Annotated in this window: 67 protein-coding genes and 1 riboswitch (1 of these 68 running past the window's edge); of the genes, 10 read left to right on the top strand and 57 right to left on the bottom strand. The window is 41.3% G+C overall.

The window, feature by feature from the left end; genetic code table 11:
* The 39 genes from O3651_RS00335 to O3651_RS00145 form a co-directional block, all read right to left on the bottom strand.
* Window positions 1-38: the start of a PlySs2 family phage lysin gene (locus O3651_RS00335; protein ID WP_371595628.1), read on the bottom strand. It extends 709 nt beyond the left edge of the window; only the first 38 of its 747 coding nucleotides appear in the window; the start codon lies at window positions 36-38; the stop codon falls past the left edge of the window.
* A gap of 132 nt (window positions 39-170) precedes the next feature.
* On the bottom strand, window positions 171-374 hold the full coding sequence (locus tag O3651_RS00330) for a phage holin (RefSeq protein ID WP_371595627.1): 204 nt from the start codon (window positions 372-374) through the stop codon (window positions 171-173).
* Window positions 375-377: 3 nt separating this feature from the next.
* Entirely contained in the window at window positions 378-773 is a 396-nt protein-coding gene (locus O3651_RS00325) for a phage holin family protein (RefSeq protein ID WP_371595626.1), read from the bottom strand.
* Window positions 774-782: 9 nt separating this feature from the next.
* Window positions 783-1049: a hypothetical protein gene (locus tag O3651_RS00320; protein ID WP_371595625.1), complete on the bottom strand. Its 267-nt coding sequence runs from the start codon at window positions 1047-1049 to the stop codon at window positions 783-785.
* A gap of 60 nt (window positions 1050-1109) precedes the next feature.
* The gene (locus tag O3651_RS00315; protein ID WP_371609312.1) at window positions 1110-3119 is read right to left on the bottom strand and encodes a DUF859 family phage minor structural protein; all 2010 of its coding nucleotides are present in this window, start codon (window positions 3117-3119) and stop codon (window positions 1110-1112) included.
* A 40-nt stretch (window positions 3120-3159) separates the two neighbouring features.
* Window positions 3160-7179: a phage tail spike protein gene (locus O3651_RS00310; protein ID WP_371609177.1), complete on the bottom strand. Its 4020-nt coding sequence runs from the start codon at window positions 7177-7179 to the stop codon at window positions 3160-3162.
* Entirely contained in the window at window positions 7179-8633 is a 1455-nt protein-coding gene (locus O3651_RS00305; RefSeq protein ID WP_371595581.1) for a distal tail protein Dit, read from the bottom strand. Before O3651_RS00305 ends, O3651_RS00310 begins: the two co-directional genes overlap by 1 nt.
* A complete protein-coding gene (locus O3651_RS00300) occupies window positions 8630-12184 on the bottom strand; it encodes a tape measure protein (RefSeq protein WP_048766641.1) in 3555 nt (1184 codons plus the stop codon). The genes O3651_RS00305 and O3651_RS00300 overlap by 4 nt, the downstream gene beginning before the upstream one ends.
* A gap of 15 nt (window positions 12185-12199) precedes the next feature.
* Complete coding sequence (locus O3651_RS00295; protein ID WP_048766640.1) at window positions 12200-12787, bottom strand: Gp15 family bacteriophage protein; 588 nt, start codon at window positions 12785-12787, stop codon at window positions 12200-12202.
* Window positions 12787-13158, bottom strand: coding sequence for a hypothetical protein (locus tag O3651_RS00290; protein ID WP_048766639.1), 372 nt, complete (start codon window positions 13156-13158; stop codon window positions 12787-12789). Before O3651_RS00290 ends, O3651_RS00295 begins: the two co-directional genes overlap by 1 nt.
* Before the next feature lie 29 nt (window positions 13159-13187).
* On the bottom strand, window positions 13188-13646 hold the full coding sequence (locus tag O3651_RS00285) for a phage tail tube protein (protein WP_048766638.1): 459 nt from the start codon (window positions 13644-13646) through the stop codon (window positions 13188-13190).
* Window positions 13647-13650: 4 nt separating this feature from the next.
* Window positions 13651-14058, bottom strand: a complete 408-nt coding sequence (locus O3651_RS00280; RefSeq protein ID WP_048766652.1) for a minor capsid protein — start codon at window positions 14056-14058, stop codon at window positions 13651-13653.
* A 2-nt stretch (window positions 14059-14060) separates the two neighbouring features.
* Window positions 14061-14405 (bottom strand): minor capsid protein, encoded by a 345-nt coding sequence (locus O3651_RS00275; RefSeq protein WP_048766637.1) that lies wholly within the window; start codon window positions 14403-14405, stop codon window positions 14061-14063.
* Window positions 14405-14731 (bottom strand): putative minor capsid protein, encoded by a 327-nt coding sequence (locus tag O3651_RS00270; RefSeq protein WP_048766636.1) that lies wholly within the window; start codon window positions 14729-14731, stop codon window positions 14405-14407. Before O3651_RS00270 ends, O3651_RS00275 begins: the two co-directional genes overlap by 1 nt.
* On the bottom strand, window positions 14721-15113 hold the full coding sequence (locus O3651_RS00265) for a hypothetical protein (RefSeq protein ID WP_048766635.1): 393 nt from the start codon (window positions 15111-15113) through the stop codon (window positions 14721-14723). Before O3651_RS00265 ends, O3651_RS00270 begins: the two co-directional genes overlap by 11 nt.
* 38 nt (window positions 15114-15151) lie before the next feature.
* The gene (locus tag O3651_RS00260; protein WP_048766634.1) at window positions 15152-15472 is read right to left on the bottom strand and encodes a hypothetical protein; all 321 of its coding nucleotides are present in this window, start codon (window positions 15470-15472) and stop codon (window positions 15152-15154) included.
* 10 nt (window positions 15473-15482) lie between these two features.
* Window positions 15483-16361, bottom strand: a complete 879-nt coding sequence (locus O3651_RS00255) for a phage capsid protein (RefSeq protein ID WP_371595579.1) — start codon at window positions 16359-16361, stop codon at window positions 15483-15485.
* An 18-nt stretch (window positions 16362-16379) separates the two neighbouring features.
* A complete protein-coding gene (locus tag O3651_RS00250; RefSeq protein WP_371595578.1) occupies window positions 16380-16946 on the bottom strand; it encodes a phage scaffolding protein in 567 nt (188 codons plus the stop codon).
* 141 nt (window positions 16947-17087) lie between these two features.
* On the bottom strand, window positions 17088-18236 hold the full coding sequence (locus O3651_RS00245) for a phage minor capsid protein (protein ID WP_371609176.1): 1149 nt from the start codon (window positions 18234-18236) through the stop codon (window positions 17088-17090).
* Window positions 18205-19776, bottom strand: coding sequence for a phage portal protein (locus O3651_RS00240; protein ID WP_371609175.1), 1572 nt, complete (start codon window positions 19774-19776; stop codon window positions 18205-18207). Before O3651_RS00240 ends, O3651_RS00245 begins: the two co-directional genes overlap by 32 nt.
* A gap of 11 nt (window positions 19777-19787) precedes the next feature.
* On the bottom strand, window positions 19788-21101 hold the full coding sequence (locus tag O3651_RS00235; RefSeq protein ID WP_371609174.1) for a PBSX family phage terminase large subunit: 1314 nt from the start codon (window positions 21099-21101) through the stop codon (window positions 19788-19790).
* Entirely contained in the window at window positions 21088-21567 is a 480-nt protein-coding gene (locus O3651_RS00230) for a terminase small subunit (protein ID WP_371609173.1), read from the bottom strand. The genes O3651_RS00235 and O3651_RS00230 overlap by 14 nt, the downstream gene beginning before the upstream one ends.
* 193 nt (window positions 21568-21760) lie before the next feature.
* Entirely contained in the window at window positions 21761-22171 is a 411-nt protein-coding gene (locus O3651_RS00225; protein ID WP_371609172.1) for a hypothetical protein, read from the bottom strand.
* Window positions 22141-22818 carry a DUF4417 domain-containing protein gene (locus O3651_RS00220; protein ID WP_371609171.1) on the bottom strand — a complete coding sequence of 226 codons (678 nt, stop codon included), beginning with the start codon at window positions 22816-22818 and terminating at the stop codon, window positions 22141-22143. Before O3651_RS00220 ends, O3651_RS00225 begins: the two co-directional genes overlap by 31 nt.
* 66 nt (window positions 22819-22884) lie before the next feature.
* Window positions 22885-23265, bottom strand: a complete 381-nt coding sequence (locus O3651_RS00215) for a hypothetical protein (RefSeq protein ID WP_371609170.1) — start codon at window positions 23263-23265, stop codon at window positions 22885-22887.
* Window positions 23258-23590, bottom strand: coding sequence for a hypothetical protein (locus tag O3651_RS00210; RefSeq protein ID WP_371609169.1), 333 nt, complete (start codon window positions 23588-23590; stop codon window positions 23258-23260). The genes O3651_RS00215 and O3651_RS00210 overlap by 8 nt, the downstream gene beginning before the upstream one ends.
* 7 nt (window positions 23591-23597) lie before the next feature.
* Window positions 23598-23996, bottom strand: coding sequence for a hypothetical protein (locus O3651_RS00205; RefSeq protein WP_371609168.1), 399 nt, complete (start codon window positions 23994-23996; stop codon window positions 23598-23600).
* Between the two features lies 1 nt (window position 23997).
* Window positions 23998-24339: a DUF1372 family protein gene (locus tag O3651_RS00200; protein WP_371609167.1), complete on the bottom strand. Its 342-nt coding sequence runs from the start codon at window positions 24337-24339 to the stop codon at window positions 23998-24000.
* A gap of 225 nt (window positions 24340-24564) precedes the next feature.
* Window positions 24565-25302, bottom strand: a complete 738-nt coding sequence (locus tag O3651_RS00195; RefSeq protein WP_048766619.1) for a hypothetical protein — start codon at window positions 25300-25302, stop codon at window positions 24565-24567.
* 1 nt (window position 25303) lies between these two features.
* Complete coding sequence (locus tag O3651_RS00190) at window positions 25304-25741, bottom strand: hypothetical protein (RefSeq protein ID WP_371609166.1); 438 nt, start codon at window positions 25739-25741, stop codon at window positions 25304-25306.
* 9 nt (window positions 25742-25750) lie between these two features.
* Entirely contained in the window at window positions 25751-26170 is a 420-nt protein-coding gene (locus O3651_RS00185; protein WP_223368384.1) for a helix-turn-helix domain-containing protein, read from the bottom strand.
* The gene (locus O3651_RS00180) at window positions 26167-26370 is read right to left on the bottom strand and encodes a hypothetical protein (RefSeq protein ID WP_371609165.1); all 204 of its coding nucleotides are present in this window, start codon (window positions 26368-26370) and stop codon (window positions 26167-26169) included. Before O3651_RS00180 ends, O3651_RS00185 begins: the two co-directional genes overlap by 4 nt.
* 44 nt (window positions 26371-26414) lie before the next feature.
* Window positions 26415-26933, bottom strand: coding sequence for an NUMOD4 domain-containing protein (locus O3651_RS00175; RefSeq protein WP_371609164.1), 519 nt, complete (start codon window positions 26931-26933; stop codon window positions 26415-26417).
* Window positions 26934-26948: 15 nt separating this feature from the next.
* Entirely contained in the window at window positions 26949-27527 is a 579-nt protein-coding gene (gene ssb / locus O3651_RS00170; protein WP_371609163.1) for a single-stranded DNA-binding protein, read from the bottom strand.
* A gap of 2 nt (window positions 27528-27529) precedes the next feature.
* Window positions 27530-28177 (bottom strand): hypothetical protein, encoded by a 648-nt coding sequence (locus O3651_RS00165; protein WP_371595555.1) that lies wholly within the window; start codon window positions 28175-28177, stop codon window positions 27530-27532.
* Window positions 28177-29169 carry a DUF1351 domain-containing protein gene (locus O3651_RS00160; RefSeq protein WP_371595554.1) on the bottom strand — a complete coding sequence of 331 codons (993 nt, stop codon included), beginning with the start codon at window positions 29167-29169 and terminating at the stop codon, window positions 28177-28179. The genes O3651_RS00165 and O3651_RS00160 overlap by 1 nt, the downstream gene beginning before the upstream one ends.
* Window positions 29170-29174: 5 nt before the next feature.
* Entirely contained in the window at window positions 29175-29492 is a 318-nt protein-coding gene (locus tag O3651_RS00155) for a hypothetical protein (protein ID WP_371595553.1), read from the bottom strand.
* A 19-nt stretch (window positions 29493-29511) separates the two neighbouring features.
* Window positions 29512-30216 (bottom strand): ERF family protein, encoded by a 705-nt coding sequence (locus O3651_RS00150; protein ID WP_371595552.1) that lies wholly within the window; start codon window positions 30214-30216, stop codon window positions 29512-29514.
* Window positions 30217-30221: 5 nt separating this feature from the next.
* Window positions 30222-30500 (bottom strand): hypothetical protein, encoded by a 279-nt coding sequence (locus tag O3651_RS00145; RefSeq protein WP_371595551.1) that lies wholly within the window; start codon window positions 30498-30500, stop codon window positions 30222-30224.
* 117 nt (window positions 30501-30617) lie between these two features.
* On the opposite strand from O3651_RS00145, the gene O3651_RS00140 reads away from it, so the two are divergent.
* On the top strand, window positions 30618-30827 hold the full coding sequence (locus O3651_RS00140) for a hypothetical protein (protein WP_371595549.1): 210 nt from the start codon (window positions 30618-30620) through the stop codon (window positions 30825-30827).
* Here the strand turns inward: O3651_RS00140 and O3651_RS00135 are convergent.
* From O3651_RS00135 to O3651_RS00125, 3 genes are all read right to left on the bottom strand, one after another.
* Window positions 30798-31049, bottom strand: coding sequence for a hypothetical protein (locus O3651_RS00135; protein WP_371595548.1), 252 nt, complete (start codon window positions 31047-31049; stop codon window positions 30798-30800). The two genes, O3651_RS00140 and O3651_RS00135, sit on opposite strands and share 30 nt — an antisense overlap.
* Window positions 31050-31238: 189 nt before the next feature.
* Window positions 31239-31502 (bottom strand): helix-turn-helix domain-containing protein, encoded by a 264-nt coding sequence (locus O3651_RS00130; protein ID WP_371595583.1) that lies wholly within the window; start codon window positions 31500-31502, stop codon window positions 31239-31241.
* Between the two features lie 154 nt (window positions 31503-31656).
* Window positions 31657-31869 carry a helix-turn-helix transcriptional regulator gene (locus O3651_RS00125; RefSeq protein ID WP_371595547.1) on the bottom strand — a complete coding sequence of 71 codons (213 nt, stop codon included), beginning with the start codon at window positions 31867-31869 and terminating at the stop codon, window positions 31657-31659.
* Between the two features lie 156 nt (window positions 31870-32025).
* On the opposite strand from O3651_RS00125, the gene O3651_RS00120 reads away from it, so the two are divergent.
* The 3 genes from O3651_RS00120 to O3651_RS00110 all read left to right on the top strand — a co-directional run bounded on the left by O3651_RS00120 (window position 32026) and on the right by O3651_RS00110 (window position 34641).
* Window positions 32026-32781: a S24 family peptidase gene (locus O3651_RS00120; protein ID WP_371595546.1), complete on the top strand. Its 756-nt coding sequence runs from the start codon at window positions 32026-32028 to the stop codon at window positions 32779-32781.
* A 53-nt stretch (window positions 32782-32834) separates the two neighbouring features.
* Entirely contained in the window at window positions 32835-33380 is a 546-nt protein-coding gene (locus tag O3651_RS00115; RefSeq protein WP_371595545.1) for a hypothetical protein, read from the top strand.
* Window positions 33381-33513: 133 nt separating this feature from the next.
* On the top strand, window positions 33514-34641 hold the full coding sequence (locus tag O3651_RS00110; protein ID WP_371595544.1) for a tyrosine-type recombinase/integrase: 1128 nt from the start codon (window positions 33514-33516) through the stop codon (window positions 34639-34641).
* Window positions 34642-34727: 86 nt separating this feature from the next.
* Here O3651_RS00110 and whiA read toward each other — a convergent pair whose 3' ends face one another.
* The 4 genes from whiA to O3651_RS00090 all read right to left on the bottom strand — a co-directional run bounded on the left by whiA (window position 34728) and on the right by O3651_RS00090 (window position 37951).
* A complete protein-coding gene (gene whiA, locus O3651_RS00105; protein WP_371609162.1) occupies window positions 34728-35639 on the bottom strand; it encodes a DNA-binding protein WhiA in 912 nt (303 codons plus the stop codon).
* Window positions 35636-36613, bottom strand: coding sequence for a YvcK family protein (locus O3651_RS00100; protein ID WP_371609161.1), 978 nt, complete (start codon window positions 36611-36613; stop codon window positions 35636-35638). The genes whiA and O3651_RS00100 overlap by 4 nt, the downstream gene beginning before the upstream one ends.
* Window positions 36610-37500: an RNase adapter RapZ gene (gene rapZ / locus O3651_RS00095; protein ID WP_045497166.1), complete on the bottom strand. Its 891-nt coding sequence runs from the start codon at window positions 37498-37500 to the stop codon at window positions 36610-36612. The genes O3651_RS00100 and rapZ overlap by 4 nt, the downstream gene beginning before the upstream one ends.
* A gap of 67 nt (window positions 37501-37567) precedes the next feature.
* The gene (locus tag O3651_RS00090; RefSeq protein ID WP_005590207.1) at window positions 37568-37951 is read right to left on the bottom strand and encodes a RidA family protein; all 384 of its coding nucleotides are present in this window, start codon (window positions 37949-37951) and stop codon (window positions 37568-37570) included.
* A 133-nt stretch (window positions 37952-38084) separates the two neighbouring features.
* Window positions 38085-38129, top strand: a riboswitch (PreQ1 riboswitch).
* Between the two features lie 121 nt (window positions 38130-38250).
* Between O3651_RS00090 and O3651_RS00085 the strand changes: the two genes are divergently transcribed.
* Both O3651_RS00085 and O3651_RS00080 read left to right on the top strand, forming a co-directional pair.
* The gene (locus tag O3651_RS00085; RefSeq protein ID WP_371609160.1) at window positions 38251-39222 is read left to right on the top strand and encodes a nucleoside hydrolase; all 972 of its coding nucleotides are present in this window, start codon (window positions 38251-38253) and stop codon (window positions 39220-39222) included.
* A gap of 9 nt (window positions 39223-39231) precedes the next feature.
* Window positions 39232-39798: a LytS/YhcK type 5TM receptor domain-containing protein gene (locus O3651_RS00080; RefSeq protein WP_371609159.1), complete on the top strand. Its 567-nt coding sequence runs from the start codon at window positions 39232-39234 to the stop codon at window positions 39796-39798.
* Window positions 39799-39943: 145 nt separating this feature from the next.
* Here O3651_RS00080 and O3651_RS00075 read toward each other — a convergent pair whose 3' ends face one another.
* From O3651_RS00075 to O3651_RS00055, 5 genes are all read right to left on the bottom strand, one after another.
* Window positions 39944-40861 (bottom strand): aspartate carbamoyltransferase catalytic subunit, encoded by a 918-nt coding sequence (locus O3651_RS00075; RefSeq protein ID WP_061422925.1) that lies wholly within the window; start codon window positions 40859-40861, stop codon window positions 39944-39946.
* 56 nt (window positions 40862-40917) lie between these two features.
* Complete coding sequence (locus tag O3651_RS00070) at window positions 40918-42198, bottom strand: uracil-xanthine permease family protein (protein WP_371609158.1); 1281 nt, start codon at window positions 42196-42198, stop codon at window positions 40918-40920.
* A complete protein-coding gene (gene pyrR, locus O3651_RS00065) occupies window positions 42195-42722 on the bottom strand; it encodes a bifunctional pyr operon transcriptional regulator/uracil phosphoribosyltransferase PyrR (RefSeq protein ID WP_005590199.1) in 528 nt (175 codons plus the stop codon). Before pyrR ends, O3651_RS00070 begins: the two co-directional genes overlap by 4 nt.
* A gap of 285 nt (window positions 42723-43007) precedes the next feature.
* Window positions 43008-43634: a Pr6Pr family membrane protein gene (locus tag O3651_RS00060; protein WP_371609157.1), complete on the bottom strand. Its 627-nt coding sequence runs from the start codon at window positions 43632-43634 to the stop codon at window positions 43008-43010.
* An 8-nt stretch (window positions 43635-43642) separates the two neighbouring features.
* Window positions 43643-43981, bottom strand: coding sequence for a zinc ribbon domain-containing protein YjdM (locus O3651_RS00055; protein WP_005590197.1), 339 nt, complete (start codon window positions 43979-43981; stop codon window positions 43643-43645).
* 207 nt (window positions 43982-44188) lie between these two features.
* Here O3651_RS00055 and O3651_RS00050 point away from each other — a divergent pair, with 207 nt between their 5' ends.
* The 3 genes from O3651_RS00050 (at window position 44189) to O3651_RS00040 (ending at window position 46701) form a co-directional block, all read left to right on the top strand.
* Window positions 44189-44713, top strand: coding sequence for an ECF transporter S component (locus O3651_RS00050; protein WP_371609156.1), 525 nt, complete (start codon window positions 44189-44191; stop codon window positions 44711-44713).
* Window positions 44714-44751: 38 nt separating this feature from the next.
* Window positions 44752-45264 carry a transcription repressor NadR gene (locus O3651_RS00045; protein ID WP_371609155.1) on the top strand — a complete coding sequence of 171 codons (513 nt, stop codon included), beginning with the start codon at window positions 44752-44754 and terminating at the stop codon, window positions 45262-45264.
* Between the two features lie 138 nt (window positions 45265-45402).
* A complete protein-coding gene (locus O3651_RS00040; RefSeq protein WP_371609154.1) occupies window positions 45403-46701 on the top strand; it encodes a PLP-dependent aminotransferase family protein in 1299 nt (432 codons plus the stop codon).
* A gap of 177 nt (window positions 46702-46878) precedes the next feature.
* Here the strand turns inward: O3651_RS00040 and O3651_RS00035 are convergent, their stop codons facing one another.
* From O3651_RS00035 to O3651_RS00020, 4 genes are all read right to left on the bottom strand, one after another.
* Window positions 46879-48618 carry an ABC transporter ATP-binding protein gene (locus tag O3651_RS00035; RefSeq protein WP_371609153.1) on the bottom strand — a complete coding sequence of 580 codons (1740 nt, stop codon included), beginning with the start codon at window positions 48616-48618 and terminating at the stop codon, window positions 46879-46881.
* Window positions 48615-50363 (bottom strand): ABC transporter ATP-binding protein, encoded by a 1749-nt coding sequence (locus O3651_RS00030; RefSeq protein WP_371609152.1) that lies wholly within the window; start codon window positions 50361-50363, stop codon window positions 48615-48617. The genes O3651_RS00035 and O3651_RS00030 overlap by 4 nt, the downstream gene beginning before the upstream one ends.
* Before the next feature lie 112 nt (window positions 50364-50475).
* Window positions 50476-51147 carry an MmcQ/YjbR family DNA-binding protein gene (locus O3651_RS00025; RefSeq protein WP_005590187.1) on the bottom strand — a complete coding sequence of 224 codons (672 nt, stop codon included), beginning with the start codon at window positions 51145-51147 and terminating at the stop codon, window positions 50476-50478.
* 11 nt (window positions 51148-51158) lie between these two features.
* Complete coding sequence (locus O3651_RS00020; RefSeq protein WP_005590186.1) at window positions 51159-51791, bottom strand: copper homeostasis protein CutC; 633 nt, start codon at window positions 51789-51791, stop codon at window positions 51159-51161.
* A gap of 282 nt (window positions 51792-52073) precedes the next feature.
* Between O3651_RS00020 and pepT the strand changes: the two genes are divergently transcribed.
* The gene (pepT, locus tag O3651_RS00015; protein ID WP_371609151.1) at window positions 52074-53297 is read left to right on the top strand and encodes a peptidase T; all 1224 of its coding nucleotides are present in this window, start codon (window positions 52074-52076) and stop codon (window positions 53295-53297) included.
* A gap of 173 nt (window positions 53298-53470) precedes the next feature.
* On the opposite strand, the gene O3651_RS00010 is transcribed toward pepT, so the two are convergent.
* Complete coding sequence (locus tag O3651_RS00010) at window positions 53471-54619, bottom strand: glycosyltransferase (RefSeq protein WP_371609150.1); 1149 nt, start codon at window positions 54617-54619, stop codon at window positions 53471-53473.
* Window positions 54620-54734: 115 nt separating this feature from the next.
* Window positions 54735-56276: LPXTG cell wall anchor domain-containing protein (locus O3651_RS00005; RefSeq protein WP_371609149.1), on the bottom strand; the 1542-nt coding region annotated here is incomplete at its 5' end.

Below are 56276 nucleotides of genomic sequence, written 5' to 3'. Positions count from 1 at the left end.
GCGGCCAAATCTTGTAATGCTTCATTTACTGTTGTCATTTCTACTCTCCTTATAAAGTAATTTTAAAAACGGGTCAAGCATGATTGCAATAAAGCCAAGTGGAAATACTAACGGTATCAGTAATAGTAGTAAAAGCACTCTGCCTATCGCTTTCATGCTAGACCTCCTTGTCATTCATTTTCTTCTTGGTACTTTTTGCTTGAGATACCAAGTACAGTACCTGCGAACGTGGCAAGTAGTGCAATAGTTCCTGTGATTGCCGTTGTATCAAACTTGTACAAGGCACCCAAACCAGTAATCAATGTAATGCCAGCTGGTACTACTACGGTAACAGCTTTTTTTGCTACATCATACTGTGAGTTTGATAATTTCATATATCACTCCTTTTTCTTGTGGTTATCAACCCGATCATTTATAAATGTGGTCACATAGGGTATTTTAAGCCCTAAAATATCCAGATTTGTCACTAAGCTAGCACCGTAGCTTGCACAAAGAGCTGTTATAATCATATCAGCTAGTGAGCCGGCATTGGCAAAGAGGAAAAATGGATAACCAATTGCTGCAATAACGAAAATTGCTGAATGTGTCACGATCCCAGTTCGAGCTTTTCGACTGGAAAAGTTTTTAAGTGCCCAGGCTTTACAAAATCCTGTGACGACATCAGCCACAACTAGTACCAATAGAATGAATACGAAAAAGTGGTCGTCGATACCCGTTTCGTAAAAATCCTTTACGACATCGAGGATCGCCCAAAGTCCATCTGATTCTTGCATCTACCACCTCTACGCTGTTTCTGCTTTGCCAGCTGTGTCAAGCTCCGCCAAAATTTCATCTTCGATTTGATAACACAGTTTTCGCAGATTTTCCTCATCTTTACGCATATCACTTCGATGTTTAGCGTATAGCTCAGATTCATGCAGTGTTTCAGAAACAGTTGAAACGGCTGTATGATCGATATTTACTACCGTGGTTTTCACAAGCTTTTCTTGCTCGTCCTCGGTTGCGAAAAACTCTGCCACAATCTGGCGTGATTTTGAGACTTTTAACATAGTCTGTACCTCCTTTAATTTATGCTCTAATTATCCCTCTAGTCGCTAGGGATTTTTTACTCAATTAGGCCAAGGATTGTCTGTGACGTAAGTAACCGTACCAAGCCAGACCGCATCCGTTGTATATGATGACGTTAAAGATACATCCCCTGCAGTATTGATATGCAGTACACCAGTCCCAACAACATTAGCTGATACATTGGCATGTAATATCAATGATATATTTTGCACTGGTCTATATCCGATTGGTATGTTTTCAGCCATTTTGGCATTTTCATATTTCTGATTGATGCGAACAATTCTACGTTCTAAGGATATAGTGACTGTATCACCAATCCTAGAAGCATAAGCCGCCATACCATAAGGTAAACCAACAAGTGTCTTATATAGGATTTTTTGTTTAGGATCTGGTTTTAAAGCTTCTAGGTCAGACTTTGAAGCTACACTAACCCACTCTTGCCAAACGCCATCTGACATTACTCGGTAAGCCAATGCCGTACCAGCAAAATCAACAGCTTCTTGTAAAACATAATCATTATTATGCCTTGTAACTCTTACATAGATACTTTTATTTTCAGTATCAGGAGCATTATTTAGATTGTACCCTGTATAGTAGCCCGTGGCCTGATAATTATTCCAATCATCAGTGGCCATTAAGGTCATACCCGAATGACTGGTGAGCTGATGCTGCTGAATCGGCTTGTTGTTAGCATAAATATCACCTCCGACATCCAGAGCGCCACGCTCACGGACTTTATTGATACCAACACCATCTTTATCCATAGACATCACAACTGATCGAGTTGGCACTTCGAACCGATAGCTAGAACTAGTAAAGCGATCCTCGACAGTCCCAACAACAATATAAGATTTGTCTGCAGGGTATTTACTGCCCAGATTAGCAGCGGAATTGATCAGAGAGGAAAGAGTAGTGAAATCACCTCTGGCTGGCCCAACATCCTCTACAAATCTATCCGTACCAAATGGCGCTATCTTAAAGCGCAATCTCATGATATTTTTCTGTGCTCCGTCAATTGTCAGAGGTGCGATTTTGGCATTACGGATAATTTGCAACTGGTCAGCATTTGCCCCGATCCGCTGTACATCAAAGCTGATTTGTGGCAGATGGTAATCTAATACATTGATAGTCACATCTTTTGGCGCACTAGTCCTACCTCTACTATCTGTGACGGTTGCTCTGATAGTTGCCTGCCCAGTAAAGTCTATATCGCCAAATATATCATTTTTATCCAAGGCATACGGTTGACCAACAATCTCTGCATGATAGCTAACAATAGTCGAACCATAAGCCCCTGCAGATTGCCCAAGACTCACTCTAATACTAGATAAAACACGGATAAAGTGATTAGGCTTGAGCATCTGTGCAACAGTCGTATTAGTATCTGTCACACTCAGACTTGATAGTGTCGGTTTAACATTGTCAGGGATAGTCAATTCTAACCTTTGACTATCCCTCCCAACCTCTGCACCGTTGTTGTAAGTGATGTAAGTAATCGTACCAAAGCCGCTTGCAGCGTCAGGCGTTTGCTCACACAAAGCCATTTCTGGTGTCCATGTATAACTGGTTTCAATATTATCTCCAGCTATTTTTTTATCATAATTACCATATTTCACCCAGATAGAGTGCTTGAAATTATTATTTTGACGACTTATATTTAGAGTTACAGGCTTTCCAATTGTCGCTTTAACACTTGTACCAGTACTAGCTCGTTGAATTTTGGACAATCTCAAACTTTCTGATACAGATGACGACGTATAGTATCCTATGTTTAGAGGTAAACTAGCTGAGATAGTGACAATTTTATTCCCATCACTATCATGTGGCACATTTACATCTATTGCCTTGAGCAACACAGTTTGCCCTTGCGATATTTTACAATCAACTTGGAAATTCTGAGCTTTGCCATCAACAGTTATAGTCAGTGTACGCATAATGTGTTCGTAAATCGCTGCTTGACTATTTGCAATCAATTTTACTTGTACATTCACTGTCGAGAAATTCCCGGTTTGGTTTGGGGTGTTCCAGCCAGATACAATTTCAAGTTGCATTGCTGGCCCCCATAAACCGCCGAAGATATTACGAGCCATATTAAGCACCTCCTACATACATTGTTAAATTACGATCTGGATTTGTTGGATCTTGCATAGTCACAAAACGACCAATCCGCAAGCTCTTAACAAATACACCATTATCAATCTTGAGCACCCCTTGAGAAATAGATGCTACTTCTTTTCCTCCGGACACAAAGGATATCCTGTCGTGAGAAACCAAGACTTTAGATGATCCATCTTTACGACCGACAATCAATCCCTCATCAGACTGGCTCATGTAAGTATTCACAAACTCAGTCACAGTCTGTAACTCACCGACTTTTCGTTGGAGATCTATCATCCGCTCACTGGCTTTGATGATTGCTGCCTCTGCGCTTTTTCTCCCTGCTTCCTCAACTGCTGTGAGATTCTGGATTTCTTTTATCCATTTTTCGACTACAGAAAGAGCAGCTTTTGCCTCCAGCTCCGCTTTAAGGACATTATCACGCTCTGCCAGCTTGTTTAATTGTTCTTGGGTTAAACCTTGGTCAGCTTTGGAGTTTATAGCGTCGTCTACATCTGAAGGTTTTAAGCTAAATGCAGTACCAATATTTCCGGTTTCTAATTTAGGTTTCTTTAGGTATAGTATTGAATTTGTGGAAAAGTTAAAACTATAAATATAGAGCCTGACTTCTCTACTAAAATCGACATCATCACTTAACTTAATAGAGCCTCCTAAGCGCTGCCAACTACCTGCACTAGGCACATTTACCATGGTATGTCCTGAGTGAAAATTTCGGCTACCATCACTTTTGTAATAATAGAATCCAAACCAAATCTTAGTCCCTGTTCCAGTTGCGTATAAATCAGTAGAAAAATAATACGTACCTATTCTTAAATCTTTATTTGGAATAATAAGGCTTAATGCTTTCCAGTTTCTAACACCATTACTCTCATTGAATTCAATTACTGGACTGTCAGAGGAAAATGTCTTATTCACGAAAGCGTGATAATTACTTGTTGGATTCGGAATACCCCCATTATACAGATCTTGCCATTTGTTGATAATGGTGTTTCTATGGATTTTCCCTCCTACTGTAAAAGTTGTTAAGGTTTCCGTAGTTTTAGAGAAATCTGCATTAGGTAAAATATTAACTCCCCCGACCTCAACCGTTCCAACCATATCCACCCACTTATACCTAGCTGGGTCTGTACTGTCAGCTACGGTATAGTCTGTGTATGTGCCGAGGTAGCGCTTGTTACCTGTCTGTGTCGTGCTAAAATCAGTCCGACCATCTGCACTATTGGCGTAAGCGAAATGCACATAAGGGGTCTTACCGTCTAGACCTGCTTTACCAGGTACGCCCTGTGCACCGTCAGAACCTTTCCACTTCGTCCACTTGTAAGCGGTAGGATTGTTGCTGTCAGTTGCCACAAAATCCTGATACATACCGATATAAGCCTTGGTTTGGTCAGTCTGGCTGAAACCTCCACCAGTTGCATTATCTGCGTAGGCTATATGAGTGTACTGTGTCCGACCATCTGCACCCTTAGCACCAGGTATGCCTTGGTCACCCTTGGGGCCTTGCAAGCCTTGGATACCACGTTCACCTTGAGGGCCCCTATCTCCAGTAGCTCCTTTATCACCTTTTGCACCAGTATCACCCTTATCGCCTTTGATAAGTGCCCACTTATACCTAGCTGGGTCTGTACTGTCAGCTACGGTATAGTCTGTGTATGTGCCGATATATAACTTTCCAGCACTGTCTGAGACGCTAAATCCTTGAGTACCATTAGCGTTAGCAGCATAAGCGATATGTAAGTATGGAGTACGACCATCTTCCCCTTTGGCTCCAGGAGTTCCTTGAGCTCCATCTTTTCCATGAACTCCAATTAGAATTGGAGGAATAGTGGCAGTGGTGTTATCCGTATAGGTATCAAGCCTATAGCTCCATAAAAACGGTTTTTCTAAAGTTAGTATAGGGGTATGAATATCCCAAGGATCATCCCGATCGCCAGTTACACAACGTACACCACAAATTTCTATATTCCCTGCCCCACTTTGGCCGAACTGGATGGCAGCATTTCTATTTGAATCTGCCGTAAAGGTTAAACTAAACCATTTCCAATAAGTATGGCTGATTACTGTACTTAGTATCTTATTAACTTCACCTGTCTCGTCCGTCCAGCATCTCATGAGCAATCTAACGTTAGCTTGGGTACTGGTTTTAGAAACTCGAGCCCAACATGATATAGTATATTTCTGACCAACTTCTAAATTGATGAATTGTGCTAAATCCTTGTTGCCATTATTGGTATTGTTTTTGACTCGGAGTATTTTGGTAATATTAGGGCTGGGAGAAGCTTCGGCTGGCAGGATATCGACAGTACCATTACCCCAACTTCGGATAACCCAAGTTCCATTTCGACCGTTTCCCATAGGTAAAGTCTCGGAATTACTTAATAAATTTGGGCGAGGAGGAACCATATTTTCAAGAGAATCTGTAACCGTGTAAAATTGAGTAGAAGAGATTACACCTCTACCTGAATCACCTTTTACGCCATCACGTCCATTCTGACCATCATTGACATTAACTAGTGTAATTTCGTCTGTTGCTACCTCATCATTACCAATGTAAGCAGCCACTGCCAGAGTCGCTGTGCCAGTTATACTTTCACCTCTAACAAGATAGGTCATACCTACTGTCACATTGCCATCAAGCGACCAGCGCCAAGTGACATTAGCAGAAATAGGTTTTCCGCCCTTAAATAGAGATGGGGTGATAACTGTTTGGCCAGTATTATTTTTAAAGATAGTTCCATTGTCTGTTGCTAGCTTGATTGAGTATGGTTTTGTGGTCTCAAGGAAACGTTCCAGTGCTGCTTGAATGCTATCTGATAAGCTGTTTTCTAGTGCCTTAAAGTTTGATGCAGTTGTCTTGTTTCTAGTTGAATTTGTAAAACTGATTTTCTGTTCAGAAATTCTCGCTTTAACAAAAAGCACTGGAGCAAACCCGCTATCATAGATCCTGATAGTATCACCAATGTCAGCGTCAATAAAGCCATCGATTTCATAAGTCAATGCTGGGTAAGCGTTTTTCTTTAGGTTTCTTATACCAGCAGTCCGAATGACTGATGGATTATCACTATCAACTTCTAGATCCTTTCTGATCCACTGGTCAGCCTGCGTTCCAGATGTAAACGTTGATGGGTACATTTGAGCAGCTATAGGAGCATAAAGCCCATTACCACTTTGATAAAACTCACGAACCCCGTCTTTATTATTTTCCGAATAAGCAGGGGTTAAGCTACCAATTGTAACAACCTCCTCAACTTCTTCGCCTTTGTCGTTCTTGACGGTGCGCTTACCAGTTGGCACAAGCATGGTATAGATGCCAGTCTTATCAATCTTTCTTTTAATTGATCTTAGGTTTTTCCCATAAGTTAGTTGGATGTCATTGCGAACTTGGCCAACCCCTTGATGCTTATCATCGTTCTCGTGATAGACATTAACCTTAAATGACTTGATAGAGCTATCTGCATTTAATTGAGTATCAAATTCAATCTCTGCATCAAATTTTTTGGCCAGACTTAAAAGCCGGGCTAATTTTGTATCTTGCCCCTCCCATTCAAGCGTGCGTTTGCTATCCGAAATTTCATTTATACCAACAGATAGATGAGTGAAATTCAATAGATCCATTGCGTTACAGTATTCCACAAAAGACATTGCCTTATCTGATTTGTACGGATTGGCATACTCATTGATAAGCTCAAGGTTCAAATTTTCACAGTAACACTTGATTGTTTGCTCATCTTCTTCAACGGTCATAACGCTAAACACATAGCTTTTACCCTTGTATTTAAAAGAGACAAAGGCCTTTTCATTCAATAGGTTGTATGCTCTCTGTGAGATCGTATCTGATTTGATTGATTTTTTGAAGACTGTAAATTCAAACGTTGATGATCCTGTTTCCAAATTTCTTGTCCAGGTATCGTCATAATAATTCAGCGTTGTTTGTTTGTCATTATCAACAAATGCCACTTTTCTCAAATTTGCATCATGAATAGTTAAGAGCATTATAGCCACCTTTCTTCAAACTCGATTTTTACATCCGGCTTTCTTTTACACCAGCTAGAAAAATAGACCTCTAAAGTAGATTCCCCCGGCGGAATAGCCACCCACTTAGAGGCATCTACGACATCCCCCATATCTGGCTTTCCGTCTACAAAAACAGTATCATCCTCACTATTGATAACAACAGATGAACCTATGCGATAGCGGTTAGGAATGTCCCTGATTCCTGTTACGAAATCTTTTCTATAGATGATACTATCCAAGTATAAATGACTAATCATAGGATTATTTCCTATAGATGCAATAATGACTTGGATTTTGGCAGTTTTGATACCTTTTATCTCTGGCACATGAAACTGAGGGTAAGTTCCCCACCAAAAGACCTGAACGACATCATCACGCCGCTGGATGTCAGACCAGCCCCGCTCCGCGTTAAAGGGGTTGTGGTTATCATAATGTGTTCCTGTAAAATTCCATTTTTTCACTAATCGAGGAGCACCATCTCCACGAACTAAGAAATTATACTCACAATCAAGACCAAACCATCTTTTGTAAGTCTCTACTCCATAGATGAACCTTCCAGTATCATCCATAAAGTTTATTTTCATGAGCCCCATTTGATTTCCTGCTCCAAGCCAGCAAATCTGCCGCCACCAGAGATAATCATTTAACGCTCCTTTTTGGCCAGAACTATCGACAGGGATTTCCCAAGAAATCGTTCCAGATCTGTTGCCTGGTACTAGAGCTAAGTGTGGTCGCCCCCAATTGTTTTCAATTCCGAGTGCCCCAGATTCTTTCATTGCTGCTGCAAAGCCTTTTGTGATGCCGTTATTCGTAACGTAGTCAAATAAGATTTCTGATTGCTTATAGCTCTGTAAGTCTGTCTCCTCTCTGTTACCAATTTCCATAGCACCGCTAGAATTAACTAGCCCAACATAGCCATTTTCTGCATTGTGCTTGACTGTCACGATCGGATAAGCATCTACTGTACCATTGTTTCTCAGATTAAAAACCATCTTATCTGATGAAATAGTCGCATTAGAAAAGCTATCAAACTTCTTATAAGCCGTACTATGGGCTACACCGTCAGGGATGAGGATTTTAAACTCTGAGCGCTGAAACCATCGAGTGATATTGCTTGGTGTAATATCATCTACTGGCATGCCCATATAGTATTTGTCTGGCTCATCTCCGTAAGTGATCTTGACTGGCTCTAACACATTCAAGACTCCAGCTAATTCATGCTTAAGTTGTTCCATAGCAGCACCATCAATTGTTTTCATATCAAACTTGATAGTGTGCTCTTTCTCACCACGTTTCACTTGCTGGATATTCACGCCCAATAAAGGAGCGCTATCAATTGATACGCTCCTTTTGTTACCAATGGGGCGGATAATATCTGTAATTCTCAAGAAACGTGACAAGTCAACGCCGTTGAATGTCATTTCTTTTGTCATTTATCTATCCCTCTCATCCTGTTATAAATTTTCGTTTGCTTTTCTTGATAAGCTCTTTGTCTATCACCAGTTCTTGCAACCAATGTATCTCCATCTAAATACGTTTCTACTGGTCGTTCTACCGCTCTCTCAGCAATATCAAGAGCCTTTTCAACTAGTTCATTAGCTTTATCCTTAGTGGATTCCACTTTAGCTTTAATTGCATTTTCAAGATCAGATTTAATCTGTACCACTTTAGATAGCTTAGATTTACCAACCCCTATCACATCTTCGGCTTTAAAGCTAAATGATTGGATTTGATCGTACATGCTACCCATAGCATCATCAACTTTGTAAGCATCTTTTAAGATACCAACAGCCATACCTTGGGGGATATATCGCCCAACATTATCCCGAAATAGTCGAGACGGTGAGTGAATACGGGCTTTTGCTTGCGCCGCACGTTCAGCTTGTGCTACTAAGGCATTAGCAGCGGCCGTGACAGCACCAAGGGCTGAATACATCCCTTGAGCTAAACCTTGGCCAATCATAGCTCCGACATAACGCATCATGCCAACGCCTGACATACCAATAGACCTTGCAGTATTTACTAACACTGTCATAGAGGCCGAAACTTGACCTTGACCGCTTATCAATCCCTGAGCCATATTTTGAGATGTTCTAGCGCCGATTTGACGACCCTGAGCTATCATTTGAACGCCAACAGAGCGAACCACAGCAAGCATCATCTGCATAGAAGACTGTACTTGTGCAGACATTGAGGCAAATGCAGCGCTGACTGATGCCGTGCTTGCTGAAATAGCTGTAATCTGGCCAGATGCACTTGCAGCACTTGCTCCAACCCGTACAAAGGTAGCAGAAACTATTGTAAGGCTTGAGTTAATTGCTAAAACCTGAGCACCAAATACAGTAAAGCCCATAGCTGACTGTATTAAAGCAGGCGTAATCGTCATTACTTGAGCTTTCAATGCGGTAAGAGGTGCATTGAGAGCTGACAGACCAGCAACTCCAGAAATGGCCTGACTTGTGAAACTTGCAAAGCTTGAAGCAGCTGACGTAAGAATTGATGGCAATACTGTAACAGCAGTCTGTATAGATGTGATTCTAGTTGCAAAGTTTGTTAATACCGAAACTGTTGTATTAGCTTGGCTTGATACTGTTGCCATGCCAACACCCAGTATTTTCATGCCATTTCCAGCTTGTGCAAGACCTGCTGAATGACTAGCAATTTTACCAACGCCAAGGGCAACAGCCCCAAGAGATGCCGCCATATCACCAAGGTTTGTATTAGTAATCTTAACAACACCAGTGGCCAAAAGATTGAAACCTTTACCCGCGTTTAAAGCAGCTCGACCAATCGAATCAAAGATACCAGATATACCGTCTAAAATGGTTCTGACAGCGTTTCCAAAGCCCTCTATAACACCTTTCGCTCCGTCAAGCACGCTTTTGATGACATTGCCTAGCGTACGGAATAGATTCGCTATGCTGTCTATTATCGGGCTTATCTGAGCGACTAATGTAGTAAATGCCTCAGCTATTGATTGCAGCACGGGAGCTAAAGCTTGAGCTATCTGCACAACCGCTGGCATAAATGGAGTCAAAGCCTGCACGATCTGGACAATCGCATCAGATACAATTTGGACAACGCTTGTAAACACATTGCCTATAATTTCGACAATTGGGGTCACGGCCTCAATGATGGCCGCAATACCTTGGCTGAAAGCACTAATCACAGGCGGTAAAACGGAGGCGATAGAGGTTATCGCTTCTCCTAAAGCTGAGACGAACGGAGCGGCTGCACCGAATGCTTGCCCGAAAGCTACGATTAGAGGCGCTAAATTAGCCAATGCAGACGTCACAATCGGTAACACACCAGCTACTGTGACAATGGCTTGGGCAAAAGCTCCAATAATTGCAGTAGCTACTGTAGCAAAAGCTTCTCCTACCGCATTGATGATAGTTGCCACCCCCTGCCCTTGCGTAGCCAGCAAAGCGAACCCTGCTGCTATGATGGCCACACCAGCTCCAATCCCAACGGCAGCTGTAGCAACCGCTCCACCGAAAGCCAGGATATTGGCCACGCCTGCGGTTTGCAAGGCTGCGCCAAATGCTAAGATGACTTGTGACAGCCCGCTTAATGCCGCCTTGATACCGACACCTATGCCGGTTGCAGCAGATTTGAAAGCCCCTCCGATAGAGCCAATAACAGAGCTCAAACTACTCAAAATTTGAGCGATTTTAGACCGTCCCTGCGTAATAGCTTCAGCTGCTCCGCTTGCGGCTTCTGTTGCATTCCTTCTGAAGATGTTAAAAGGGTTAAAGGATTTTAAAAAGTTAAAGGTTTTGAAGCCAGCAACTAAACCAACCAAACCGCCTGCTATTGCCTGAATTGCTCCAGCCGGCAGCGAACTGATAAAGTTAGCTGCTACAGTTGCAGCCTGAGAAAGCCACTTTACCACATTCCCAAGGACACTAGCAAGAGTGTTTAGCTCGTTTGAGGCGGTTAGACTATTCCAGATATGACCGATAGCTCCTGCAATACTCTGGATAGCGCTGATAAAGGCAGATACCGCCCCAGTGTTAGCAAAGGCAGTCCAAAAGGCCTTAACTTTTCCTGCTAGGTTTGAGATAGTGCTGCTAACTTTTGCTACAATCTTCTCTACATTGATACTCTCAAGGAATTCCCCTAGACCATCAGCTAGTTTGCCGAAATTTATTTTTTCTAGAGCGTCTGATAGAGCATTGACCGCCTTAATACCAAATGCATTAAGTTTTTCAAACGCTGGCATGAGCTTGTTAGAGAGACTTTCTTTTGCCCCGTCTATAGCTTGATCAACCGTCTTGAACTCAGTAGCCATCTTCTGGAAAGCGTCAGAGTTCCCTGCACGGTTCATAGCGTCAAAGAAATCCTCTGTCTTGATTTTGCCATCTTGAACAGCTGATACCAGCTCAGCGGTAGACATCCCCATCTCTTTAGCAACTGCTGCCATACCAGCAGGAGCTTGCTCCATCATGATTTTAAAGTCCATCCAGGCTACTTTAGGCTTACTTGCCATCTGAGTAGCTTGAGTAGATAGTGATTTCATGGCTTGGGCTGGGTTTTCCGCTGAGGCTGCAAGCCCACCAAATGCCTTAACCAGACTACCAACATTCTTAGTACCGACTGCGTCAAGTTGTGAGTAGGTGTTTGCCATGTCCGAAGCTGAATAGATTGTTTTGGTTGCAAAGTCCTGCATCTCAGTCTTCGCTTTTCTTATTTCGTCAGAAGAGCGACCAAAGGCTTGCAAATTCCCCTCAAAGGTCTTCCAGGCTTTTTGCGAGCTGTTCAACTCTCCGACCATTTCCCGGATGCCAGAGCCAACCATACCTATACCGGATGTGATAGCTGAGCTAACGAGGTTAGCACCTAAAACAGACTTAAACACTGAGCCAAGCTTCGACCCGCTCTCACTTAATCCACTAAATAGACTTTTCAGTGATTTTACTTCACCTCTAGCCTTTGTACTATCTAAATCAATGGTAATGGTCACTTTTCCATCAGAAGCCATTTAATACCCCCTTTCTTAAATATCAGGTAGCGAATATTCTTCTTGTAATTTGCGCATTCTTTGTTTTTCTTTGGGATCTTCACCCTTTTGGGGTTTCCATGCCCTGATTTTCATCACTTCAACAAATTTAGTGCCATCTGGCAGACCAGCTAATAAAGCGTTAAATTTCTGCCAGTGCAATTTCCCCTGTTCTTCAATCAAATCAATCTGATAAGCCTGCATAAACGATGAAAAAATGTACTCACCATCGTATTTGATTGAAAATAAGGGTTTGTCATTACCGTCTGACTGTTCTTTAGGCTTTTTAGGTAATACATTCCCCTCAATGTCATATCTATCAACCTCATCAACAGCTTTTGTAACCTGTATATGTTTTCTAAACACTTCTTCATAGAGCGCTAAAGCCTCTTGTGTGTCCATATCTTTAAAACTTTCATCATCAGTTAGCTTAGCTAGTGCTAATTTAGGTTTTAGATGTGGCGGGATATATTTTTTGCTCCACATATTAAAGACCCACAGTACACGGTCAAACGATAAGAAAAGCTGATACTCTTTGTCATCGAGTACCAGCCTGTCATCCATTTTTTTGGAAATATCAAACATTATTCAGCAAGATACTTCTTAAATGCTTCATCGTTTTGTCGTTCTTCGTTGACTTCTCGCAAAGCATCAGCGATCTGCAAGAATAATTTGAGGTAAGAAATTGTATTCTGGCCACAAGCATCATAAAGTTTTTGTGGCGCTTCGTCATCAAAAGCTGCTGTGAAAAATTCATCTAGCAAGTCTTTGAGTTCTTTCCGCAATTCCCATTCCGTACCAGATTCATCAATCTGCTCAGCCTTTGTCTTTAATTCAGCGGATTTCTTCTCAAGCATCTCGCTCTTTTCATCCGTTGGTTGAAATTCAAGGGTGACATCTCCAATAATGAATGTCGTAACATCCTTGAGATTTCCAAAGTTATAAGTACGTGCCATGTTCTCTATTTCCTCCAAAATCAATTTTTTTAAAGAGTAATTGCTTTTTCGATCGGCGCTTTGATCCATTTGAGTTTGCAACTAAATTCTTCATAATCTGTTGCATCTCCTGATCCAGCCTTAATTTCAGAAGCATTTGCGACTTGAGTGAGTGATTTCTTGCCATTGGACTCAATCACTCGGTGCCACAAACGGCGGCCATCACCAGTCTTGTACTTCATGTTTGCAATAAGCGCCTGTGCCTTATCTTCGGCATCATAGATACCCTCAGCTGTGTAAGCACCAGCAACCGATGTGACAGTTTCTTCTTTTGTGCCATCGCCATCGTAATAGCCTTTGTCATCTGTTTCTTCGTCAGTATCATCTTCGATACTTTCGATATATTTGGCCAATGGGAAAAATTCATTATCAGCCGGTACAATGTCTGCTTTACTTGGGTCGAATGGCGCTACCAAGTGCTTGCGCTTGGCATTTTTTTGACGTACCATGTGTTTATCCTCCTGCGATTTCTAATTTAGCGGTTACTTGCAATGTATAGACAAAGTAACCTTGTTCATCTTTTCCGTTGATACCTGGTTTCCCGACATCAAGAGAAAGAAAAGTATAAGTGTTATCTGTGCTAGGTAGCTCAATATCAAAACCTGATAAGTCTCCATTGATTCGCCAAATCGTATCACTGGCCTTTTGATTGCTCTTACATTTAACAGCAATTTCAAACGGTAATGACACCTCTCTAGTCCCATCCATGTATTCCTTATCAATCGAACCTCCCGGCAAAGCATTGATGACTAAATCATCCTTATCATCCTCAAAATAATCAAGGCGTGCTTTCATCGGCAGATTTTCGATTTCATTGATATGTGCCAAAAGCACTTCCTGAAAATTTTTGTTATTCTGCATCATCATCTCAACCCCATTGCTCTAATGGCGACTCGTTTTAGTTGGTCAACATTGGCCTTTAGTGGTTTATCCCAGCGCTTTCCAGTTCCGGGTGTTGTATATCTTCTAAAGACTACAATCCCATTCGTTCCGTGAAAATGGGCTCTAGCATAAACTGTGTTATAGCTAATATCACCGTTCGACTCAATGCGGCCAGACGCTCTCAAAGGGCCACCCCTAAAAGGTATATATGGCTCCATGATCATCATCCCTTGACTAGCCATTGCTAGCTTGCCACGTTTCTCAGCTTCTGGAGATAGTTTTCTGTCAACACCACCAAGATCAACAATGACTCTAACATCAGCCATCAAATCACCTCGATTTCATAGCTAAATATTTTGCCGTTCAGAAAATTAGGTTGGTAGCCTGTGACAACATAATCACGCGCCCCATCATTCACAATCGCACCAAGCCAACTATCGTCAACTGTCACGCTTGCAAATTTAGGATAGATATAGATAACACCGACTTTCTGCCTTGTTTTGGAATTGTTAGCACCTATGACACTCACTGACCTATCAAACCGTACAGGCTTAATATCCAATGGGTCAGAGTAGCTAACATCCCCAAAATCATTTTTGTCCGCAACCTTTCGGACAGTAATAGCATCAGTCAATAGCCGTTTATCTATCATAATCAACCGCTGTGACTAGGCTAAAACCCGCTTGTCTTAGGATGTTTTCGGCATCCAGCGAAAGGTTGAACCGCTGACCTGCCGATCCATTTTGAGACTTGCGATAAGAGATTGATGTGCGGCCGATGGAAACACTTGTCATAGCTTGTTTGTCATCGGCTGTCATGATGCCTGAAACATCCAGATAAGCGATTTGAAAGGCCATGGCTAGCTTTACCGCCTGTTTTCGGTAATCTGCTTCTTTATCAAAATCAATGTGTCTTTGATAAAGGCCTTGGGTATAGAGATTGATGGCAACCTCTGCTCGCTTTGCTAGCTTTTCAAAATCAGCTACCTCATCAAAGCCTAACTTGACAAACTCATCTTTAGTTAAATAAGTCATGCGTAACCTCCTTTACAAATAAAGGGTGTTACCACCCCTTATTTTTCATCTGCTGCATTCGCTACTGGCTCAGTTGCTTCATCGTCTGGTGTTTCATCAACATCTTTCTTTTTTCGATTTGATTTCTTCGGCTTGTCATCATCAGCCACCACAGTATCGGATGACTCATCTGCTGCATTCGCTACTGGCTCAGTTGCTTCGATCGGCACAAGGGCAGCTGCAACATCTGGGAAGACCGGTTTCAAATCAGCATTCACTGCTTCTGCGTATTCCTTTTCAAGATCGATGATTTCATCAACGATTACAGATTTGTTGAGACTTGTGAAATAAATGTTCTTAGTCGCTTTATATAACGCCATAGCTTACCTCCTATACGACTGTTCCAGTCACTTTGACAACAGCTTTTTTGTTGTCATCCAAAATGTAAGTACCACCTTTAGCAGCAGCCTGTAATTGCACTCCATCAAAGTTTGTGGATTCAATAGTACGAGCTGTTGAGATACCTACAAATGGGATAACAATGCCATCTGGTGAAAACACTGCTAAGACACCAGTGTCAAAGTATTGTGCTGGTGTTTCCACCAATGCAAAGCCTTTGTAACGTGCAAGACCATTATTATCAATAGAGACACTAGAACCTTTAGCGGATGTGTTTGCTGTCATATCAATAATGGCATTGTACAGCTCTGGGCGTAAGTAAATGGTAACTGGTGCCGTTACTTCTTGGTTGATGTAATAAGCATTGACCTTGTTAAACAAAGCCTTTACCTTTTCTTCTGTGAAATCAGCAAGCGCCTCTGTCTGACCTGCATTGTCTGACATAAATTTACCAATACGCTTGTTCATTTGACGCGTCTGCGCCTCTGATTGCAATTTCAATCGGTCTGCGATAGCAGCATTTAGGTCATTGTTCACAGTGTAACGATCAAGACCTTCATGAATTGTTAGTGTGTAACCATAATCGACATCTGTATTTTCATACTTGATTTCTGTCAGATTTCCAAACCGTGATTTTTGTCCTGTTCCATCACCAAAGCCCCCATCATTAGCACCTGTTTTGTATTCTCCAATAACAACAGGTGTATTGTTGGTTTTCACCGAAAAAGCTTTAGCATTTTCTTGTACACCATCCAAAATTTGGATTGATGACAAAGCTCCTGTAAAGGCTGCACGGACTCCAAAAACAGTTTGCAAGATTCCCGCATATTGTTTTTCATAACGGCGAGTCGTAAGATTTTGATTAGGCATAGTCTAATCTCCTTTCATTTATTTACCGTAACCATCAATAACAGCTTGGAATGGGTCAACTTTTCCTGCTCCATTCGCCGCCGGATTACCTGGTGGCAAGATATTTGGGTTAGGCTTGCCATCTTCTTCTGCTTTAAAGAGATATGGGTCACTTTCCTTTAGACCATTGAGGATGTCATCTAGTTTAGGTTTGCCACTGTCATCTAGTTCAACGGCATTAACATCAATAAACTTCATCAAGGTTGATGGATTGTGTGCGGTGGTATCTTTCAAAGCAAGATTGATAGCATTCACCTTATTTGTTTTGGCCAGTTCGGCTTCTGCATCTGCTTTGTACTTGTCATATTCGGCTTGCAACTTCTCAAGAGCTTCTTTCTGTTCAGCGCTTGTATTTGCATCTGCTTTCATGTTTTTAAGTTGTGCCTCTGCATTCTGCAACTGGTCTTTCAGACTATCTCGCTCTTTGGTGATAGTTTCCAAGGCTGATTTGTCCTCGTTGAGCTCTTTTCCTCGCAAGGCAAAGACTGATTTAGCCTGTTCATCTGTCAATCCAAGTTTGAGTAGTTCTTCTGTCGTAAATGCCATTTATACCCTCCTAGTTCTTTTTTAGGTGGATAACTCCCACCTCAAGCAAAATATTATTTACTTTCTCAATATACCTTTGATTAGATGGGATTTTTTACGGTTTTAGGCAAACAAAAAAGCGCTGCACAGGGCAACGCTAGATTATGTGTATAATTTCTCTCTGCTGTAATCTCGATACAGAAAATCATAGCTATCTACAAGATTCCTGATTTTGTTTTGATACATTCTAACCTTGAGTTTTTCAGCTTGTATCAATTCATTATCTTTCATAGTATTTGCGTAATGCAAACGCTCTTTGTGATGCCTAATAGTCCGCTCAAGTGCTCTTTGTTTCGCTTGGATGCGTGCATTTTCCTCTGCCTGTTCTGGTGTTAGGTCTGCAAGATAATCTGGCAGGTCTGGCATTTCATTCACACCAACTATAAAAGGAGTTAGATAGTGGCCACAATGCACTCCAAGACACCCGCCAGCTGATCCGTAATCATAATCATACAGCGAATAGACTTTAGTGCCATTGATTACCCTAGTTTCTCCAAATGTGACTATCTTCCCTTGGATGGGACTGCAAGCCGGCCGCGCTGTACGCTTAATTGAATAGTAAAAGGTATCTATCCCCATCTCTTCTGCTGGAGCTGTACGCATCTTATTAAAAACCTTGTACATCGTACTCTTGATAATCGTCCTAGCATAGCTATCTGCTCGCCACTCTCTCCCTGCGCTATCCGTAAAACCAGTAAAACCCTTTTTCTGCCAGTTCATAATAGTTTCATGAATTGCTTTGTCCGCTGTTTTTGTTCCTGCGACTACCTCAGCGACAGATTGCTCAACTATAGATTTAAAAACTGCTTGGATGCTTTCTGGTAGAGTTGTATTGATAAGATTAAGGTCACTGACTGCTTGGGCTGTATAGGCTTCTAAAGCATCTGTGACACCGTTTCTTGTCATCCCGCTACGACCTCGCCCCAAGTCTTCTTCAAGTTGCTGCTTCGTATCCTTATAGACCTTTAGTCCTTCATTTTCGATGACTTCCCTTAGCAAATCTTCAGCAATCCCTGTACGCTCAACAATGATTTTCAAGTTTTCCTCGTTGAGCATGTGCATAGCGTTCAGCTTTTCCAACTGCCAGACATAAGGATTCTCTGCAAGGTCAGCAGCCCCCCGCTCTTTAAGTCGCTTTATCATACTGTCAAAAAGCTCAATTTGCATTTTAGCGTAAATATCGCTCACGCCTTGCATTTGCAAAGAGAATTGCTGATCATTAAGTGTTATCGGCCTTTTGTTCTTCTCCATCTTCTACCCTCTTATGATTGTTATACAGCGCTAGTTCAGCATCATTTTCAGGCGGTAATTCTCCATTGATTTCAGCAAGTTCTTTCTCTGCCTCATCTTCTGTGATATTCAATGTCTTGGCAATACCTCTTTTCTGTGTGGCAAATCCAGCTGCTACCATCTTCATCCAGTAATCAAGCTCAGCGTGACGATCGGTAAAGACTCCATCATCCAGATTGACCGAGATATCATCAAGTTCTGGAATGTTCCCCTTGTACAGACCAACCGCCTTACCAAGTTCACACATAGATACACAAAGCTCTTTAATAGACTGCTCAACAAGTGCAACAATGCTGTTGCGCATTTGGTAAGTATCTGAGTTCTCGCTGACAATCTCGGTTGCTGTCTTGACCCCTTGCCCATCAAACGTAAACATGCCACTAGATACCCCAATTTGCATCTCAAAGAGTTTTAAGCCCTCTGAAATGGCAGAAATATAATCAGATGAGCGGATAGGCGTTGTGAGGTCAACAATATTGCCGCTGTCCATGTTACCAGCCCCCACTTGCATATAAACATTTTGCTCAACATCAAAACGGCGTTTAAAAGTGATATTACCTTGGTTATCTTGCACTTTGAGTTGCGTTAGCTGCTCTGGTACAATCACGCGCCTTTGACCCATCTTAATCTCCCACATAAATTCATCATAAGTGCGATTGATAAAGTCAATGGTAGTTTTAGCGTTGTCAAAGATAGATAGCCCCAAAGGACTATTGATGTCCTTGTTGTTCATGCCAGGCGTTTTTAGGTAGGTAAATAACGGGCGTGATAAGTCTTTCAATACAGTTACAGGTTCTAGGTCTGGATAAAGTTCTTGCAAATTCACACGCTGACCCAAAGCGCTATCTGTATTTGATTTGTACAGTTCATTAGTGATACGGTACAGATGCTTGTCTTTTGTACTGCCGTACTCACTGCCATCACTTGTCACCCACTCATGAAATTCAACAAGTGTGTAATATACGTTTGTTTTGCCCTCTGATTTGATTGTTTTAGTTAGGATAGCAGCGCTCGATACATCCTGTGTATTGCTTTGTAACGGCAAGAATACAGGCGCTTGAATAAATGCCACTCTAACCTTATCTCCGTCAATGTAAGGCCTCATAGCAAGCCCACCAAGCGCCAGAGCGCTTTCTAAGTACCTTTCAAAGTTCTTGTTAAAGCGGTCATTAGCCAGCATATCATTCAAGAACTTGTTCAGCGTTTCATCTTTTGCTGAAATTTCTGCTTGTTCGTTGTAAACAAGGCTAGCAATCTTTTTGGCTGCTGTGCGTGCAATTGGCAAATGCTGCATCTTGCGGCGCTTCCTGTCTCCATCTGTATTGATATACTCAATATCCTCAAATTTAGATTGATAGTAAGTCAGATTATGCTGAATACGGCGAAACTCCTCTTGTGTCACAGCGATTTTTGGATGATCTAGAATGCTGCTTAGATTTGCTGTTGTCATGTTATACCTCCCACGGTTAAAAAAATCTTTTATCTTCTGAAATAGGCTCATGTCTGCCCTCCTTATGCATTACCCACACGCAACCCAAGTATTTTAGCGTTATCTAATACAAAATACTGTGATGTGTCGCATGTGTGGTCATCTTCTTTGATGACGTTAGGGTTATCTGATTTGATTGTCTTTTCATCCCATCTGTACATCTTGTGCTCTTCAATGAATATCTTGTTATTCTCGATGTTGAGATAATAAAAGCGACCTTGAGCAAGTAAAGATTGAAAACTATCAATCATAGTTACTTTTCTCAATTTAGCAACCGGATGCCACCTTAGAGCAAAATCAAGATACATCTGGTTTCTAAGCGCTCCCTCTGCACTATCTATGGTGTACTGCAGAGCTGGCACTCTATATTGCGATATGACAGCCTGTATAAACGCATAGATTTCTTGAGATAATTGACTAGGTGCTTTCTTGACAACTTGACCAGCTGGTGAATAGTACCAGGTATCTAGTAAGATGACTTTACCTTTAGCCGTGATGCCAAAAGCGCAACAAGCAGTAGCTGATTGTTGATGTCCGCCGTCAAGAGCAAAGGATATGCCTATTAGCCGATCATCAGAGGGCAAAGCATCTAATGGGTGAAATGTACTCATGTTATATACATTATTCCCTAACCCGACAGCCTCGCCTAAATACAAGTATCTGTAATAGTCGTAATCATTCTCTTTGATACGTTCTATATCTTCTAGCATCTGCTCAGTGACAAAACCCAACTCATCATCTAGGTAAGTGCTAGAGTGCGCTAGATAGTTCTTGTTAGTCTTGATGTTCTCAAACCATTCATTGATCCAGCTATACGGATTTCTAGGAGGATTATAAGACCAGAAAAACTGTACAAACTTAGCGCGTGGATGTTTCTGTCGCATAAAGGTTACGTTGGATTGGTCAAAGTCCTCTTGACTACCAAACTCTGCAGCTTCTTCATACCAAACTGCTATGATATTTCCAATGTCGTTTGACTTGAGTTTTTGAAAGTCATCTTGGCCGTAAAAGTAAAATGTTGATCCTGTCTTTTTGTGAATGATCTGAAAAGGGCTAATAGTCTTTTTGAACCTATTAGCAACACCAAACAAATTCAAAGCCCAAAAAATCTTATTGAAAACACTATCTCTAATAGTATTTGCAACTTTGCGAATAACTACTACATTTGCCGTTTCTCCCATTTTGATATAACGCAGCATCATGTAAGCTAGTTTCAGTGCGATTACAGACGATTTAAAAGAGTTACGTCCACCTTTCAACACATTGTATGGCAATTTAGATACCCAAACGCTCTTAAAATGAGGATTGACATTTTTTTGGATATCAATTATCTTCATCGTCACCCTCCCAGCTATCAATAATTGTGATGGTGTCATCTTCCATCTGTGTATCTGTCAACTGTGATTTTAATTTCTCAATCTCAAGCCCTAGTTTTTCGGATTGCTTAGCTGTTGGATATCGTTTTAAGATTTCAGTAATAGCCTTGATTACCGTGGCATTATCTGCTTTTTTGGTGTGTCTTTCTACTTTCCCTGTCGTTGGATTAAGTATCAAAACCTCCTCATCTCGTTTACCTCTAGCGATTTCAGAAAGGATATAGAGCGCCTCTGCAGCATCCATGATATTTTGCTCATGCAGCTCTTGCATTTGTTTGTTTATGTACTCTTTTATCCCAACATTTCCCAACAGCTCAGTAATACGGTTATTAGCGTAACTCTCACTATAACCAGCTTTAATTGCTGATTGATAGCCGTTTCCTGTCTTTATGTACTCATCTGCAAAGCGCCTTTGTCTTTCATTCATTCGCTACCTCCTTTCCAACAAAAAAATCACAAGTATATTACTCATGATTTCATTTTATATGTGTAGAAAGGGGGTGTTTTACTGATGTTTTTGATTTAGAGCGCAAAAAAAGCCCCAATTAAGGGGCTGAGATGTAACGTAGTAGCCCGGATTCGAACCGGAATCTCCTCCATCAAGGCGTAATCCCTATATACTACTCCCTACGTTTCTTAGTGTGATTATACCACTCTTTTATGACTTTTTCAACAAGCTTATGCTCTTTTGGTGTCAAATTGCTTGCCCCTTTTTTGCTTTTCTCATACTCTGCATGATTATAGCCATGATGAGCGTGTGGTTTCATCCCCTTATGCACATGATCTAAGTCAATTTGCTTATTACGCTTATTTTTTGTATCAAAATAGACAATACTCTTGGGTGCGTTTTTATTCTTGTCAATAAGTGCGTAAACCCTGCCTTTTGTCATCGTTTCCATTGGAGTCTTTTGTGACCCTTGCCCATTTTGAGTAACAAATTTTATATTGCCTGCTTGATGTACAGTCTTATATTCTGTTCCATACTTTTTGCCTTTGTTGCTCATTCCAGAGCTTGCTCCTCTACCGCCCATTTGTCCATCCTTTCAATCGTGTCATTACCAAAATAAACAACTTCGACGCCTTTATAATCGTATTCTATTGCACCACCATATACCAAAATTCGGCTTGGTTGTAATCTATCAATCATGGCATCCATGCCATTCTGCCATATCTTAATACGCTGCTGACTTTTCTTAACTCCTATCGTACTAATTGCAACAGTGCTTTTTGTAGGTATCCCATCAAAGCAAAAATCATAGCTATCAGCGTCCGCCCAGGACACTGTTGGAATGACTGTGTACCCCCAATTCTGCATCATTTGGCCTATCAATCTTGAGCGGTAAGTATTCCAAAGTTGCATAGCTATTGGCATGTCTGTATATAGGCTAAAATCTGGAGTAAGCACACAGTCAAAGGCCGATAACTTCTCTATATAAAAATCTGGGCGTTTCCACATTCTTTCAAACTGATAATCATCTAGGAAAAAATGCACTCCTGCTGAATAGTCAGGTTTATTCAAAACATAGTTAAACCCTTGTAGTTTTTTAGGGACATGATCAACTGGCTCAAGTGTTGGTAAGTTATATTTTCCATCTGTGCGCGTGGCATCATAATCTGGCAAGTTATACTGGTTAATAGTATTCTGTCTGTGATATGGTTTTGTTGTCAGATTATCCATATTATCCTCCTAATAAAAAACCTATGTACCTTGATTATAGATACATAGACTAGGGGATTTTTACGGTTATATCTTTAGAGGGAGATATTTGTAAGTGTAGTAGAAATACTTATCAAACCATTTGTTAAGATGGGTATAAGCTGGGCTAGGACTTAGATATAAGATTTCTTGACAAGCGCCGATCACATTGAGATTTTCGTAGACATAAACCTCTTTGATTGTTTTTAAAATATTTTCATCTGATTTTTCTACAAATTCTGCTGTAACAGTTTTTAGATTGACTAAAAATATCGCCTTTTCAATATTATTTTTCAAAAAGCTTTTATGAATTTTTTGCTCAAGTATTGTTTTTTTAGGATTGTCCTTGTCTCTCAAAAAATACCATTTGAGCCAATTTATTTCCCTGCGATGTATCACTGATAAGCGCTCTATCTTCTTTTTAGTCATCTGTTATTTTCTCAAACCTGCCATCTATAAACTCTTTCAAAGATCTAACCCAAATAACCCCACTTTTTTCAATATAGAGAACCATAACAGATAAATCACTTTCGCAAATCGCAAGGCTACTTACGAAAACTTTTTTACCTGTTTTCTTATGTTTAAAAGCAGCCCTCCCTTTATCCTTGTTCATCAATGTATGCCAATAAGCAAAAATTCTAATGCGCCTAGTAACCTTAGCTTTATCTGTCTGATGTTGCCTGTCATTACTATTGATAACCATATTCTGAGCTTTGTTTTTGGTGTTTCTAGGCAAAGAAAATTCAAACTTCATTTCATACCTACTTTTTATTTGTAACTGTGAATGGTATGATACTTTCTGGCATGTAATTGACTTCATACTTGTATTGATTTACCTCAGCCCCCTCGAGGTCTTCTACAACATACATATTCCATCCTGTAAGATTTACCATGTGCTTTTTATATACACCTTTTGCAGTTTCAACCAAAATTTCAAGCCGTTTTCCATCATTGGCCTCAGTTTCTACAGAAATTCGACCAATAACTTCAAATTCGATTTTATCTGTTCTAGTGTTGATTACGGCAACTCGCCGAATAACATTAAAATTATCAGCTTCTTGACTGATATTGTACGATACTTTTTTGCTCTCTCGGCAAGCTGCCAATCCAAGCAAGGTCATTGATATAAAAATAAATGCAATCAATTTTTTCAATTTCATTTTATTTTCCTCTCTGTTTTAAAAACTCTGGTATATCATCGCCGATCTCAAGACTATCATATTGAGATTTTGTGACCAAAAATTTCCCGTAAGCTCCTGCAGTTACGGTGTAATGGCCAGATATAATCTGTTTGTCAGTTATTTTTCCATACATCATTCCCCCAGCGTTATCGACTTGATGAATGATAACAGATTTTCTCTGTTTTAATTCATCGACCTGTTTCTCTAGCGCTGAGATTTTTTCTCTGTAATGATCTCTCGATACTGCTATCCCAAGATTAAATACAGCTATTGCCAAGAAAAATATCGCTAAGCAAAGGCTAATCAATTGCTTTTTGACCATTTTAACCTCCAGATAGTAATTTATAGACCGTTTGCAACAACCCAAACGCATAGATATACAGCACGAACCATAAAACTTTATCGAATGTATTTTCTTTAAAGCTATTTCTTCCAGCGATTGCAATCAGCAATGCCAATAAAAGGCACGCTGATACAATCATAAACTTATAAAATCCAATCATACTTTTTTCTCTCAATTTTTAATCAGGCACTTTTGCAGTATGCTTTATGCCAAAACTGTGATATTTTCTTGGTCTGCTAGTTGCTCTTTTAGATAGGCTGCAATATTTCCCACCGCATCGGCTACCCAACGCTTACCATCTGCCTCAAATAGAGCCATATTTGCTTGTTTGTCAATTCTGAAAACAAATAGACTCGCTGGTTGCTCAACCTCGCAAAATGTACGATATGGGCGCAATGTAACTGGATTAGGTGCTTTGCCTTTAGCGAGACTAGCTACCCCTGTTTTAACGGTTGCCACTTGAGAGACCCCATTATCTTCAATTTCAGCCCCATTCTCAATTTTCAATGCGCTAGCAAACTCCAGTAATGCGCTGCGGTCATTGTCATCAATAAAGTTTGATTGCAACATGATGTTAAACTGCTCTGGTGATAAGAAACGACCAAAAGAAAGCTCTGGGATGCGTGCCTTAACATCAACAAGTAATGTACGATGTTCACGCTCATCATTTTCAGACCAAACACACACCTCATCATTTTTCTCAACTGCTACAATCAAGCGTTGTTTTTTCAAATTGTTGAGGTCAGTTTTGAGATAGTCAACAAGACTTGTTAAAGTTGATAGCTCCAAAGTTTTAGGATAGCGTTTAGGATCAAGTTCCTTGAGATTGAATTTGTTAGCGTCATAGTACTCTGTACCATCTGCTGCTGTTAAAATTTCCAAACCATGCTCATTTAGTTCTACTGCGTATTCCAATGCTGCTTTAAGATTTTCTGTTGTCATATTAGTTACCTACTTTCTTCTTGTTAAAATCAATAATATCTGGTTTTGTTTCTGCTTGCTGTTGTTCTACTTCCTCTACTGGCTGTCCAATATCGGTTCGTAATTGAGCATCATCATCAAAATACATCTGACCTGGCACGCTACTTCTAAGTTCGTTTGCATGTACCATACCTGTATCATAGTCACGACCAACAAGAATAGTTGTAGCCACTGCATTTTGAGGTGCTAGCTTAGCTTTTACATCCATGATGGTATCAACTACTGTACGCTCATCATTAGATGACATTTTCAGCGTAATTGTGATAGTACGTTTTGCTTTCGCATCTGTATTTAGATCTAGGATGTTATCAAAAACTCTCTCAAGTTCATGATCCAATTTTTCCTGTAACCCACCCTCTGCAATATGTGATAGGTCTAAGCCTATTAGTTTTTTAGTCATTTTCTCCTCCTATTTCAATAAACTTTGCAGCCGTTTCAATTTTGTTTGGTCTTCAAGCAAAGACTGGTAGGCTTCTTGTTTAATCAGAATATACCCAGTTAAATCACGGCCAGTAATCACATCATCATCTGGCAGCAACTCCAATTGCTCTGATGTATCTTCTTCCACATCAGAAACAATCCCTTTTTTCTTTTTAGTGAAAGTATTAGTGATTACAACGATATCCGCTTCATCGCTCAAAAATGCTGATACTTGGCATTTTAGAATTTCTGCAAAAGCATCAATTTCAACTGTGGTAGGATCGGCAACATTACGCTCAATGTCGCTGACTCTGTTTTGGGAGACATCCAACTTAGGGGCAAGGTCATACTGTGTAAGACCTGCCTCTTTGCGGATGGCTCTTAATTTTGCGCCATCAAATACTTTCATTTGAAAGCCTCCTGGCCTGTTTCATAAAATTTGTTTTTGATAACATGCTGCGCAATCTTAATTTGAGTGTCAGGTTTTTGGTAATAGGCAACCTGTCGCTTGTACTTACACACGACTTTTCTTGCAAAAGTTGTGACAATTCCTGACCACGTTGTCGTGAGAATAGCGGTTAAAATTAAAATAAGTTCAAATTTTGTCATGTAGTTTCTCCTTTTTCAATCACCCAGATACTTTTGTATATACCTCATACTCTTGCAGTTTTTTTTCTATGCGATAAGATGCAACTTAAATAGCCTGGATTGTGTCCTAAAAATTCACTAGCTTTAGCCATACTTCTAAACATGTGAACTTCTTTTGTTTTCTTATTTACCAAAATAACACTCATGCCAGTTTTGATTAGATTATTATCAAAAGCATGGTTATTATTTTCCTTATATGTAGCCCATTCAAGGTTTTCGAAATGATTATTATTTGGATTTCCATCAATATGGTTAACCGTCGGTTTATTATCTGGATTAGGTATAAAAGCCTCTGCTACCAACCTGTGAACCAAGAAATCTTTTGAAACCTTGTTTTTCCAAAGCGCAACTCTAGGCTCTCTTGTTTTAGAACTCTTTGGCTTCAAAATGCGTTGTTTCCAATGCCGCTTGCCATGCAGCTCACTGTAAGTCACCTTATTTTTATGCGTTCTTACTTTTCCTAAATTTGAGACTTCGTAAAGTCCCTCGTAACCTGCTACATCTTTCCAAATTTCTATTGTCATACCCGCCCTCCTACCTTAACCGAATGGCAAGTCGTCATCGCTGATATCCAATGGATTTGACGACCTACCAAATGGATTGTTATCACGGGTAAAATCAGGAACTGGATTTGTTGTATTACCCTCGAAAAAGCTACCTTGTTGTCCGTAACTATTTCCATTTTGGAAATTGTTTCCTTGGTTGTTTCCGTTTTGGAAATTACCACCTTGATTACCGTAGCCTTGTTGCTGATGTCCGCCATAATTATCTTGATAACCTTGATTATTTTGCTGACTACTGCGACTTTCTAACAATTGGAAATTACTAACAACAACTTCTGTGACATAGACACGCTGACCTTGTTGGTTGTCGTAGTTACGAGTTTGGATTGCACCTGTAACGCCAATCAACGAGCCTTTTTTAGCCCAATTAGCAAGATTTTCTGCCTGCTGACGCCAGATAACGCAATTGATGAAATCAGCCTCACGCTCTCCAGCATCGTTCTTAAACGGACGATTTACAGCAAGAGTAAACGTAGCAACCGCAATATTAGATTGCGTGTATCTCAGTTCAGCATCTTTTGTAAGCCGACCTACTAAAACAACGTTATTGATCATTTTTAATCCATCCCTTCGTATAAACTTTTTCCTAACTGTTCATCAAAGTCTCGTTGATTTTCGGGGTCTAGCATTGCCAGAGATTTTACAATTTTTATTTTTGTTTCTCTACATGGTTGATAGCCATACTTTGCATATCTCATAAGTCTGTTAAAAGTGCTGACCGGGTAAAGCAATCTATCATCTACAACTAGCCTTTTTGTGTGTAAATGTTCAAAATAATCTTCATGAAATAATACTTCAAAAACAGCCATATAATCATTTTCATCTACATTTTCATAATTCTTGTAGTAAGCAAATTTTGTAATTGTAAAATCAAAATTTGCAATAACATTTTTTGGTGTTCCGTATGTATTTCTAATAAGTTCGAGACGAACTTTTTCTTTGACAGAATAGATTGACCAACAATTTTTGTTCTCATAAGAAAATCTCCAATCATTAGGATTTTCTTTTAACTGTTTCTTATAGTAACTTTTCGCCTCCAAAAAATCTTTTTCACTTTCAAAGAAAATATCCAAGTCTTTAACACGCTCGTTATTAAAAATGTTTTTGAAACAACCACCAGCAATAAACCCTTTATGCCCCGTTAGAAATTTATCAAGCCACCAAAGCTGCCTGTAATTAAGCAAATCACTTTTTTTAAATGTCATTACATACCTCCTAAAGTTTCAAAACTAATAAAGTTATCCTCAAGATATTCTTTAAGCTGCTCTAGTTGAGGTTTGCCGCCATGCAAAGTCAAGAGCATTGTGACTTCCAAAGGCTCACTAGGCTCAAATTTGGGCACTTCTTGCGCTTTGTTTTGCTGTTCTGGTGTAATTGTACCCTGTTCCAAAATCTCGCCTGTTTCAGCATCAATAGCCTTGATATTCGCATCGGCGTTTTCTCTGGCCAAGCGTTCAATTTCTGCAAGCCGTTCAGCTTCTGCTTTTTCTTGAGCCTCTTTCTGCTCTTTGCGCAAGATAGCAGCATCACGATCAGACTTCATGAGATTTAAAACATCCACCAAAGTTTTTCCATCCTCAAGGTGTCTGATATAGCTATCAGCTGGCAAGTCATATTCATTAGCTTGATCCAAAATAGCCTGTTTGTTTGCTTTAAATTCTTCAAGAGCATCAAATTCTGCCAATACCAAAGTATCCATTTCATCAAGCGTTGATTTCTTGAGTTCAAATTTACCTGTTTTAAAGTACTTCTTGAGGCTGTATTCATCGTAACGATCTTCAAATGTGGATTTTTCAAGACCTGCTACCATACATTTATCTTCAAAAGCGGCACGGACGATATCCACGCGCAACAATCGCTCGTGTTCATCAATATCATCCCTGACCTTTCTAAGTTTAGTTAGCAGTTCACCTAATGGGATGCGTGATTTTTCAAGTCTTTCTTCAAATTCATCAAGTGGATTTTTGAAATTCTTAGCAATCTTTTTACGCTCACTATCTAATCCATCATCAAGGGCTTTGTATCTTGTGATTTGTTCTTTGATTTCTTTATAATCAAGTTCATCAATTTTTTTATCTTCAAGCTGCGAAACTGCTAGAGCAATGGCTTTATCAAGACTATCAAAGTCAAGAGTGATTTTTCCTGGCACATAAATCGGCTTAATGTTTTCTAGTTCACTTAAGGTCACATCTTTCATTTTTTCTAATCCTCCAATCCTAAGAATTTGAATAAATCAGCCTTAATATCACGTTTTACTGGCTCTGGCGCATCTGATCCATCTAGCATTTTGATTTCGTGCGTTGCCTCGACAACAACGATATTGCAACCAAAAGACTCTGCCAATGCAGCCATCTGCTCTTGTTGTTCTTCATAAGCGTCGTAATCCAAGGTTAAAGCATCTTGCATGCAATTACACAGACCTACTGCGTAAGCTAAACGATGATCGTTGTGTTTGTATTCTGACACAAAATGACCATTTTCTTTTTGTTGAAAAGCAATAAATTTTTTAGTTTGTTTCATGTTGTTTCCTCTTTCTTTTTTATAAATTATTAAAATCTTGTCCTTGAGCTTTAGCTATCTGACCATTTAGATAGCTCATAACTGTGTCAAAATGCAGTTCTGGGATATCGTGAAAATCACGGATTTTGAAATGCTGCAGCACATAGTTAGCAACTAAATCAAAGCTGGTGTTTTTCAGTTGTGCCCATGTACGAACTTTTCCGTAAATTGCCTTGTATTGGTCAGTATTGATTAAATCTGCTTGATTAGCGTTTCTGCCTTGAGATGATTGGTTATCTGGTTGCTGTTGCTGATTAGTCTGCCCTTGTTCTTGGCTTTCTTCTACTGGATACTCATCAATGTCTTTTTCGCCGATAGCGAATAGACCTTGTAAGGCGTACTTTCGAGCGTATGAGCTGACCGCACCTGTCCACTGTGGCTCCTGCATCTGTTTAATCTGACCTTTTTGTGTATTGAATACAGGTACTGGACTCATTTCAGCGTATGCTGTTGATTGGTATTTCTCGTCTCTCTCATCATTGAAAGCTACAGCTGTTGCTCTTACAAAGATTTTTCCAACAAGCTCAATGAGTTCATCCGTCACAATTACAGACCAATCACTTTTCAACTCTTTGAAAGTTGTATAGATATCCTCGGCATTTCTAAATGCGTACTTTACATCTTTTGATTTCTTTTTTTCTAGTTGCATTTTTTGTTGCAATTCTGGGAAAGTTAAACTTGCCATACCGTCTATCCTCCAAGTGACCTTTTCATCTTAACGATTTTAGCCATTTCTTTCTTCCATGACTGACTGCCTCTGTATTGTAGATAAGCATCAAAGCCTTTAATCGTGACAAGCTGTCCATCATTTCTGAGGTGCTTTCGCTGACTAGGCAATTTCTTCATTTCTCGCCTCATGTCCCCTGCTTGCCGTTTTGAACATCCGAAAATATGCTCTAGCTCTCCATCGTTTGCTGCTACCTTCTCGATGATCACATCTTTAATTCTCACCATTTGAACTGCTTCCATTTTTGCTCCTTTCGTGATATAATTTACTTAGTGTTTTTAGTAAGCCCCTGACCCTATCAGTGGGCTTTTTTGCTATCCTCTTTTCTGCTATAATGAAACCAGAAAGGAGGGTTAAAAATGTCATTTAATAAAAATATAGCTGATAAGATCCTAGAGTTTGCTAAGCTGGAGCCAACTGTCCCAGCTGGTACTTCTCATGATTTCCGTTCTGAAGAATTTGATCAAGATGATTTTAGAGATACCGCTAAGCACCTAATCTCAACCGGTCAAATCACAGCATATCTTGAGGAAGATTTCTCAGGATTCTATATCGCTTTCAGATTGTAATTTCTGAATTTCAGCAATCACTGTCGCATCAATTTCCATAATGTCTGGAATTGCCGTGATAGTGATTTTTGGTTTTTCTCCTGCTGGCATTTCTAATCTAAAACCAGTTACCCCACGGCCAAGCTCCCAACCATTGATTTTTACTGAATAACCTGATGACCTTAAACATTGGCCATCAGTAGGTTCATGTTTAGGCTTAATACTTAGTTTTAATTGCTCCATGCACTCTCCTTTCAAGTTTTATTGTAATTCCCCTCTTTTATTTATTAAAATGAGTATTACTTGTTGTTAGTTAGTATTTATTATTAGTTAGTACTTGTTGTTAGTTAGTATTTATTAGTGCCTTATTTTACTGATTTGTAAAATACAGATTTGTAAAATACAGATTTGTAAAAATCGGAAATGTAAATATCAAACTGTGGATAACTTTTTTATTGCTTCATCAAGTCGTTGTAACATGATTTCAAATTGAAAGTCAGTTATCTTTGTATCTGAGAAGAATCTAAAAGTCTGAACTCCTCGACCTCTACCAAGGCTTTTTTTGATCACACGCATATAACCAGCATCCTCTAACTTTTTTAGATGACGATCGATCATGTCACGGCTAACACCTTTTCGTCTAGCTATCTCATCTGGATAGACTTGCCAGTTAGGGTGGTTAGCTAGAACAACCATCATAATGCCTACCGCTGTGAACCCCAGTTTTGGATCATTGATAAAGCTATTACTAACAGCAGTATAATTTTCAGTCGCATTCTTGAAAGATAAACTGACAATCCAAATCCTTAAAGTCTGTCATACGATCTCCTTTCTCTAATTGAATCCCTATTTATTGGTTCACGTTTCGTGGTCTTGGGTCTGAAAAAATTTCGCCAATATCTTTTTCAAGAACATCAGCGATAATAAACATTTCATCTGACTTAAAAGCACGTTGCCCTTTTTCTTTTTGACGATACGCGGTTTCGGATATACCTAATTTTTGGGCTAGTTCTTTTTGTGTAATCCCTTTTTCCTTTCGTAGTTGGTAAAGATAAATTTGCACGTTCTCACCTCCTTTTATTTGCTTATCTCTAAGCTTGATTTAATTATAGCACACGTTTCGTGGGCTGTCAATATTTTTTTTGCGAAAAAAGTAAAAAAGTTTTCTTTTCGTGGGTTTTGTGTTATAATTCTCTTATAATAGAAAGGAGATTCGGTTATGGATAAAGAACAAATTGCAAGTATTATTGGCGAAAAAATAAAACAATATAGACTTAAAAACGGTTGGACTCAACAAGAGCTTGGTTCTAAAATTGGAATAAGTAAGAATGCCATTGGCAATTATGAAAAAGGCATCAGGTCTCCTAAAAAAGATACAATGTTTGACTTAGCTAGTGCTTTTAAAATTTCGATTGATGATCTTTTTCCACAAATAAAAAAAGACTCATCTACTGCTAATCCTCTCCCAAAAACTCCAGATTCACTCACGCAGCAGATAACGGATAAAGTGGTACAATTAACCACCCACAATAAAAAAATCGTGCTACGGACATCCGAGGAGCTTCTAGAGGGGCAACAACTTGAAGTCAACGAAGAACTATTCGAATATCAAGTTTTTGAAAAACTCTCTGCCGGAACCGGTGAAACTTACTACGAAGATCGCAATTATGATACCGTCTTTTTTGATAGATACATCCCCCACGACTTCGCTAGCTGGGTATATGGAGACTCTATGGAACCAGACTATCTAAGCGGATCCGTAGCCCTTATCAAAGATACAGGTTGGGATTACGATGGTGCTATTTATGCTGTAGACTGGGATGGTCAAAGTTATATCAAAAAAGTTTACAAAGAAAAAGACGGCTTACGGCTCGTCTCTTTGAATAATAAATACGCAGATAAATTTGCTCCGTATAGCGAAGAGCCCCGAATCATTGGAAAAGTAGTTGGCAATTTCATGCCGTTAGAAATCTAAAAAACAAATTATGTGCAATCACTGAACCACACTAAAAGCTGGGAGGTAATTTTATGAAAAAGGTTAAAGTCTTTATAGCAGGATTTTTAGCGTTGGCCGCTCTCGGTTTCGTTTTACAGGCTTTAGGATTAGCGCCTAAAACTAAAGCTCCTGAGGCACCAAAAGTAGCCACCCAAAGCTCAAGTGCTGAGGTAAAAGAAAAAGCACCAGAGAAAACAGAGACTACTGAGGCTACTGAAGCTAGTTCTGAAAGTGACGATAAGTTGCCACGGGTCTCAGCGGATCAGATGGCTAGTTTCATTGAGTATTTCAAGCAAGATTTAACTGATAAAGGTGTAGATATTACCACTTACACTTTCCACAGCAAGGATACCATCCTCTATGTAAATGTACCTAACGAGTACAAGTTCTATTCAAAAACTGATTTACAAGCCTTTGCGGACGGGTTGAAAGCAAAAGAACATGAGGCTTTTAATGTTTGGGCTGGTATTAATGGGGTTGATTTCAAATCATACCCAATGCTACATATAAAAACAGATGACGGTAACTCTCTTGTCTCTCAAAAGATGAACGGAGAGATGAAAATCAAAGTAAAATAAGAACAAAACAAAAAAGCCTCACGCTCTCAACTTTGGCGAGTCTGAGCGTGAGGCAAGACAATAGTATAAGAAACTAGGCATTAAAAAGCCAGTTTTCTTGTACTCATTTTAACAGAAATGAGGTGAAATAGCAATGTGGGTAGAAGAATTACCGAGCGGAAAATATAAATTTTTTGAAAGGTACAAAGATCCATATACCGAGAAATTAAAAAAAGTCTCAGTCACAATGGAAAAGAAAACACCTCAAGCAAGAAATCAGGCTACACTTATTTTACAAGAAAAAATAAACAAAAAACTCAACACAAAACAAGTAGAGAGCATTACCTTTGAAGAAATTTATAAACTTTTCTATAGATGGTGGGCACAAACAGTCAAAGAGTCAACAAAGCATAATTGTAAGTCAGTAGATAAGATAATGAACCAAGTCATTCCGCCTGATACTTTACTGGCCAATCTTGATAGGCGTTTTCTCCAGGAGGCCATCGAAAAAATTATTGAAAGCAATGGATATATTACAGCTAAAAAAGTAAGACACAGGCTTAGAGGCATCTTTAATTATGCAGTTCAATACTCCTACATCGAAAATAACGAGGTAGATTATACCACCATCCCCAAAAAGCCAAGAACTTTGGAGGAATTAGAAAAAAAGCGTAACAATTTTCTCACCATGCAGGAAATTAAGACATTAGTTGATGTCCTTAATAGTCGAGAATATCATCAAAAGTATGCTGATATGGTGATTGTACTTGCCTTAACTGGTATGAGATATGGTGAACTAGCTGCCTTACAGCTAAAAAATATAGATTTTCAAAACAACAAAATTGAGATCACTGGTAATTTTGATTCAGTGAACAAAATAAAAACATTACCAAAGACTACAAACTCAATACGGACAATCAAAGTATCAGAGACTGTCATAGAAGCTATCCAGAGACAGATAGTGCGACTTAGTGAACGTTTCCAGCCATTGAATAGTGAAGATTATATTTTCTGCTTTGAAAAATGGAATAATCCTACAACGATAGCTTGTTTTATACAGGTATTAAAAAAATATGGCAAACAGGCCGGGATAGAAAAAAACTTATCTAGCCATATTTTTAGACATTCTCACATTTCATTTTTAGCAGAGTCAGGGCTACCTATCAAATCAATAATGGATCGAGTTGGTCACTCAAATGCTAAAATGACTTTGGAGATCTACTCTCATACCACTGCGGACATGGAGGATAAGCTCGTCAATAAATTAGATAGTATTTTTTAATTCTGCCCCTCGACTGCCCCTTTTAAAATTAAATAAATGACAAAACCCTTGAAAAATCAATATTTACAAGGGTTTATTTTTTATCGTTATAATTCATCAGCGATTTTATTGATTTTTCTCAAGCGATGATTGACACCGCTCTTAGTTAGAGGCCGGCTCAGGCTATCAGCTAGCTGCTGGATCGAATAGTCCGGATGCTGGATACGAAGTTGAGCAACCTCCTGCAGGTCTACAGGTAAACTCTCAATGCCGATATTATCGCTGATTTTGGCAATATTGTTGATGGTTTTCATACTGGCTGTGACCGTGCGAGCGATGTTCGCTGTCTCCGCATTATTGGCGCGATTAAGATCGTTGCGCGCTTCCCGCATGAGCTTAAGAGACTCAAACTCAGCCATGGCTTCCATAGCCCCAATGACAATAAGAAAATCCATGATGTCCTCAGCCCGCTGCAGATAAGTGACAGCCCCCTTCTTACGCTCGATGGTCTTGGCATCCAGCAGAAAACGGCGCATTAAGGCAGACAAGTCCTCAGCATGATCCAGATAAACGGACAGGATTTCTAGCTGGTACTTGCCTGAGTCTGGCTCCCGCATGCTGCCATTTGAGAGAAAGGCTCCCCGTAGATAGGCTCGACTGGCTTCGTCATCTGACAAAATAGCCTGGTCAATCCCTGCCTCGATGCCAAAAAAGGAGTCAGCCAAGTGCAGGTCAGATAAGATTTCTTCCACTTTCTGATCTAGAAATACTGTATAAACTCGATTCTTGCGCAGATTAGTCTTCTGATGGTGGCGGATTTCTGACTTGACCTGATAAAGGTCCGACAGCAACTCATAGAGATGGCGGGCAATCTTAGCATTTTCTGTTGTGACAGACAGGGTCAAACCACTGCTGGCCAAGCCCAAACTGCCAGACATCTTGATCATGGCAGCCAACTCATTTTTGTCTTTTACAGATAAGCTTAAAAGCTCTTCTTTTACTTTTACTGTAAAGCTCATTTGCGCACCTGTATAATCTGCATCAATTCATCAACAAGTAACTCTCCATCATGAAAAGCTCCGCCATTTTCCAAACGAAGGAAATTCGATGAAATGACACGCGGAACTTGCTCTTGCAGCCCTCGAAAATTATGCTCCACCTGAACCAGATATTCATCAAATTTATTGCTATTCATATACTCGCGCGGAACTGGCTCGATATTGACCAAGACAGTATCAATGAACTTTTTGCCCAGATGGCGATGCAATACTTGAACGTGGTCGCTATCTGAAAAGTGCTCGGTTTCGCCACGTTGAGTCATAATATTGCAAACATAGGCTACTTCTGCCTTAGTATCTAAAATAGCTTGGCCGATTTCTTCGATTACGAGGTTTGGCAAGATAGAGGTAAAGAGAGAACCCGGCCCCAGCACCACCATATCGCTATCCAAAATACTCTGGACTACCTTTCTACTAGCAACAGGCTTTGCATCATCATAGGTATTGGTCACATAGACCCGCTCAATCATACCAGCCTTACTAGCCAGATTGCTCTCACCGACAACTTCCGTTCCATCTGTAAACACAGCATGCAGAGTTAGCGGAGTGTCGCTTGAAGGGTAGATTTTACCTGTTGTATGGAAAAACTTGGTTAGAAGCTGCATGGCATTATAGGTCGAACCCTGCATTTCGGAAATGCCAGCAATAATCAGATTCCCCAAGGGATGTCCTGCTAGAATGCCGTCTCCTTTGGCAAAGCGATACTGGAAGACCTTCTCATAAAACTTTGGCATATCAGACATGGCGACCAAAACATTTCGCAAGTCACCCGGCGGCGTCAGCTGCTGAATGTTTTTACGCAGCTCACCAGAACTACCGCCATCATCTGCAACTGTGACAATAGCTGTGATTTCTACATCCTTTTTCCGCAGGCTGTCTAAAATGACTGAAATTCCTGTACCGCCGCCGATAACTGTAATTCTCGGTTTTCTCATGAGCGGTTCACCGTTTCCTTCCGACGATTTTTGTCGCGATGACTGGCATTAACTGGCCAATTTTTCGCTAAATCATCCGCCAAACGCTGTGCAAAAGCCACACTACGGTGTTGTCCACCTGTACAGCCAACTGCAATAGTCAGCACAGACTTTCCTTCCTTTTGATAGCCAGGCAAAATCGGCTCAATCAAGCCCAGCAAATGCTGGTAAAACTCTTCTGACTCCGCATGGTTCATGACATAGTCAAAGACATCCTTATCCAAGCCTGTCTGATTGCGCAATTCAGGTTTATAGTAGGGATTAGGCAGGAAACGCACATCAAAAACCAAGTCCGCATCCAGAGGCAAACCGTATTTGAAGCCAAAACTCATAACCTCAATGCGGAAACTGTGCAGATCAGCCTGGTTTGAAAATTGTTCAGAGATGGTCTTTCTTAGCTCCCGTGGTGTCAGTTCCGTCGTATCTACAACATTTTGACTTAGATTTTTCAGAGGGGCTAAGAGCTCACGCTCCAGTTTGATTCCATCTAAAATTCGTCCGTCGGCTGCCAAAGGGTGACTGCGTCTCGTTTCCTTATAGCGAGCCACCAACTCCTTGTCGGCCGCATCCAAAAATAGAATTTTAAAATCAATTTCCGTGCTTCTTTCTAGCTCATCCAGAATATCCTGAATCTCCAAAAAGAAGGAGCGACTCCTCATATCAACAACCAGAGCCAACTTATCATTGTCCTTTGTCCCTTCGACCAACTGCAAAAACTTTGGTACTAAGGTCGGCGGCATATTATCAATGGTAAAATAACCCAAATCCTCAAAGGACTGGATGGCGACAGTCTTTCCGGCACCGCTCATTCCTGTCACAATCACTAATTGAATCTTGTGTTCAGCCATTCTTTCTCCCTTCGTCTAACATTTTATTTCTAAAAAAGGACGGGAAACTTCTCCCGGTCCCAAGCATTTATTCTACAATCTCAGCAATGACTTCGATTTCGATTTTTACATCACGAGGCAAGCGAGCCACTTCTACTGCCGAACGAGCTGGAAACTCGCTCTTAAAAGCCGTTTTGTAGACCTCATTAAATGGCACAAAATCATTGATATCACTTAGGAAGCAGGTCGCCTTGATCACATGGTCAAAATCTGTTCCAGCTGCTTCCAAAATAGCTCCTACATTTTTTAAAACTTGCTGGGTCTGCTCTTCAATCGTTGCACCTACAATTTCTCCTGTCTCTGGTGATAAAGGAATCTGACCACTTGCAAATAAAAGGTTGCCAACGATTTTTCCTTGAACATATGGTCCGATTGCTGCTGGTGCTTTATCTGTTTGTACTATTTTTGCCATTGTATTCTCCTCATTTCTTTTATCTTACTTATTATATCATAAAGTCAAAAGACTGACTATTCTTGTCCCCCTTCCCATTGACTTTTAGGAAATTTTTCTTTATGATAGTAAATGCATAATTCAAAACACTTGTTTTGGACTGGTTCGCAAACTTCCCAGTATAAAAAACTAAGTACCCTTATATTCTAAAGTAATGTAATTGCGCATAGTTTTTTCTGGTGTCCTGCCACTTTGGCAGAACTAACTGAGAGGTTGAGACGGAGGTTTCAGCCTTATTTTATTTCTCAAAAGGAGGACCTATGAAAAGAAAAGTTATTATTGACTGCGATCCTGGCATAGACGACAGCCTAGCCCTGCTCTATGCCCTACAACACCCTGACTTAGAGGTCGTTGCTTTGACCATAGTCGCTGGAAATGTCCCAGTAGAACTTGGTCTTGAAAATGCATTTAAAATCCTGGAAAGGCTGAATCGGCTGGATATCCCAGTCTATGTAGGAGCCGACAAGCCCTTGGTTCGTGACTTCGTCTCTGCTCAGGATACCCACGGCATGGATGGATTGGGAGAAAGCGGAATAACAAGAAGCAGTTCCACCCAAGCCCAACCACAAGCAGCTTATGACTTTCTGGCTGACTATTTCCAGAAAAATAGTGATACTTCCATCGTTGCACTGGGGCCTTTGACCAATATTGCTTTGGCTCTTAGGAAAAATCCTAACCTTGGGCAACATCTATACCGATTTGTCAGCATGGGCGGCAGCTACAAATCGCATGGCAACTGCTCACCCGTAGCGGAGTACAACTACTGGTGCGATCCGCATGCAGCCCAAGAAACCTACGAAAAACTTGGAAAGAAGATCGAAATGGTCGGTCTAGATGTTACTCGAAAGATTGTCTTGACGCCTAATCTCTTGGAATATATGCGATTTATCAATCCTGAAGTCGCTGACTTTATCGGAAAAATCACTCGTTTTTACTGGGATTTTCATTGGGAGTATGAACATATTATCGGCTGTGTCATCAACGATCCATTGGCCGTTGCCCATTTTCTGTATAAGGACCTTTGTCAAGGATTTGACTCCTTCGTCGATCTCGCAACGGAAGGCATTGCCATGGGACAAACGCTAGTTGATGCCTATCATTTTTATGGTAAGCAAGCCAATGCTAAGGTGCTGACCCAAGTAAACACCCACCTCTTCTTTCAGGATTTTCTCTCCGTGATACTCAACACTTCAAAGGAAATCATCTACCAAGATCTAGAAACTTTAATTTAGGATAAGATTATGAAAAAAATAACACCATTTACCATTACATTTACAGCTATCTGCATCGCTCTAAACTATATCGGTGCCAACATCGCCCTTTTTCTAAAACTTCCTGTTTATTTGGATACTTTTGGAACGATATTAGCCAGCCTCATTTTAGGACCTATTTTCGGAGTAGGAACTGCGATTGCCAGTGCTCTTATTAGCGCCTTTACAACAGACATTTCTGCTATTTATTTCTCTCCAGTAGCCATTCTTTTGGCTCTTCTTGTCTCAGTCTTTTTCACTTCTGATTCAAAACCAAGACTAAATCTTCTCTGGAAAACGGTTCTAGTCTCTCTGCCAGCAACTGCTTTGGCCTCTCTGATCACTGTGATAGTCTTCAAAGGAATTACCCCAAGCGGCTCTAGTATTATCGTTCAAGGTTTACACGGTTTAGGCTTAGATTTGGTCACCAGCACCATCATCGTCCAAGCGCTAACCGACTATGCAGACCGACTCATTGTTATTGGGGTTAGTCTTGCCTTCATCCCACAACTCAAAAAAGCCATCCCAAGAATCTTTGCAAAATCCAGCAATGCATAAATCAAAAGAACTACTCAGAAAATATAATTTCGAGTAGTTCTTTTAGTTTAACATTGTCTTTTATAGGTCTTTAATGTTAAGTTATAAAAAAGGAGTAGGCAAACTCTTCTAGAGTCCAATCCTACTCCCAAGCTACATTTTGAGATTAGTTGCGTCCCTTGAGAACAGCCTCAATGATAGCCATTCTGACAAAGACGCCATTTGTCATTTGCTCTACAATTCGAGATTTTGGAGCTTCAACCAGATGATCTGCAATTTCTACATCGCGATTGACAGGCGCTGGGTGCATCAGGATTGCAGTATCCTTCATACGATCATAGCGCTCTTGCGTCAAACCATGGAGTTTATGATAATTTTCCTTAGAGAAAATAGAGTTGTAGTCATGGCGCTCATGCTGCACGCGCAGGAACATCATGACATCCACTTGGTCAATCACTTCGTCAATCGTTACGAATTTACCATAGTCAGCAAATTCCTCACTTCTCCACTCATCTGGACCAGCAAAGAAGAGCTCGGCACCAAGACGTTTCAAGATTTGCATATTAGACTTGGCTACACGAGAGTGATCAAGGTCACCAGCGATAGCTACTTTCAAACCATCAAAATGACCGAATTCTTGGTAAATTGTCATCAAGTCAAGCAAACTTTGGCTCGGATGCTGACCAGAACCATCACCACCATTTACGATAGAAGTTGTAATTGTTGGGCTTTCGATCAATTCTTTATAGTAATCCACCTCAGGGTGACGGATGACACAGACATCTACACCGAGAGCTGACATAGTCAAAATCGTGTCATACAAGGTTTCTCCTTTGTTGACTGAGCTTGTCTTGACATCAAAGTCAAGCAGGTCGCATCCAAGTTTTAATTCTGCTACTTCAAAAGCCTTGTGAGTCCGAGTTGAAGATTCAAAGAAGAGATTTGCAACAATATGCTGCTCATCATAATGAACCTTTGCGCCGTTTTTAAATTCAATCCCGCGCTTGATCAAAGCCATTACTTCTTCGTTCGTAAGGTGTTCCATAGATACAAGATTTTTAAGTGCGATTTGATTTGATGACATGATGTTATACTCCTTTTTTATTAAAAACTTTGGACAAATGTAGCAATCTCGTCAGCCTAATTTTTAGGTTCTGGCAGGATGAGGTAGAGGGTAATTCCGAGAACAGTTGACAAGGCAACTCCTGAAACTTGCAGACCTGATAGTTGCAGGGTCAGACCACCGATACCAGATACCAGAACGACACTGGCAATCAGCAGGTTCTTTTTGTTGTCAAAATTGGTTTGGGCTTCAATCAGAATTTTCAAACCGCTAGAAGCAATTACCCCGAAGAGGGCGATGGAAATACCTCCCAAAACTGGACTTGGAATTGATTGGAGCAGGGCAGATACTTTCCCGACAAAGCTCATGATAATCGCCAGTACAGCAGCACCAGCAATTACATAAACACTGTAGATTTTATTGAGCGCCATCACCCCGATATTTTCACCGTAGCTGGTCACTGGCGGAGCACCAAAGATACCCGCGATAACCTGAGCCAGACCATCTCCAGCTAAAGTCTTATCCAAACCAGGCTCTTTAAAGAAATCTTTGCCTGTCAAGCTATTCAAAACCATAACATGCCCAAAGTGCTCTGTCATCGTTACAAAGGCGATCGGCGCCATTGTTAGGATTGCACTTGGATACAATTTAAAATCATAATCTATAAACGGAAGATTCATCGGCGGAACATGGAACCAAGAAGCTTTTGTCACGTTGGCAAAAGAGATGATCTCCTGACCTGTCACCGCTCCGACAATCAGAGCGAAGATATAGCCAACAATCAAGCCCAGCAGTACCGGAATAATACCAATGATTTTCTTACCGTAGATGTTAAAGAGAATGACACAGAGGAGGGTTACCATCCCGATAGCAAAGTAGGTGATGTCGTAGACCTTCTGGTCTCCAACGGTCTTATACATCACATCGCCAACGGCTGTGCCCGCCAGACTCAGACCAATCACCATGATGATTGGCCCCACCACTACTGGCGGCAAAATCTTATCAATCCAAGCGTTCCCTGCGAATTTCACGATGAGGGCTACGATGAAGTAGACCAAACCTCCCGTGATAGCACCTTGCGCAACCGCAGCAATCCCATCTGTCTTCATTAGGATTTGCATGGCAGCGATATAAGCAAAGCTGGAGCCCATATAAGCAGGGATTTTGTACTTGGTCACTGTCAAGTGGGCCAGCGTTCCCAAACCACTTGAAAACAGAGCTACCGCTGGGTCAATTCCCACCAGAATCGGAACCAACACTGTCGCCCCAAACATGGCGAATAAATGCTGGAATGAAAGTCCTAAGAGTAAGCCAGGCTTTGGCATATCATGGACATCGTATTTAACTTCTTGACTCATCTTGTCTCCTCCTCTACAATCAGAACTCGGTCCTGACCATCTTTTTCAGTCATTTCAACAATAATCTCTTCAAGGTGGCTCGTTGGAATATTTTTGCCAACATAGTCTGCCCGAATCGGCAACTCACGGTGCCCGCGGTCCACTAGAACAGCGAGGCTGACGCGTGATGGCCGCCCATTGCTGACAAGATTATCAATGGCTGCGCGGATAGTCCGGCCTGTATAGAGCACATCGTCAACGATAATCACTTCGCGATCAGTAATATCAACTGGAATTACTGTCGTGTCTTCCTTGACCTTGATATCGTCTCGGAAGGGCTTTGTATCCACTTCGCAAACTGGAATCTCAATTTTCTCTAGCTGAGCCAGTCGTTGCTGGATCCGCTTGGCAATGAAAACCCCTCTGGTCTTAATGCCTGCCAAAACGATTTGGCTTAAATCCTTGTTGCGCTCGATGATTTCATAAGTGATCCGCGTGATGGCACGATTCATGGTGATCTCATCGACAACTTCCTTTGTCTTCATCTAAACCTCCTAAAAACATTAAAAAAGCCTCCTTTTGCAAGGAGACCTCAGAAAATAGAGACAGGCTGAAACAAGACGCACTTGTCACACTCCACCCATCATTTTTACTTTGCTCCTTGCCTATCTCTCTGGATAGAATTAAAGGACTATTTAATTGTTTATAACTATACCACAATTTCAATTCCATTTCAAGAAAAAAATGAACTTTTTTCACGATAAATTGCTAATCCATTTTAACAAAATAAAAAACAGAGAACATCTGTTTTCTATTCCTATTATAAGAATCTAAGCTTTCTTCTTTGAAAATGAGATAGATTTGATTCCGTAAAAAATATAACCAAAGACTAGATAGGCCACAAAGATAATCAAGCACATCTTGATAACATAAGGCCAACCGTGCTTATAGACATTAAGGAAAAAGTAGGGAAAGGGTTTATCCTTGGCATTGGGAATATCAATTTTCAAGAAAAAGCCGTTAATAAGGGCAAAAATCATGTAAATCAGCGGAACACTCGTCCAAGAAATGGGATCAAACCAACGATACTGCCGAGTCTTATCAAATACAAGAGTATCAAAGAAAAACATGAGTGGCACAATATAATGGCAAAGGAAATTTTCCAGCCGATAAAAATCTGTCGCAATCGGAGCTAGGAGCAAGTGATAGACTACGCAGGTAATCATGATACACATGGTCACGCCGCCCTTCACGCGCAACAGCTTGGAACTCTCCCAGTTATTGTCCGTCCACGTTCTAAAAATGAGATAGGCGGTGAATAATAGAACCAGAAGATTAGACAAGACCGTGTAGTACATTAGCATTCCCACGCCAAGTTTAGCAATTTCCAGATAGACCCCTACAAAAGCCAAAACCAGAAGAAGTAGGCGATAAGCAAAAATTACTTTTTTATTCATAAGATTTCTCAGATTTTCTTGACGAATTCTGACTTGAGCTTCATAGCACCAAATCCGTCAATCTTACAGTCAATATTGTGGTCGCCTTCGACGATGCGGATATTTTTCACGCGCGTTCCTTGTTTGAGATCCTTAGGAGCACCCTTGACTTTCAAGTCCTTGATTAAGGTAACTGTATCCCCATCGGCCAACTGGTTTCCATTCGCATCAATAGCCACTGGACCAGCTTCTCCTGCTGCAACTTCTGCAGGATCCCATTCATAGGCACATTCTGGACAAACCAAGAGGACACCATCTTCATAAACGTATTCTGAGTTACATTTTGGGCAATTTGGTAAATTATTCATTAATTCATTTCTCCTTATAAGTGGGCAGACATTCAGAAAAGAATAAGAACCGAATGACAGCCATATTTTACCGTCTTATTATACGATATTTTATCTTATTTGACAAATGAGCAAAGAAAATCGCTTGTTTTTAAAAAACTTTCTTGACTTTTGTGACAAAACAATGTACTATTCTAGTGTATATACAGTAGATAAAAGGAGTTTATTATGAAACTAACATCCAAAAATCAGTTTATGACACTGACCGCTTTCTTGACTGCCCTAGCCATCGTTATTCCGCTGGTTATGCCGATTAAGATTGTCATTCCGCCTGCTTCCTTCACTTTAGCCAGCCACGTTGCAATCTTTCTGGCCATGTTCATCTCACCACTCATGACAGTGATTGTCGTTCTCGGCTCTACCATCGGGTTTTTCATGTCCGGCCTTCCTTTCATCATCACCCTGAGAGCTCTGTCTCACCTGCTCTTCGGGACTATCGGCGCTCTTTACCTGCAAAAGCATCCTGAAACACTGGACAGTCAGAAAAAGACTTGGATCTTTAATTTTGTGCTGGCCCTGATTCATGCCTTTGGTGAGGTAGTGGTCTGCATTCTCTTTTATACGACAACAGCCTATCCGGCGAATGCCTTCTATATCTTATTTGGTCTAGTCGGATTTGGTACAATCGTTCACAGCATGGTGGACTTTGTCATCGCAAAATTTGTCTATCAGGCTCTGAAAAAGATGCGCTAAACCTTGAATCTTCTAGAGATTTGATTTACAATGAAGATATGACAAAAAAACGAAGAAATGATGTATTAGAGCTTTTACAAGAAGCTCGGCAACCTTTAAACGGACAATTTTTGGCGGAACAATTTCATGTCACTCGCCAGATTATCGTTCAGGATATTGCTCTGCTGCGGGCCGATGGTGCTCCTATTATTAGTACTAATAGGGGCTATCTCTATAAAGAAAGCAATGAACCCGCTCATTGTCATAGGCTCTTTAAACTCAAACACAGGGCGGACGATATCGAAGCCGAACTTTTGGCTATCGTTGATAATGGCGGTCGGGTGCAAAATATCATGATTGAGCATCCTGTCTATGGGGAAATCCAGACCTATTTGAAATTGACCTGCCGTCGCGATGTGCAGCAATTTTTAGAGCAAGTCTCAGAGAGCGATTTTCGTGCCTTATCCGAACTGACAAATGGAATTCACTACCATTTAATCGAGGCAGATTCTCAGCAGGACTTAGACTATATCGAGGAAGCCTTAGCGACACTGGGCTTTCTGCAAGAATAGGCACGGCGCAAATGTTCTAGATTGAACCAGTTTTGAAGGAAATTCAAGGCTGGTTTTTATATTTTGAATGAACAAGAAACTTTGTCAACTTCCTAGAAATAAGGTAAAATAAGAGAAAGAAATCTGTAGGGGGACAGAATGGCATCAAAAGCTAAATACCAAATCATCATGGATAGAATTATCAGGGATATTGACAAGGGTAGACTTACTACGGGGCAAAAGATTCCCTCCGTTCGCAAGCTGGCAGAGCGCTACCATTGCAGCAAGGATACTGCTCAGAAGGCCTTGATTGAGCTTCGTTATCAGAAGTACATTTATGCCGTGCCTAAGAGCGGCTACTATGTCTTGGAAAATGACCAAAATAAAAAGGAAGATATGGAGCTGGCTGTGACAGACGACCGCCACCAAGCCTACGAAGACTTCCGCCTGTGTGTCAATGAAACACTGATTGGTCGAGAAAACTATCTTTTCAACTACTATTCCCAACAAGAAGGACTGGAGGAGTTGCGACAGTCAGTCCAGCGCTTGCTTTTGGACTCCGCAGTCTACACTTCTGCAGACAATCTGATTCTGACTTCCGGTACCCAACAAGCCCTCTACATTCTCTCTCAGATTGATTTTCCCAATGGCAAAGAGACCATTCTGGTTGAGCAGCCCACTTACCACCGAATCAATGATTTACTTCTAAATCAGAAACTGTCTTATGAGACCATTGAGCGTAAACCGACTGGGATTGACCTGAAAGAGTTAGAGAGGATTTTTAAAACAAGGCGGATTAAGTTTTTCTATACGATTCCCCGTTTCCACTATCCACTAGGACATTCCTACAGTCGTCAGGAAAAGGAAGAAATCCTTGCCCTTGCTGAACGTTATGATGCCTATATTGTTGAAGACGACTATCTGGCCGACTTTGATAGTAAGCGAGAACTGCCTTTTCACTATCTAGATAATAGTCAGCATGTCCTCTATATCAAGTCTTTTTCTACCAGTCTCTTTCCTGCCTTGCGCATCACGGCCTTGGCTCTGCCTCCTCAGATTCGAGAAACCTTTCTGTCCTATAAAATAGCGGTTGACTACGACAGTAACCTCATCATGCAAAAGGCTCTCTCCCTCTATATTGATAATCTGATGTTTGAAAAGAATCGTCTAGGCTTACTTAACCGACTGGAAACTGAAAAAACTAAGGCACAATTCCTCTTGGACGACCTCCATTTCCCTCTACCCCACCAGTTAACAACCGATGGCGTGATTTTTGACCTCCAATCCCTCTCATCAGTCAGCTCCCTCAAACATAGCAAGCTGCCGCTGGACTTTTTTGAAAGCAGCTACATTCATACTTGCCCCTACCGCTATGCTAAGCTAGGGTTTGATGATTTAAAGGAAAATCTTGAAAAATTTAAAGAATATCTAAAAAGAGAGTGGGATAGAAATCGGTAATTCGTTAGAATTCGATTTCGTCGTCCCACCTCCGCACAGTTGAGTAGGGCTGTAAAAGCTGATGAAATCAGCGTAATAGAGCCCTCTCAACCACTGCGTCTTGCTCGACAATCCAAAAACAATTGAGAGGCTAGGACTTTTGTCCCAGCCTCTTTTCTTTGAATTTTTCCTTGTTTTTCAGGCATCCAACATCCCAGCCTGCAGCTGATACATTTTCTTATACGTCCCATTTTGTGCTAGAAGCTTTTCATGACTACCAGACTCAATGATGCGCCCTTTATCTAAAACGTAGATGCAATTGGCATCCTGAATCGTAGACAGCCGATGGGCAATGGCAATAGTGGTTCGACCCTGACGCATTTTCCGGAGAGAATGCTGGATCAGCTCCTCAGTTTCCGAATCGATATTGGCAGTGGCTTCATCCAAAATCAAGATTTTAGGCTTGGTTGCGATGGTTCTGGCAAAGGCCAAAAGCTGTCGTTGGCCACTAGAGAAGGTGGAGCCGCGCTCGGTAACTGGACTATCATAGCCCTGAGCTAGCTGGCTGATAAAGTCATGGGCATCAACAAACCGAGCTGCTTCTTCGACCTCTGCTTGTGACAGACTCTCCTGATACATGCGGATATTAGAGGCAATGGTGCCGTGGTAGAGAAAGGGATCCTGCAAGACAAGACCAATATTCCGTCGTAACTCTGCTTGACTGTAGTCTCTGATGTCTCTGCCATCAATAAGAATCTTACCTTTTTCAAATTCATAAAAGCGCAGGAAAAGGTTGATAATGGAGGATTTGCCCGAACCCGTTGATCCGACAAAGGCAATCGTCTCACCTTGCTTGACGCTAAAGGAAATATCCTTTAGAATCTCTCTCTTTCCGTCATAGGAAAAGCTCACGTGCTGAAAGTCAATATTGCCTGCCTGAATCTCAGGTCCTTCTTCTGCTTGTTCAGGCTCAAAGTCTCGACGATCCATCAGTTCAAAAACGCGCTCCGCAGCCACCATCGATGTCTGAAGAACAGAGTAATTTTGCATGACATCAATCAAGGGATTGAAAAGCTGATTGACATACTGGATAAAGGCATACATGACACCTGCAGTCACTCCAGCTATTTGCCAACTCAAGCCGAAATAAGTCAGAATAAGTGCATACGCCAAGATTTTCAGCAAGGACATAGCAGGGCGCAGAAAGAGGCTGTTCACATTCAGATAGCGATTGCTAAAGTCCAGATGTTCCGCATTAATTGCTTCAAATTCTTCGATTAGCCGCTTTTCCTGACTAAAAGCTTGAATGATCCGCATCCCTTCAATGCTCTCAGAAAGTTTGACATTGAGGTCGCTTAGTTTAGCTCGGACTTGTTTGAGCAAACGATTGGACAGCCGCTGATACAGGATAATCGAACCAAGCATGATAGGCAAAAAGAGGACAATCAGAAGAGTCAGTCGCCAATTCAGAGCCAGCATGGTTGCGATCGTCACCACCAAGATAAGCATGGAGCTGAGAAAGTTAGAAAAAATACTGCTAAACATATCAGCCACTGACTGGGTATCGTTTGTCAAGCGAGAAACGATAGCCCCTGCTGCTGTCTGGTCAAAGTAAGCCATGCCTAATTGCTGCATATTCGCAAAAGTTTCCTGCCGAAGATCGCGAACAATGCTGTAGGCCACCCGTGCAAAAGCATACTGCCCCAGAAAAGTAAGGAGTACTCGTAAAAGAAAGAGGCCATAGTAAATTCCCAGCAGATAGAGCCCATTTGTGGCTGCGTCTCGGCTGACAAACTGGTCTATATAAGAACGAGCCAAGAGCGGCAAGGCCGTTGTCACCAAGGTTGTCGCAAAAATAAAAGCTAGAGCCAGTAGGCTAATCCATTTGTAGCGCCACATATAGCCTAGGAGACGTCTAAAAGTTGATTGTTTTGTCATTTTGCAGACTCCTCCTTGAAACGTTCATATAGTTGCTGATTCTGATAGGTTTGAGCATACCAGCCCTGTGCTGCCAAAAGTTCTTGGTGGCTACCTCGTTCCTTGATGTGGCCATTCTCCAGCACTAAAATCAGATCCGCATGGACAATGGCTGACAGACGATGGGCAGTGATAATGGTCGTCTTGTCAGCTCGTTCCTGCTTGAGATTTTCTAAAATCATATGCTCGGTCTTGGCATCCACTGCTGACAAGGAATCATCTAAGATCAAAATTTCTGGAGTGGTGATGAGGGCTCTGCTCATAGCCAAACGCTGCTTTTGGCCTCCAGAAAGCGAGACGCCCCGCTCACCAAGCAACGTATCCAAACCATCCGGCATAGCCTTAATATCCTCATAAACACCACAAAGCTGCGCTGCTCGGATGACTTGCTCATCTAATAGTTCTGGATTGGCAAAGCGGATATTGTCCCGAATGGACAGAGCAAAGAGTATCTGATCCTGAGGCACATAACCAATCAGACTGCGCAGATCCTTAAGAGCATACTCTCGAATATCGTGGCCATTTAGATAAATTGCTCCTTCCTGAATATCCTGCTCCCTCAGCAAAAGGCGTAGCAAGGTAGTCTTCCCAGATCCTGTCGGCCCGACAATCCCCAAGGTCTGTCCTTTTTCTAATGTAAAGTGAATATTCTTCAAAGTCACTTCGTTTTCATAAGCAAAGTAATCTATCTCATAGTCCAGTCGACCATTTTGAATACTGGCAAGTGGCTGCTGGGCTTCCTTGACATCCGACTCTTCAGCCAGCAAGTTCTCAATCCGTTCATAGGAAACGGCTCCCCGCTGGCTGATATTCACTAGGTAACCCATCGCCTGCAATGGCCACACGAGCATATCCAGATAAGTCATAAAGGTAACCAGCTCACCGACTGTAAATTGACCTTGGGAAATAAACATTCCACCGAAAATCAGGGTCAGAACATAGGATAAGCCGATAAAAATCAGCACCATGGGGTCAAACAGAGAATTATACTTAGCGGCCAAGATATTCTTTTGATAGACTTCTTGGTTGATGACCGCAAAAGACTCCGTCTCCGCATCCTGATAGCCAAAAGACTTGGTTACTTTAATCCCCGCTACGCTTTCCTGAACTTTATTATTGAGATCAGAAAAAGCCTCCTGAGCGGCTTTAAAGCTCTCGTGATTCTTTCGACCAATCAAGCTGGTTCCCCAGGACAGAAAAGGAAGAGGGAGAATCGCAATCAGGGTCAACCGCCAATCCAAGACCAGAAACATGGTAATGAAGGTCACCAAGGCCGTAATAGAAGCATCTACCGCTGACATAACACCACCGCCAGCCACGCTAACTACCGCATTGATATCATTGGTCGCATGGGCCATGAGGTCACCCGTTCGGTATTTTTGATAAAAACTTGGCGACATCCGTGTAAAATGCTCAAAAAGCCGAAAGCGTAAGATGCGCCCCAGATTATTGGCCGTACCAAAGATATAGAGCCGCCAGACATACCGCAAACCATACATAATAAAAGCGGACAAAATCAAAAGAAGAAGATTATAAATAAGGTCTTCAGTAGTCAGACTCTGCCTAGCGATTCTATCTATGACCTGCCCAATGACTCGTGGCGGAATCAGATTAAAAACACTGACCAGAGACAAGGCCAAGATGCCGATCATATAACGCCGCTTCTCCAATTTAAAAAACCAGTCCAGTTTTCTGATAAGATTCATTTTGTTTCCTCATTCCAAACAAAGGACGGACAGCCCTTAATCCGACTGTCCGTTTCTCACTATCTCTATTATACGCTATTTCATCTAAAAATGAAACTCAGGCAAACTATGCTCATCTTTTCTTAGTCAGGACAAAGCTGGTGTCCAACAAATCAAAAAGTTGCTGGTCGGGCAAGGTTCCATCTAAGGGCAGGCTGAGCCAGTATTTTTTATTCATATGAAAGGCGGGATAAATTCCCTTTTGCTGAATAAGTTCCGCAACTCGGTCACTCTTGACATTGAGAACCTCGATCGCACCATTGCGCTCCTTTTCAAACTTAGACCAATCTGTCGTCAAAAAAGCTCCGTACCATTTCTTGCTATCCTGATGGCGAAAAACAGCGGCTCTATTAGAGCCTTTGCGAGAAGAATTTTCCCAAAGATACTCCAACTGCCCCTGATAAGTAGTCGCCACATAGCTACTCAGTCGCTGACTTTGCTCATAAAGAAAACCTACTTCCTCAAAGCAATGCTGCCGAATATCCAGCAAAACCTCCTGACAGGCCGCCCTGACTTGTCCGACAAACTCTCCAGCCATATTTTCCATCTTGACTTGCCGGTATTCGTCACCTGTATCTAAATCAAGCACCTGAAAATCCAGCTTTCCATCAGAAATCAGCACATCTATCTGGAAGTCGCCAGCCATAATCTTAGTCGAATATCTGTATTCTGCACCAGACCTGACAAAGCCATAATCCAGCAAACTTTCTTCCTTCAGCCTGTATTTTTCAAATAAATCCAGCATGAGCTTTCCTGCTAAAATACTACTTTGGTGCCATGCAATTGATCAACACCTAGAGCGTCAACAATCTCGTCACGATTTTCTAGATTAATTCCACCACCAGGTAAAATCTCTATCCGCCCTGCCGCATGCTCAACCAACTCATCCAGCCAAGCCAAATGCTCTAGAATGGACTCTGACGCTGGCCCACCATGAGTCAAGATCCGCTTAACACCGTGTTCAACCAGCCAGTCTAACTCTCCGAACTGATACTCAGCAGGAATAGCATCAAAAGCCATATGGAAGACCACATCCAGTCCCTGAGCTGCCTCAAGCAGTCGCTCCATCTTAGGATAATCGATCTCGTTATTTTCCGCTAAAACACCAAAAACGAGGCCATGGCTCCCTGCCTCACGTGCCTTCTGAATGTCCGAAAGCATTATCTCGATTTCCAAATCTGAATAAACAAAATTCCCACCACGAGGACGAATCATGGTCATCACAGTCGCATCATAAGGCTTGACCATTCGTACTGCAGCCTCGATGACACCGTAGCTAGGCGTTGTTCCACCAACTGTTAGGTTATCACACAGTTCAACCCGCTTCGCTCCAGCTTCTAAAGCCTTGTCTAGCAAGGTGATATTCTCCGCACAAAATTCATAAATCATGGCACTACCTCTTATTTACTATATTGATTTTCTGCTTTTTATTATATCACAAAATTTCCTTTAACATGCGCTTCTAGCATATTGGCCACCGCCTTTTCTCAATCATTTTATATTCATAGTCTTGCAAAAAATCCTATTCTTTAAGTTTATAAGGCTTATTTTCACCTATTTTCATTATGACCATCTTCCAAGCCTTTTCAACTAGTGAAATGGTGACTTACGGGTGTCTTTTGTTCAAGATTGTGATAAAATAGACTTAATCTATGAAAACAAGGAGCTTTTATGAAATACCCTAATCTTTTAGATCGTTTCCTGACCTATGTCAAAGTTAACACACGCTCAGACGAAACGTCTACTACTACACCCAGTACCCAGAGTCAGGTGGACTTTGCTAATAATATCCTTATCCCTGAAATGAAACGGGTTGGCTTGGAAAATGTCTACTATCTGCCCAACGGATTTGCAATTGGGACTCTGCCAGCCAACGATCCTAGCTTTACCCGCAAGATTGGCTTTATTTCCCACATGGATACGGCGGATTTCAACGCAGAAAACATCCAGCCACAGGTCATTGAAAATTATGACGGCGGTGTGATTCCGCTTGGGCAATCTGGCTTTAACTTAGATCCTGCAGACTTCGCCAGTCTCCATAAATACAAGGGCCAAACTCTGATTACGACTGACGGAACAACCCTTTTGGGAGCAGACGACAAGTCAGGTATTGCTGAAATCATGACTGCTATCGAATACCTGTCTGCCCACCCAGAGATCAAGCATGGAGAAATCCGAGTGGGCTTTGGTCCAGACGAGGAAATCGGTATCGGAGCTGATAAGTTTGACGCGGAAGACTTCGATGTGGACTTTGCCTACACAGTGGATGGCGGACCTCTAGGTGAGCTCCAGTACGAAACCTTTAGCGCTGCTGGCGCAGAATTGACCTTCCAAGGTCGCAATGTCCATCCAGGAACTGCTAAGGACCAGATGGTCAATGCACTTCAGCTGGCTATTGACTTCCACAACCAGCTGCCAGAAGACGACCGACCAGAGAAGACCGATGGCTACCAAGGCTTCTACCACCTGATGAACTTGACCGGTACTGTCGAAGAAGCTCAAGCCAGCTACATTATTCGTGACTTTGAGACAGAGGCTTTTGAAAATCGCAAAGCTGCTATGCAGGCTATCGCTGATAAGATGAACCAAGAGCTAGGCAGCGAGCGTGTTATTTTGACCCTTAAAGACCAGTATTACAACATGAAGCAGGTCATAGAAAAAGACATGACACCTATCCATATCGCCAAAGCAGTCATGGAAAGTCTGGACATCCAGCCTGTCATCGAGCCTATCCGTGGCGGAACTGATGGCTCTAAAATTTCCTTTATGGGCATTCCGACACCTAACCTCTTTGCCGGCGGCGAAACCATGCACGGCCGCTTCGAATATGTCAGCCTAGAAACCATGGAACGCGCTGTCGATACCATCATTGGCATCGTCTCTTATCAAGAATAAATAAAAAACAGAAATTCATAACGAATTTCTGTTTTTTTATGACTTTAAAAACTAAGAGCCAAGCTAATACCAACTGCTCCAAGAGCAAAAAAGGAGAAGACCAATTGGTCCTCTCCAAAGTTTGGCATGTATCAGGCCGTTATACTCGACAAAAACTGTATTGACAGATTCAATTAAGCTTCTGTACCGTTAATGACTTCTATAATCTTCTCAATAATCTCATTATCTAGATACTGTTCGAACTGAGGTAAGTATTCATAATAGTTCTTATAAGTATCGGCCTGACCTGCCAGAATTAAAGCTCTGAAGCCTTGGTAGGCAACTTCAAAATTCCCTATTTTGACACCATTTTCTAACAATTCAAATGGAATCCAATAGTCATAAACCCTGTTCCAGCTGAAAAGACTATCCGGATTCAATTCTAAATCCTTAGCCATATAAGCATAAGCAAAAGCAATGTGATGCTGCCCTGCCTCTCTATATAATTTAGCTAATTGAGACCATGCTTCGGCTCGATTAGGGTTAATTTGGATAGCTTTTTCTAAATACTCCCGTCCTTCAAGAGCTCTCCCCTCATTTTCATAAATTTGTGCTATTTCTAGACAAGAATAATAAGCTTCCTCTGACCATCCATCCGTCATAACTGCACGTTTTTTGAACCAAGACAAGGCCTCCTGGTATAAACCTGCATCACGATAAGATCTCGCGCAATAAAAGGTATATCTAGGCTCTAAATCAGGATCTTGATTATTATAAACGGCATTTGCAAGTGCAGTTGCATCATGATAATATTTATCATCGTCTAGACTTCGTGCGCCTCTTGTTCTTGCAATGACTGAATAGGGTCCTACAAGATTTCCATAACTGGCACCTTCAGGCAATTCAATAAATTCATGCACAACTCCTCGCCAATAGATTTCTGGATTATTTTTAAAAAGAGCTACACGACGAAATGAAAGAACCCCACTCTCATCTGAAAAATTAAGATAATAGGCATCTGCTTCAAGATCAGTAGAAATTTTTAAACTACCTTCAACGAAATCATCTGCATCAAAGATTAGAATATAGTCTCCCTTTCCTCTTGCATAATTTAGGGCTAAATTTCTATTATAGGCAAAGTTTTGCCATTCATCTTTGTGCAATTCTCCTGGAATCCCCACCTCACTAAAAAAATTCAAGATGAGGTTTTCCGTTCCATCTGTGGAGCCAGTGTCAGAAATGACCCAGTAGTCAAATGTGATTGAATTGACCAAATTTTGGAGTGTTTCCAAAATTATATGGGCTTCATTTTTTACAATCATATTCAATACAATTGATGACATTCAATTCCTCCAAAACATTAATACAACAAAACTAGAGGCTAATAGAATTAGTCATCCTAATAGCCTCTGTTTTACTCTAAACTTGATATTGCTTAAATTTTATAAAGAGAATATCTTAGAGTTCTTCTTCTTTTCGCTTAGAAACACCTAAGGCAGCTAGAAGTGCAGCTGATAGAAGTCCTGCGCCTACCACACCTACTTCATGGTTGCTATTGTCACCAGTCTTAGGAAGTGTTCCTGACTTAGCTACTACTTTGGTTGTTCCTGCAGGTTTTGTTGGCTTAGCTGGAACTGTTGGAGCTGTTGGAACTACTGGTTTTATTGGATTAGTAGGACCAGTTGGACCGGTTGGACCAGTTGGGCCGGTTGGGCCGGTTGGACCTGTAGGACCGGTTGGGCCGGTTGGACCTGTAGGGCCGGTTGGACCTGTAGGGCCGGTTGGACCAGTTGGGCCGGTTGGACCTGTAGGACCAGTTGGACCTGTAGGACCAGTTGGGCCGGTTGGACCTGTAGGACCGGTTGGACCTGTAGGGCCGGTTGGACCAGTTGGGCCGGTTGGACCTGTAGGACCGGTTGGACCTGTAGGGCCGGTTGGACCAGTTGGGCCGGTTGGACCTGTAGGACCAGTTGGACCTGTAGGACCTGTAGGACCAGTTGGGCCGGTTGGACCTGTAGGGCCGGTTGGACCTGTAGGACCGGTTGGACCTGTAGGGCCGGTTGGACCTGTAGGACCGGTTGGACCTGTAGGACCGGTTGGACCTGTAGGACCAGTTGGGCCGGTTACACCCTTGCCATCTTTTCCGTCTTTTCCATCTTTTCCGTCTTTGCCGTCCTTACCATCTTTACCATTTCTGATAATTGTAGAAGATGTTACTTCATCAGAATCAACCTTACCATTATTATTCTTATCAATTCCAACAAGAATAGTAACACTACCATCTTCATTTTCAACGAGAGTTACAAGTGAGCTTTGACCATCTTTTCCGTCTTTGCCGTCCTTGCCATCTTTACCGTCTTTTCCATCTTTAACGATAGTAGCAGAGGTTACTTCATCTGAATCAAGCTTACCATTGCCATTTGTATCAAAACCAATCTTAATGGTGTGTGTTCCATTTTGATTGTCAACTACTTCGGCCAATGGTGTCTTACCATCTTTTCCGTCTTTCACGATAGTCGTTGACGTTACTTCACTTAGATCAAGCTTACCGTCGCCATTCTTATCGAGTCCAACTTTAACAGTATGCGTACCGTCGTTGTTGTTAACTACTTCAGTTAATGATGATTTACCATCTGCACCTGTTGCTCCGGTCGCTCCTGTAGCACCGTCTTTCACGATAGTTGTTGAGGTTACTTCACTTGGATCAAGTTTACCATCGCCGTTCTTGTCGATTCCAACTTTAACAGTATGCGTACCGTCGTTGTTATCAACTACTTCAGTTAATGATGATTTACCATCTGCACCTTTAGCTCCGGTCGCCCCTGTAGCACCAGTTGCGCCGTCTTTAACGATAGTTGTTGAAGTCACTTCGCTTGGATCAAGCTTACCGTCGCCGTTCTTGTCGATTCCAACCTTAACAGTATGCGTACCGTCGTTGTTGTTAACTACCTCAGCTAATGGAGACTTGCCGTCCTTACCGTCTTTAACGATGGTAGATGA

It is taken from the genome of Streptococcus sp. 27098_8_73, from assembly GCF_041432495.1.
Classification (GTDB): domain Bacteria; phylum Bacillota; class Bacilli; order Lactobacillales; family Streptococcaceae; genus Streptococcus.
The sequence above is the reverse complement of the archived record's forward strand: the minus strand, read 5'-3'. Positions and strand labels throughout refer to the sequence as shown.

Coding starts and splice junctions, on each gene's coding strand:
- O3651_RS00120 (WP_371595546.1), top strand. CDS start 32,026: ATGGATAAAGAACAAATTGCAAGTATTATTGGCGAAAAAATAAAACAA.
- O3651_RS00135 (WP_371595548.1), bottom strand. CDS start 31,049: ATGGAGCAATTAAAACTAAGTATTAAGCCTAAACATGAACCTACTGAT.
- O3651_RS00115 (WP_371595545.1), top strand. CDS start 32,835: ATGAAAAAGGTTAAAGTCTTTATAGCAGGATTTTTAGCGTTGGCCGCT.
- O3651_RS00320 (WP_371595625.1), bottom strand. CDS start 1,049: ATGTTAAAAGTCTCAAAATCACGCCAGATTGTGGCAGAGTTTTTCGCA.
- O3651_RS00035 (WP_371609153.1), bottom strand. CDS start 48,618: ATGACAAAACAATCAACTTTTAGACGTCTCCTAGGCTATATGTGGCGC.
- O3651_RS00205 (WP_371609168.1), bottom strand. CDS start 23,996: ATGAAATTGAAAAAATTGATTGCATTTATTTTTATATCAATGACCTTG.
- O3651_RS00300 (WP_048766641.1), bottom strand. CDS start 12,184: ATGGCTTCTGATGGAAAAGTGACCATTACCATTGATTTAGATAGTACA.
- O3651_RS00225 (WP_371609172.1), bottom strand. CDS start 22,171: ATGGGCGGTAGAGGAGCAAGCTCTGGAATGAGCAACAAAGGCAAAAAG.
- O3651_RS00280 (WP_048766652.1), bottom strand. CDS start 14,058: ATGCAGAATAACAAAAATTTTCAGGAAGTGCTTTTGGCACATATCAAT.
- O3651_RS00255 (WP_371595579.1), bottom strand. CDS start 16,361: ATGCCTAATCAAAATCTTACGACTCGCCGTTATGAAAAACAATATGCG.
- O3651_RS00040 (WP_371609154.1), top strand. CDS start 45,403: ATGGCATCAAAAGCTAAATACCAAATCATCATGGATAGAATTATCAGG.
- O3651_RS00045 (WP_371609155.1), top strand. CDS start 44,752: ATGACAAAAAAACGAAGAAATGATGTATTAGAGCTTTTACAAGAAGCT.
- rapZ (WP_045497166.1), bottom strand. CDS start 37,500: ATGGCTGAACACAAGATTCAATTAGTGATTGTGACAGGAATGAGCGGT.
- O3651_RS00190 (WP_371609166.1), bottom strand. CDS start 25,741: ATGACTAAAAAACTAATAGGCTTAGACCTATCACATATTGCAGAGGGT.
- O3651_RS00215 (WP_371609170.1), bottom strand. CDS start 23,265: ATGACTAAAAAGAAGATAGAGCGCTTATCAGTGATACATCGCAGGGAA.
- O3651_RS00290 (WP_048766639.1), bottom strand. CDS start 13,158: ATGGCACGTACTTATAACTTTGGAAATCTCAAGGATGTTACGACATTC.
- O3651_RS00305 (WP_371595581.1), bottom strand. CDS start 8,633: ATGACAAAAGAAATGACATTCAACGGCGTTGACTTGTCACGTTTCTTG.
- pepT (WP_371609151.1), top strand. CDS start 52,074: ATGAAATACCCTAATCTTTTAGATCGTTTCCTGACCTATGTCAAAGTT.
- O3651_RS00055 (WP_005590197.1), bottom strand. CDS start 43,981: ATGAATAATTTACCAAATTGCCCAAAATGTAACTCAGAATACGTTTAT.
- O3651_RS00275 (WP_048766637.1), bottom strand. CDS start 14,405: ATGGCTGATGTTAGAGTCATTGTTGATCTTGGTGGTGTTGACAGAAAA.
- O3651_RS00235 (WP_371609174.1), bottom strand. CDS start 21,101: ATGAAGATAATTGATATCCAAAAAAATGTCAATCCTCATTTTAAGAGC.
- O3651_RS00020 (WP_005590186.1), bottom strand. CDS start 51,791: ATGATTTATGAATTTTGTGCGGAGAATATCACCTTGCTAGACAAGGCT.
- O3651_RS00160 (WP_371595554.1), bottom strand. CDS start 29,169: ATGAAAGATGTGACCTTAAGTGAACTAGAAAACATTAAGCCGATTTAT.
- O3651_RS00050 (WP_371609156.1), top strand. CDS start 44,189: ATGAAACTAACATCCAAAAATCAGTTTATGACACTGACCGCTTTCTTG.
- O3651_RS00130 (WP_371595583.1), bottom strand. CDS start 31,502: ATGGTTGTTCTAGCTAACCACCCTAACTGGCAAGTCTATCCAGATGAG.
- O3651_RS00185 (WP_223368384.1), bottom strand. CDS start 26,170: ATGAAAGTATTTGATGGCGCAAAATTAAGAGCCATCCGCAAAGAGGCA.
- O3651_RS00010 (WP_371609150.1), bottom strand. CDS start 54,619: ATGTCATCAATTGTATTGAATATGATTGTAAAAAATGAAGCCCATATA.
- O3651_RS00310 (WP_371609177.1), bottom strand. CDS start 7,179: ATGCTCTTAACTATTCATGATGCAAATTTGAGAAAAGTGGCATTTGTT.
- pyrR (WP_005590199.1), bottom strand. CDS start 42,722: ATGAAGACAAAGGAAGTTGTCGATGAGATCACCATGAATCGTGCCATC.
- O3651_RS00200 (WP_371609167.1), bottom strand. CDS start 24,339: ATGGTCAAAAAGCAATTGATTAGCCTTTGCTTAGCGATATTTTTCTTG.
- O3651_RS00210 (WP_371609169.1), bottom strand. CDS start 23,590: ATGAAGTTTGAATTTTCTTTGCCTAGAAACACCAAAAACAAAGCTCAG.
- O3651_RS00140 (WP_371595549.1), top strand. CDS start 30,618: ATGTCATTTAATAAAAATATAGCTGATAAGATCCTAGAGTTTGCTAAG.
- O3651_RS00030 (WP_371609152.1), bottom strand. CDS start 50,363: ATGAATCTTATCAGAAAACTGGACTGGTTTTTTAAATTGGAGAAGCGG.
- O3651_RS00285 (WP_048766638.1), bottom strand. CDS start 13,646: ATGGTACGTCAAAAAAATGCCAAGCGCAAGCACTTGGTAGCGCCATTC.
- O3651_RS00090 (WP_005590207.1), bottom strand. CDS start 37,951: ATGGCAAAAATAGTACAAACAGATAAAGCACCAGCAGCAATCGGACCA.
- O3651_RS00165 (WP_371595555.1), bottom strand. CDS start 28,177: ATGACATTTAAAAAAAGTGATTTGCTTAATTACAGGCAGCTTTGGTGG.
- O3651_RS00110 (WP_371595544.1), top strand. CDS start 33,514: ATGTGGGTAGAAGAATTACCGAGCGGAAAATATAAATTTTTTGAAAGG.
- O3651_RS00265 (WP_048766635.1), bottom strand. CDS start 15,113: ATGACTTATTTAACTAAAGATGAGTTTGTCAAGTTAGGCTTTGATGAG.
- O3651_RS00260 (WP_048766634.1), bottom strand. CDS start 15,472: ATGGCGTTATATAAAGCGACTAAGAACATTTATTTCACAAGTCTCAAC.
- O3651_RS00270 (WP_048766636.1), bottom strand. CDS start 14,731: ATGATAGATAAACGGCTATTGACTGATGCTATTACTGTCCGAAAGGTT.
- O3651_RS00250 (WP_371595578.1), bottom strand. CDS start 16,946: ATGGCATTTACGACAGAAGAACTACTCAAACTTGGATTGACAGATGAA.
- O3651_RS00230 (WP_371609173.1), bottom strand. CDS start 21,567: ATGAATGAAAGACAAAGGCGCTTTGCAGATGAGTACATAAAGACAGGA.
- ssb (WP_371609163.1), bottom strand. CDS start 27,527: ATGATCAATAACGTTGTTTTAGTAGGTCGGCTTACAAAAGATGCTGAA.
- O3651_RS00325 (WP_371595626.1), bottom strand. CDS start 773: ATGCAAGAATCAGATGGACTTTGGGCGATCCTCGATGTCGTAAAGGAT.
- O3651_RS00075 (WP_061422925.1), bottom strand. CDS start 40,861: ATGTCATCAAATCAAATCGCACTTAAAAATCTTGTATCTATGGAACAC.
- O3651_RS00175 (WP_371609164.1), bottom strand. CDS start 26,933: ATGACAATAGAAATTTGGAAAGATGTAGCAGGTTACGAGGGACTTTAC.
- O3651_RS00240 (WP_371609175.1), bottom strand. CDS start 19,776: ATGAGCCTATTTCAGAAGATAAAAGATTTTTTTAACCGTGGGAGGTAT.
- O3651_RS00150 (WP_371595552.1), bottom strand. CDS start 30,216: ATGGCAAGTTTAACTTTCCCAGAATTGCAACAAAAAATGCAACTAGAA.
- O3651_RS00060 (WP_371609157.1), bottom strand. CDS start 43,634: ATGAATAAAAAAGTAATTTTTGCTTATCGCCTACTTCTTCTGGTTTTG.
- whiA (WP_371609162.1), bottom strand. CDS start 35,639: ATGAGCTTTACAGTAAAAGTAAAAGAAGAGCTTTTAAGCTTATCTGTA.
- O3651_RS00180 (WP_371609165.1), bottom strand. CDS start 26,370: ATGACAAAATTTGAACTTATTTTAATTTTAACCGCTATTCTCACGACA.
- O3651_RS00220 (WP_371609171.1), bottom strand. CDS start 22,818: ATGGATAATCTGACAACAAAACCATATCACAGACAGAATACTATTAAC.
- O3651_RS00145 (WP_371595551.1), bottom strand. CDS start 30,500: ATGGAAGCAGTTCAAATGGTGAGAATTAAAGATGTGATCATCGAGAAG.
- O3651_RS00085 (WP_371609160.1), top strand. CDS start 38,251: ATGAAAAGAAAAGTTATTATTGACTGCGATCCTGGCATAGACGACAGC.
- O3651_RS00070 (WP_371609158.1), bottom strand. CDS start 42,198: ATGAGTCAAGAAGTTAAATACGATGTCCATGATATGCCAAAGCCTGGC.
- O3651_RS00195 (WP_048766619.1), bottom strand. CDS start 25,302: ATGACAACAGAAAATCTTAAAGCAGCATTGGAATACGCAGTAGAACTA.
- O3651_RS00330 (WP_371595627.1), bottom strand. CDS start 374: ATGAAATTATCAAACTCACAGTATGATGTAGCAAAAAAAGCTGTTACC.
- O3651_RS00080 (WP_371609159.1), top strand. CDS start 39,232: ATGAAAAAAATAACACCATTTACCATTACATTTACAGCTATCTGCATC.
- O3651_RS00155 (WP_371595553.1), bottom strand. CDS start 29,492: ATGAAACAAACTAAAAAATTTATTGCTTTTCAACAAAAAGAAAATGGT.
- O3651_RS00295 (WP_048766640.1), bottom strand. CDS start 12,787: ATGTTTGATATTTCCAAAAAAATGGATGACAGGCTGGTACTCGATGAC.
- O3651_RS00245 (WP_371609176.1), bottom strand. CDS start 18,236: ATGGAGAAGAACAAAAGGCCGATAACACTTAATGATCAGCAATTCTCT.
- O3651_RS00315 (WP_371609312.1), bottom strand. CDS start 3,119: ATGCAACTTGAAATTGTATCTGGCTGGAACACCCCAAACCAAACCGGG.
- O3651_RS00025 (WP_005590187.1), bottom strand. CDS start 51,147: ATGCTGGATTTATTTGAAAAATACAGGCTGAAGGAAGAAAGTTTGCTG.
- O3651_RS00100 (WP_371609161.1), bottom strand. CDS start 36,613: ATGAGAAAACCGAGAATTACAGTTATCGGCGGCGGTACAGGAATTTCA.